The following is a 56665-nucleotide window of genomic DNA, read 5'->3' on the forward strand; positions in this document are numbered from 1 at the left end:
GCTGTACGTGAAGAGCATGAGTTTGTCTGCGATATACACGATCTATATGCTGCAGCAGGCTCAGCATTTCTTCATCTGCTTTCGTTCGAACGTATGAATGCATTTCTTGTAAATCGTACGCATCGTTCCGCAGCATTAAGCTTAACTTTTTTAGAAATCTTCTTTCTTTTATTCCTCTCCATAAAAGAAACAGAATCAGCAGACACAGAGTTAAAAGATTCAAATACCAAAACGAAGTGGACGATACCTTAATATCGTACTCCAGCAGCAGCAGAGCATCGATTATACTCAGCCATATAAGAACAAACAAAATCCAGCTTAGCCTTTCTCTAAAAAAACTTTTCCACATCTTAATTCACCAAATACCCTTGACCTTTTTTAGTCACAATTTGATCATTCAGCCCGATATCTTCCAGCTTGATACGAATGCGTGTGATATTGACAGAAAGCGTATTGTCACTTACAAATTTCTCATCTTCCCATAGCCTTCGCATAAGCTCTTCTCGCGATACAATCTTGCCTCGTTCTTCCAAAAGAAGCCGCAAAATAAAAAATTCGTTTTTAGTTAAATGAATTTCTTGATCGTTATAATGCAAACTTCCTTTTTTTAAGTCTAGCACCGCTCCGTTCCACTCGATAACGTCTGAAATCGTATCTCCATACGAATACGTTCTGCGCAGAAGCGCCTGCACTTTGGCAACAAGAACATCTAAGTTAAACGGCTTTTGAATGTAGTCATCTGCCCCAACATTCATTGCCATAACAATATCCATTGGATGTTCACGAGAGGAAAGAAAGACGATAGGAGTTTTTGAAACTGTACGTATTTGCTGACACCAGTAAAACCCGTCATATACAGGCAAATTCACGTCTAAAATAACAAGCTCTGGGCTTTCTGCAATAAATACTTCCATTACCTTTTGAAAGTCTTCTACTCCAGCCACTTCAAATGACCACTGCTCAAATTTCTCTTTCACTAATTCATATATTTTACCATCGTCTTCTACAATTAAAATTTTCATACATTCACCTCTGTATTGTCCTATATATTATGTATAACCCACTGTTGAATACTCTCTTAAAAGCTCACCTAATCCATTAGCATGACAGCAATTTTCTTAAAAATAAACCATTTATTTCTGTAAAACGAAGAATGAACGAGTATTATCGTAGTGTAAACTTGTATATGTTACAAGTTTCTCTGTTCAAATACTACAAAATAATGACAATATCGTTAATAAGTAATCTTTAAACTCCATTAAATGCTCATTTTTTGTTACTATAGTATATAAGATGAAAACTTAAACTAATTTGACATGTGGATATGTAAAAAGGAGCTAGTTATCAATGAGTGTACCCAACAAATTACGCGACAACGCAATGGTGATGTTAAAAGAGACAAGCCGAACATTTTTTATTCCAATTAGCCACTTGCCGGCAGAATTGCAGGATGCAGTAGGATCTGCTTACTTATGTATGAGGGCAATTGATGAAATTGAAGATCACCCTGAGCTAGAAGCCGGTGTAAAAAGCCGCTTGCTTTACGCCATTAGTGACCTGTTAAAAAAGTCTTTTAACGAAGACGAGTACATGGCATTAGTAGGTCCTTATCAAGCTGATTTACCTGACGTAACGCTTCAGCTCGGCAACTGGATTGCGCTTTGTCCGACTGGAGTTGCAGATCAAGTATTAGATGCAACTTCTATTATGGCCAAAGGAATGGCCGATTGGGTAGAAAAAGACTGGCATATTCAAAATGAAGCGGATTTAGATGACTATACGTTCTACGTAGCTGGTCTAGTAGGTGTGATGCTTAATGACATTTGGAAATGGTATGACGGCACGGAAACAGACAAAGAATTAGCTATTGCGTTTGGACGCGGCTTGCAGTCTGTTAATATCCTGCGTAATACCTCGGAAGATTCAGAGCGCGGAGTCAGCTTCTTTCCTAACAATTGGAGCAGAGAAGATATGTTTGCCTACGCTCGCCGCAATCTTTCACTAGGAAAGAAATATTTAGAAGATGTCAAATCGCTTCCGATCCTTCATTTCTGTAAAATTCCGTTAGCGCTTGCTGATGGAACATTAAACGCCCTGATGAAAGGAAAAGAAAAAATGACGCGTGACGATGTAAATAAAACGGTAAATGAAGTTGTGGATATGTAAAAACAAAAGCACGGAGCCCCTGGGTTCCGTGCTTTTTATATTTCTACCTGCAGACTTTCATATAAAGCGACTATTTCTCCTTGAATAATAGGGTAGTGTTTCAGGGTCGGAACACTTGAAAGCTTTGGCGCTCGTTTTTGCTCTGCTGCTGCAGCTAGCTGAGCAAATGTTTCCTGAAGCTCTCGTTTCTCCGTTTCTGACAGCTTATATCCTTCAAACGACGCAAGAAGCATATAACCTAACTGCTGCGTAGCGACAACCGCAGGCCACAATCCTTCCAGTTTGACGGCCGTTTTAGAATATTCTCCAATCACATTATCGTACAGCGCCCGAAGATTAACGAGTTCTCCTTGAAGCTTATTTCTTTCTCGTTTAATTCTTTCTTCATCTTGTTCGGTGCTTAGCATTTCTAAAAACTGTCCTTCTTTTCGTATCACAGCTCCAAGCAAATATGGCAAACGAAGTGAAGAAGCTCGTTTGAAAATTAATACCGTGCCGACCACTCCAATAACAGAACCAATGACAATATCAATCACTCGAGCAGACGTAAAGTAGCTAATCGCTTTATCCGGATGACCGCTTTCAGCAATTAAAAGAGCATTCGGTGTGATAAAGAGCGTGCCGAGCGCGTAGTTTTTGACAATTAAAATTTCAATCGTCGACTGAAGCACAAAGACAATGAGCGCAATGACGATTCCCGTTGGTTCAAGCATCAGAATGCCCGTTCCAATTGAAATACCTAAAATGGTTCCAACAGAGCGCTGAATACCTCGCTGAACCGTTGCACGAACGGTTGCTCCAAGCATCACTCCCGCGCACGTAAGCGGAATCCAGTAAGACCTTGGAATATTTGTCGTGTAGGCAACGGCTGCAGCGATGATCATAATAATTCCGTAGCGCAAAGCGTTTTTAAGCACATACGAACGTTTGTGAAAAGCAGCTTTTAACCGTGCTCTTATCGTGCCGTGCGAGAACTGAATATACTCCGTTTCTTTTAATTCCTTCATTTGAAGAACGTCGTTTACATCTAATAATAATGTGCGCAGCTCTTCTTTGATAGACAGCTCTTCAATTTCTTCTCTTACATCTCGAATTTTTTTATGCTTTTTTAACGTGGCCATTTCGGATGCGAACGTTTCAATCACCGCTTGTGCTTTTTTAGAAACAGCTGGATTAAAATCGTTCGCAGCGGCCATCACAAAGATAAACAGCCCTTCGGCTTTTTGATTTAATAAAAATAGACGATGCGCAAACGATGATTTTTTTCGATTAATTTTCGCTTGTTTCATCGCTGTTTCCGCTGCCCGAAGCTCTACAACCGTTTTATGCTGCTCGGCGTGAAACGATTCCGTACCAAGAGACCCGACAAATGAAGCTAGCTGCCTGTACGCTTTCGCCACAGCGGCAGTTTCAGGTCCGCGCGGGTTAATAAGCCAGCCGCTCATGCTAATACACCAAGATAGTGCCCCTCCTAAAAAAACGAGTCCTGCGTGCAAAAAAACAGCCTGCAAATTCGGCGCTGGAATGCTCGTGCTCACAGCAAATGAAAGGACAAAAAACATGGCAGAAGGTCCTGGGATTTTTAACGCTCCGAAAACATAAACCGATACAGCTCCAATAACACCAAATAAAATAGTTTTCATCCAAGCTACGTCAGCAAATAACGAGCCGAGTGTAAAGCACAGCGTAATGCCCAGCAAAACTAAAAATAACTTAACGCCACGCTGCGCGTAAGGCTCATCTTTTGTATACAAATATGTAAAGCCGCCAATGCTTGCAATGAGTCCGTACTGCAAATGATCAAACAAAATTCCTATCAAAATCGGCAGGCTTGAAGACAAGCCTGAGCTGATTCCTCTTACCCACGGAGAAGAAGCGTGGTTAAAGCGAAAAGCAGCTTTGATTCCCTGCGCTTTTGGAGAAGCCTCAATTTTATGATGAATTTCCGTATGATTATATGTTGGTGACTTTTTGTCATCACTCACTTTGACCTCCTCCTTTCTCTCCATATATCTTTCCTGTTCTTAAAACGAGATAAACCTAAAAAACCGCTGTTCCTATCCGTATTGTGTTTAGGAACAGCGGTTTTTATCCTTATGAGCAGCGTACATTAAAAACAAAAAGCAGATGAAACGAATGTCTCATCTGCTTTTTACTAACAGCTCTACTGCTTCTTTTACTAAGTTTTCGGTATTCTCGCCTTTTTCAATGCTTTCTCTTACGCATTGTTCAAGGTTGGTGCTGACAATAACACCCATCGTGCGATCAATTGCGCTTCTAGCTGCTGAGAGCTGTGTCACAATATCACGGCAGTCTTTTCCTTGTTCCATCATATTTAAGACACCTTTTAATTGACCTTCAATTCGTTTTAAACGATTTTTAACTTGCTTATCATATTCCATCATACTACTACCTCCGCTCATGCATGATTGCGTTTCTTGCTTTTAAGCTATACGCAAGAAGTAAATGTATACACAACTTTATACCTATTAGGGTATGATGTCAAGTAAAGGAAGTATACTCTTTTTTTCACTGCTGAGATTTCTTTTAGTTACCTACCTCTTCAAACTCCATTTAATCTGAATCGTAAGTAGATACACATTAAAACGTATAACTCCCGGAATATTCTGAGGGATTTTTACGTTTTAAGGATAAGACAAAAAGATCATTTTCACATAAATGTTAGTACTTGTTTACACCGTATTTATTGTCCTGTAATCTAAACTTAGCAATCTGAGAGTATAGTTAAGCTGTAAAAACGACTTACACTGGAGGTTTGAGATGGCTACATACGGGAAAAAATTAATGGCAAGTCTATTCATTATTATGGCATGTATTTTAGGGTTTATGGGACATGCGGCTTTTTTAGCTCCTGAAAAAACGGAAGCTGAAATAAACTATGATGCGACGCTTTATTTTCCGTTAGACCGATATCCTGAAACGGGTGATCATATTCGTGACGCGATTGCCGCTGGGCACTCTTCCGTTTGCACAATTGATCGCGACGGTGCTGAAGCGAACCGGGAAGAATCGCTGAAAGGATATCCAACAAAAACAGGCTATGACCGTGATGAATGGCCAATGGCTATGTGCGAAGAAGGCGGAGCAGGAGCTGACATTCGCTATATTTCACCTTCTGATAACCGGGGAGCCGGCTCGTGGGTTGGAAATCAATTAGAACAGTACCCAGATGGTACGCGCGTACAATTTATCGTCCAATAATAGCTGAACAAGCTTTACTTTGAAGAGGTGAAATCATGAAAACAAAATGGAAAGAACAAGAGCTAACCATGTCTTATCATCAGTTTACGCTATTTCAAAAAGGACAGCCAAAGCCCCATCACGACTGGAGTGATGAAGATATTCAAAAAGGATATGTCGCAGACGATAAAGCTATTTCATTTGAAGCCGTATCGAACACAAAAGCCCTTATTGAAGTGTGGGTAAACAAAACTCCAGACGCATCACGGGCTGAAAAAACCACTCGCCTTCCTTTTCACGTCGAAAGCGATGGGATTGAAATCAAAAGCGTCCTATCTGAAACCTTAAGCTATGACATTCCAAAAGGATATTATTACGTCACATGCCTGACCATTCCTCTTCAAGAAAAAACAAACTCAGGCCTTTATTTGGTGAAGTATTTACTGCATTTTGAAAGTCAATAATAAAAGAAGGCAGCCTACTGGCTGCCTTCTTTTATTGACCTTGATAGTCATAAGTTTCTTTATTTGATATAAACGGGCTGATTTCACCAAGTGAGAACAGGTGCAGTTCATGCATCGCTCTTGTACATGCCGTATAAAATAAATTTCGCTCATATTCATCTTGGTAACATTCACTCGACGCATTGTAAATGATGACGGCATCAAATTCAATTCCTTTTGCTAAGTAAGCTGGCAGAACAAGCATGCCTTTTTCAAACGAACTTGTTTCTTTTGTTAGCAGCCTTGCAGACATCGCTTCAGGCAGTGCTTGGAATGCCTGACGACTTTCCTCAGCTGTTTTGGCAATAACAGCAATCGTTTTATAGTTTTGCTGCTTCAATTCATTAATTTTGTGTATAATTGCCTCATCCAGCTTTTGCACGTCGCCTGTAGCCGTCACGGTCGGTTTCGCTCCGTCTCGATTAAACGGCTCGATTAAATGGCCGTTTGCCACCATATCCCTTGAAAACTCGACAATTTGACGTGTTGATCGGTAGCTTCTCGTAAGAGTCAGCGTTTCTGCTTCTTTCTCTTCGTACAGTTCGCTTGAAAGAATGGTTGGTGCGTTCAGGGCGTGCGCATAGATCGCTTGATTCAAGTCTCCAAGCAGCGTCATTCTGGCATGCGGAAACAGCTCTTTTAAAAATGCTAGCTGAAACGGTGAATAGTCTTGTGCTTCATCAATAAACAAATAGCGAATGACAGGATTGGCTTTGCGCCCTTCAATTTGATCTTTTATATATAAGTAAGGCGTTACGTCTTCATAAGACAGCTTCATGTTCATGACTCTTTGCACCGTGTTTTTAGCAGTGTCTTCCCATCCCTCTACGTGAGAAAAAAGGTGATTTCTTTCAAACAGCTGCATATAGATACGGCGAATGTCGATAAATTTAAGCTGCTTGATGGCCTGCTTAATAAATTTCATTTTTTTAGCTACAACGGCTTTGGCTAAATACGCTTGTTCCCGGTCAAAGTCGTCAAATGAACTTTCCGTGTAGCCTTCCTTTTTCTGCAAATGCTGATAGGCCTCCACGTAATCTTCTTTTTCTAAAAGCTGAATTTCTTCTTGAACCCAATCTTTTTTGCGCTCAAGTTTTTCAAGCTGATTAATGAGTTTAAGCGCCCATTCCGCTACGAGCTGCATCCTGTTAGGTATGGAAATTCCCGTATCAAGTGAATAGAAATAAGACAGCAAACGCCGAGCGGATAATACGATTTCGCCGCGGAACTTAATGTTTTTAAAAATGATGTCTTTAGTAGACAGTTCTTCGATATACGCATCTACCTGCTTTTTAAATTCACGGCTTGCCTTGTAGCGGATTTCCTGCATTTTTTGCTTTTTTGTTGCGGCATTTTTTTCCGTTAGCAAATATTCGATTTGAACGAACAAGTCCTCCACTTCAAACTCGTTTCCTAACCGGCCATCGGCATATTGCTGAAACGTTGTTTGTTTCATATTGTCTTCTCCAAGCTCCGGAAGAACGGTTGAGACGTAGCTGTTAAAAAGCGGATTTGGTGAAAACAGCATCATGTTTTCTGCAGTCAGCTGCTTTCGGTGATGATAGAGAAGATAGGCCACGCGCTGAAGAGCTGCAGACGTTTTACCGCTCCCTGCTACCCCTTGAACGATTAGCACTTTATTTTTTTCATTTCGAATAATTTGGTTTTGTTCTTTTTGAATGGTCGCTACAATACTTTTCATTTGACTGCTTGCATTATGTCCGAGCACTTCTTGAAGCAGCTCGTCTCGAATGGTAATTCCTGTATCAAACATGCTTTTAATTACGCTATTTTCGATAATAAACTGACGCTTTAGCTTCATCTCGCCTTTAATTGCTTCACCTGGCGTTTCGTACTGCGCTTTTCCTGGTGAATAATCATAATAAAGACTCGAAATAGGCGCACGCCAATCATAAATTAAAAACTCTTCATCTTTTTGATCCATTAAGGAGCCTACGCCCACATAAATAGCTTCCGCTTCTTTTTCACCATTTTCTATAAAATCAAAACGTCCAAAATAAGGGGATTGCGTTAGTTTTTTTAATGTTTTTAATTGATCATACGCTTGTCTATGGGTAATTTCACGTTCAGCTAAAAGTTCTGCCTGCTGCTTAATGCTCGTAAATGTCTCAATTACGTCATCTGGCTCATCCATATTAACCGTAACATCGTCCCAAAACGTGCTTCGCAAATCGACAATTTCACCTTTTACGTTTCCTACGCTTTTGCCTATCTTTTCAACTTTTTGGCTGATTTCTTCTACTACCCAATCAACTCGCTGCTGTTCTTCTGTTAAATTTTTGTCTTTCACTTATCCACACCCCTTACACACGTTACCCGATAACAAAACTTGTTACCGGGTAAAAGCGATCGTTGTTTATTTTTTCAGAGTCTACATACTTCCCTACTGAGTTCGTAAATCCCTGCTATGTAACCATATTATGTCTTAATTTCCACCGTTAGTATACTGAAAAATAATGAACTCCACAACAAAAAGGGCTGAGAAAGTCTCAAGCCCCTTATCTGTATAAGTTGTTCCTCTACTTATTAGCTATTACTGTTTCCAAAAAGTTAGCAGATGAATGATGGCTGACACCACTTCTACCCCTTGAAACGCCAGTAAACCTGCTGCTGCCGCTGTAAACAATCCGACTACCGCTTCTTTAAAAATGAATGGCATTGATACCAGCTCCTTTGCTTATTTAAAATAAGTAGATTTGTTATCATTCTACTCCTTTTTTCAGAATTTTCAATACCCTTTTATCAACAAAATAAAATAAAAACGCTTTCACTTTATAAAAATAAAGTGAAAGCGTTTTTTTAAGCTTCCTTTTCTAATGCGTTCAGCGCAAGTGAATATTCTAATCCTTTTCCTTTTTGCACAACATGCTGCACTTTGCCCATGTTGCACGCTTCTTGCGCACTAACGGTCATGCCGTTTGTTAACTTGAGCTGCACAGGTTCTTCCGCAATTCGCACGTTGCATGCTAAAGCTAACTCATACCCTCCGCCAAACGTAAAATTTGTAAGAAGCGCAATCGTTTGTTTGGAGCTGCATGAAATACGCTGAAAAATGGCTCGAGCTGCTACTGCATGAATTGGCTGATAAAGCCTTCCTGTTTCTTCGCGTAAAAAAGAGGTGGCTCTGCTGTCTCCGTTCATTTTATAGTACTCTCCCATAAATACAATAGATCCAACCGACGCATCGTGCTGCAGCTCATTCATCGTTTCTTGCAGCTCATACATGACTTCGCTGTTCAAACGATTGAGCATCGACTGATTCATTCGTACAACCGCCACGTGATTTCTTTTTTCTACTTTGATAAATCTTTTCATCATTCCTCCGCCCTTTCCCCTGTCATCCTTTATAAATAAAGCGCTTTCAAAATATTTCGCTTTTTAATGGAAAATTTATTTTCATAGTTTCATCATACAACAAACTCATAATTATTTCCATTACTTTTTTAATTTTCCGTCAATAATTCCATGAATCATTTCCATGTTTTTATCAAATAAGACGTGCTATAGTATAGGCAGCACAAATGCAGCTGAACTCACGGATAAAAGGAGCAATCACTATGAAATACGACTTAACAAAATGGGAGCCTCACGGCTATTCTTGCCCTGTGGAAGCAGCCGTTGATGTAGTCGGAGGCAAATGGAAAAGCGTCATTTTATATCAATTATCAAAGGAACGCCGGCGCTTTAATGAACTGCGCAGACTCATTCCCGGCGTGACGCAGCGAATGCTCACGCTGCAGCTTCGCGAACTCGAGCGCGACGGAATTATCCACCGCGAAGTCTATAAACAAGTTCCGCCTAAAGTAGAATATTATTTAACGCCTTTTGGAGAAACACTCATCCCTATTATCGAGCTGATGTTTCAATGGGGATATAATCATACCGATCAAATTGCTGAAGCGAGAATTCAAGCAGAAAAAGAGTAAAAAGCACGCAAAGCGTGCTTTTTTTATACATGTTTACGAATTAATAATTCTTTTAACCCATACACAAATGTGCTTTCAATCGGCTTTAACTCAAATGACGGGCTCCAGTCCATATGCGGATAGCGGTCAATCAGCTCAGATAGCATAATTTTTGCTTCTATTCGAGCAAGCGGTGCTCCTAAGCAAAAATGAATGCCTCTTCCAAATGCCATATGCATATTTGGCTTTCGGTCGATTTTAAATACATCCGGGTCTTCAAAGTACTGCGCGTCTCGGTGCGCTGATCCCATCCATGGAATGACGTGTTCTCCTGCTTTTAATTTCTTGCCTGCAAGAATCACATCTTCTTTTACGATTCGGTGAAGAGCTTGAACGGGTGAACGATAGCGAAGAACTTCTTCAATCGCAGAAGGCAAAAGTTCTTTCTCTCGTTTGAGTCGTTCAAAAGAAGCTTTATCTTCCATTAAACAATAAATCGTATTTGAAATTAAATTTGTTGTGGTTTCGTTTCCTGCAATCAACAGCAAAATGGAAAACCCTACGATTTCTTCATCCGTTAGCTGTGTCCCTTCTTCTTTTGCCTGAAGAAGCACGGAGATAATATCATCTCCTGGATGGGTGCGTTTTTCTTCAATGATTCGATAAAAGTAAGTTTCTAGCTCATCATTTGCCTTCATTTTCTCTTGCTGCAATTTTTCTAGCGTTTCACGTTCATTATTCGACGGACCCGCTACGATAATATCCGACCAATCTTTAAACTGACGCTGGTCTTCTATCGGCACGCCTAAAATATCGGCAATCACCATAACCGGAAGCGGGTAGGAAAGATGCTCGACTATATCAATGTCTTCAAGGTGCTCAACTTCTTGTAATAATTCATGTGTAATGCGAGCAATTTTAGGCTCCCATGCTTTCATTGCTTTAGGCGTAAAAGCTTTATTAACAAGTGCTCTCATTTCAGCGTGCTTAGGCGGATCAATATTAATTAGGCTCGTTCCTAAAGCAGTTTGTCTTTGGTTTTGTGGAGGTCTTCGATCAGAAGAAAAAATATTCTTTTGTTCCAGTACTTCTTTGACTCCGTCATAGTGAAAAACATCCCATACCTGCCTTTCTTCATCCCACTGCACAGGTTCACTGTTTCTCATCTCTTCGTACCAAGAGAAAGGATTAAAGCGCTCTTCTTTTGTTTGAATCGTATTCACTTGACGGACGATTCCGTTTTCTCTTTCGGTTTTCATGTTAAAACCTCCCCATATCGTTCAAATAGAATGACTATACAGTCATCTATGACCAAATAGTACCATATATAAGAATTTTCTTAAAAATGATAGCTGTATATTTTAATAAAAATGAATCGATAGAAGGATATATTTTACAAAAAAGGGTAGACGCTATGCGCCTACCTTTTTAAGAATAATGTTCTTCTGGTTTTTGTAATCGGTTGTCTAACGCGTACGCGCCGCTTCCTGCTAGAATCATATGAAGCGAAACGACAAAAAGGGCAACCTCAAGCTCATAGCCGCCTGTAAAACCAGCACCGCTTTTCGCTGTAAAAATAGCGCCAATCATCACAATCGCAAACAAGACACCGATTAAACGCGTTTGAAATCCAAGAATCATAGCGGCTCCCCCTACGAATTCAATAACCGCAACCGCATAAGCGAAAAACGCAGGAATGCCCATGCTATGGAAAAAACCGACCGTATTATCAATACCGCTTTGGAATTTGCCAAGACCATGAATAAAAAACGTTAGCCCTAACATAAGACGAAGTAAAAACGTTCCAAGCTGATAGCTTTTCATTTCTTTTCCTCCTTTTTTACTTTTGTCTGCACATGTAACAATTTTAGTTACAACTGTGAACAAATTCAAGGGGTTAGAACAGAAAAACAAGATATCAGCAAATTTCTTTATCTCATTTTAAACGTTTCTTTTGGAAGTAAGGCAATACTCCCTGCTCAGTCACGCTGAAGATAAGAGAGAAAAGCAAAAATATGATCGTGAATAATGAGTTCTGCCGTAGGAGAATGGTTCTTCAATAGTAGGTGCTCAGAATATCGAAACCGATTGAATTTATTTACGTCAACATGGTGAACGGCCTGCACATGAAAATCTTCTATTATCGCTTTTACTTGAGCAAAAGGCGGTATCACAAGAGACTCAAGTCCAATTTTTTGCAGGCACTCTCTGCTTATGGCATGAGGAACAGCTGTCATCGAGCTCATTAATAAATCTTTTCTTCCTACCGTCTCATTTAACACGTACTTCCACCCCTGCACCACATGCGTGAGCTTTGCTTCATCTTCACATATGTTTAAAGCTAGATCGACACCGCTCGCTACCGCTGAAGCAAACGGGTATAGTTCTTGGGCAGACAGTACAAAATCTCCGTCTATAAAGAGAAGAATATCTCCTGTTGCTGCAAGTGCCCCCGCAGCTCTTCCGCAGTCATGCCCTAACCGCTCATCATAGACGAGGGTTTTGACGCCCTGTTCTTTGGCGTACTTCTCTGACTGGTCCGTAGAGCCGTTAATCACAACAATGATTTCTAATGGCTCAAGTTTTCTTGCTTCTGCAATTACTTGTTTGATTGTTTGTTCTTCGTTGCAAACCGGAATAATAACAGACAGCTGTTTACCTCCATAAAAAGAAGATAATTTCCCCCAGCCGCATTCCGCTACTGGAATAGGCTGCGTCAGCATATTCACTCGCCTTTTACGATTTGACGCAAGCGTATAATATGTCTGAAGAAGCTGCTGGTAGGATTGAATTCGTTCTCTGCTGCGCAGCGGGCGATCGAAAGGACGAAAGCTTCCCTTTCCCTGGGTTTCAATCGTAATATGCGAGCTTACACGATACTGTGTTAAAAACGTCACAAATAAGGAAAGAGGCGGCAGCTCCCAGTAGTTCTTCAATACACTTAACAGCACACCATAAGGCGCTTCTAAATAAGCGTTGGCACGATGAGGCTTTCCAAGCGCATGATGCAAGACCGCACTCCACGTCATTTCGCTGCGGTTAAAAGCATTTATCTTTGTTTTTTCCCACTTGTTTAGCACAACATCGCTATGTCCAAATAACAACGGCTGCACAAAGCGTTCAATCTCAGAAGCAGAAAGAATAATATCTCCGTCTACAAATAAGACGGCATCTCCTTTGGCAGCTTTGGCTCCTTCCATTCTTGCTTCATGAGGAGAAAGGCGTTTTTCCACTACTTTTACCATGCACCCTTCTTCTTTTGCTATTTTTACTGAAGCATCGGTACAGCCATTTGCGATTACAATAATCTCAAGCACATTCACTTTCTTAATTTGTTTGAGCACGTTCTTTAGCGTGTCTTCTTCATTGTAAACAGGCAGCACGACAGAAAGAGTTTTCATTAATATCACTCCTAAAAAAAGAACCACTGAATAACTCAGCGGCTTCATTCATTTAAAATACCTCTTGTATCTACAACTTTTTTTGCATTTTTTACGATTGACCAATCCACCTGACTATGGTCAGTTAATACCAGTACAACATCGCTTTTTTCGACTTCCTCTTTTGTGAGCGGAACAGAAAAGTACGTTTGCTTATTAAAGACGGCAGAGTCAATATACGGGTCATGATACGTTAATTCATACCCTTTTTCTAAAAGACCTTCACACACGGTCAGCGCCGGCGATTCACGTATGTCATTTACGTCTTTTTTATACGCAACGCCTACCACGAACACGCGCTTTTCATTTGCTTCAAGCTGCTTTTCAACTCGCCTAATCACTTTATTTGGCATTTCTTCATTAATATGATGAGCCGCTTCAATAAGTTCGCTCGTTAACCCATTTTGCTTTAGTTTCCATAAGAAATAAAGCGGATCAACAGGTATGCAGTGCCCCCCTATTCCGGGACCTGGATAATAAGGAGTAAACCCAAACGGCTTGGTAGATGCCGCTTGTAAGACCTCATAAAAATCTATTCCTAATTCCTCACACAGTTCGTTTGTTTCATTCACCAACGAAATATTGACCAGGCGCTGAATGTTTTCAAACAGCTTGCACATTTCCGCTACTTTAGGAGAAGAAACAGGTACAACTTGCTGGAAAATACTTTCGTAAAATATCTTTATATGATGAAGGCATTCTTTGCTGTAGCCGCTGATCACTTTTGGAATATGCTCAATGTCATACGACTTGTTTGCCGGATCAACTCGCTCTGGAGAATAAGCTAAATAAAAATCTATTCCTGCTTGCAAGTTAGAATCTTTCAAAATAGGCAAAACAATTTCTTCAAGCGTACCTGGGTAGGTAGAGCTTTCATAAATAATCGTTTGCCCTTTTACCATGTGTTCTTTTAAGAAAGTAGATGCGCTAATAACTGGTCCTAAATCTGGATTGTGCGTTTCTGTAATTGGGGTTGGCACGGTCACCACTACATAATCGCAGGCTTGAAATGCCGAAATACCTTTTTTTAATTCATATGCTTGAAAATTTTTCTCGTTTTGAATCACATCATTACGTACGTCTGGAATATAGCTTTTTCCTTGTTTTAGCGCTTCAATTTTCCGCTCGTCAATATCAAGTCCAATCACAGTGTAGTTTTTCTTAGCAAACAAAAGAGCAAGAGGCAGTCCCACATACCCAAGACCAATAACGGCAACTTTTTTATTCATTCTTCAACACCTCAAACAAAAGATCATGTCTTCGTATGTCCGGAAGAAATTCGCCTCTTTCGCTGGTTTGGCTGATATAGTACGCCATGGCTTCTACATAATCACCTAGGATTCGCTGCGTTGATGCTGCCAAACCTTTGACTTTCATATGCTCCTTTCGAATCCGGTTCGTTCGCGCCACGTCCACAAAATGAACGGGCTGAACCATAAAGCCGTACATGATACTTTTTAATTGAAATAAAGGTGGAATAATAAGAGATTCGTAGCCTACTTTCTCCATTACATCCCGTTTAATTGCATGCGGAATCGCCGTCGTTGTATTAATGGTTAAATCCGGACGTTTGCAAACAATATTAAGAAAATATTTCGCCGCACTTACAGAGTGGATGGGATGCACTTCGTCAAGCAGACACTCTAAATTATTAAGCGCTACATCAACTCCTTGGTCAGCTGCTTCTAAATATGGACGTAAATGTTCCGCGGAAATAACAATGTCTCCATCTACGAACAAGCAAACTTCACCGCTGCTGTACATCGCACCAATTGCTCGAGGTACATTGTGTCCGAGCCGCTGCTTGTAATGAAGAACAGTCGCTCCGGCTTCGATCGCTCGCTTAACGGTTACTTCATCTGCCCCGTTGGCAACCACGATGATCTCTTCCACTCCGGCTTTTTTTACTTCTTTAATCACGTTTTCAATCGTCTCTTTTTCTTCACCTACTGGAATAACAGCGCTGTACTTAATTCCTGTTTTCCGTTTTACATTCGGTGTATAAGCGGAAACAACTTCTCGGTTTCGATCACCATCTGTGAGCCCGCCTCTTATTCCTTTTTCTTCGATAAGATAAGCTAACGCTTTAATGTGATCTCCAATAATATAGTTAGTGGAAATAGGAAAAGGAGAATTAGTAGGGATGGTTTTGTGGGTAGTTCTAATCTTATTTGTATAAATAACGTCTGAAGAACACGGTGCAACGATTGACATTCCTTTTAAAAGAGCAATCGTATGAGCAAGAGGCGGGTGAGCTAAGTTCTCGTATCCAATTTTAGCTGCTGATGTTTTCTTGATAGCATGGGGAATAGCTGTGAACGCTTGAACGGATAAATCTTCACGCTGTAAGCATAAGTTCAGCATATATTTTGCAACTGAAACAGGATGAGGACGCACCTTTCGTTTCATAATCCATGAAAGGTTGTTCAACGCTATATCATGACCGGTTTCTATAGCCTGCGTATATTTCATCAGCTCCTCATAAGGAACCGCTATATCTCCGTCCAAAAAAAGCAAAATATCTCCTTTTGCTTTTTTAGCCCCAATGGCTCTTCCAATATTAATACCAAGAGCTTCTTCATAATAAACAACGCGGCAGCCTGCACCCTCGGCAATTTCCTTTGTTGTATCACTGGATCCATTTACGACGACAATAATCTCAAACGGCTTCATTTTTTGAACTTCTTTAATTACAGGCAATAACGAATCGGCCTCGTTACAGGCTGGAATAATCACTGATACTTTCAAACTCACTCAACTCCGCTGAAAATTCGAACATACGTAATGGATACTAGTGGAATGGTTACATCCGTAGGCTCACCATATGAGCTTGATGTACGTACAACAGCCGCTGCGTCCGTAACAGCAAGCAGTGTCCCATTAATAACGTCAATAGCTGTGATGATTTGCACAAATGAACCTACATTTTCTCGTAATGAATCTTGAAACATATTTTTTCCTCCTTTCGTTTAAGCGCTTTGAATAGTCACAATGCTTGTAAATGGCAGTAATACCGTTGACGTTGGAGACTCTACTAATTCCAAATAATTATCTCCCACAAACGTGACCACACCTTCAAGTGGACCAGCTGTCGTTTCAATCACAACTTCTTGTCCGATATACTGCTCGGCAATTTCCCTAAAAGGTGATTCTTGAGATTCTTTAATAATACTGATCACATATTCTTTAAACGTATCGGAATAAACAACGTCTTCTACTGCTTTTTTTGTGTTTTCCTGAATAAATTCAGCAAATCGATTTGAAAACAACAGGTGTTTTATCTTTTCTACATAGCGACGGTAACAACAAAAAAACATAAATTTTGTTCCTCCTTTTTATACTGCTATCCCTTCAAATTACCTATAACAATTGACGTAACCTAAGAGATTACTTTATCAATATATACAAGCTTTATCAGAAAGGTGACAGAACTTTTATCATATTTTCATACAAATACGCACATGACTAGCCCGTTTTGCATATGATTACTTCCTACTTCCTCCTACCTACTGAAACCCAAACAAAAAAAGACAAAGCTCCTAAGCTTTGTCTTTTTTATCTATTAAATGATGAATCAGTTGGCTGCAATACGCTTTGCTCCTATATAGCGCTCTTTCCAATAGCTTGAATTTTTATCGCTAATTGTAACGCCTTTAGAAGACGATGCGTTAATAAACTTTCCGTCTCCAAGATAAATGCCTGCATGAGAAGGACCTTCTTTGTACGTTTCAAAGAACACAAGATCTCCTACCTGCGGTTCACTTACATTTTCACCTGCTTGATAGATATCTTCAACCGTTCTTGGAATATCAACGCCTACGCTTTCTTTATATACATACTGAAGATATCCGCTGCAGTCAAATCCTGAAGGTGTGGTGCCTCCCCATTTATACGGCGTGCCCATTAAGGATTTTGCTTTGCTGATTACTTTATCCGTATTCACTTCTGATTCGCCTTCTACAACGCCGCCTTTACCTAATGCATTGTATGTATTCTCTCCAACAACTCCATCTGCTTCTAGGTTATGTTTCTCTTGAAAAGCCATAACCGCTTTTTTTGTTTCATAATTAAAATAACGCGATACTTCGCCTTTTAAAAATCCTTTATCTTTTAACACCGTTTTAACTTGTTCAACATCATCATTTGTCATCCCTTGTTTTAAAACCGTGTCGCCAAACGCAGCATGTCCCATTGCCGGACTTGCAAATAAAGCTCCTCCTACAAGAAGCGCCGATAGCATTTTTTTCATTTCGTTTCCTCCCCGAATCATGTTTTAAGCACCGTACAACCATACCATCTGCGGATAACAATTCAATTAATAGAAGATAACAATTTGATAACAATCTTCTTAAACAGCCTCAACTCTTGGATGTAAAACGCCGAAATATAAGAAGAAGAGAAAAACAACTATTCTAGCAAATAAAGGTGATAAACATGAATTGGTTTAAACGAAACAAAGCGCACGCCGAAGCCGCGGCTGTCGAATCCATCACTGTAAAGCTTCATGTATCGGACCCGATGATAAAAAAGCAGATTAACATGATTTCCTTAACAGCAGAGGATCTCGAACGGATTGCCAGATTTCAAGTTCACGCGCTGAACGCCATCGAAGAGATCGTGAATGATTTTTACAAAGCTATTGGCGAACAGGCTCATTTGGTTGCGATTATCAAAAAGCACAGCAGCGTCCATGCATTAAAACAAACGTTAAAACAGCACATCTTAGAAATGTTTGATGGACAAATAGATGATGCTTTTGTGGTAAAACGTCAAAAAATCTCCAAGATGCACGTTAAAATTGGACTTGAGCCAAACTGGTATTTGTGCGCATTTCAAAATTTATTTACGTCGCTTCTTTCAGTATGTGAACGTACGATGGAATCAAAAGAAGAATGTCTGGCTTTTATTGCAAGTATGACAAAGCTTATTAGTCTAGAACAGCAAATTGTGTTAAAAGCCTATGAGCTTGAATATGACGAGCAGCGCGCTGGACTTCAGACTCAAAAAGAGAAAATTCAGCTAGAAATCTCTCGTACATCATCTATCCTTTCTTCGTTATCTGAAGAAACGAAGACATTTATGAACCAAATGCACAATCAGTCTTCTGACGTCCTTTCTTATGCAAACAAAAGCTCCCAATTGGCAGAAGTCATTGAGAAAGAATCCGTTACGAGTCAAGCAAAATTAAAAGAAGAACAAAACATGCTTGGAAGCATACAAAAAAATACGTCGCTCATTCAAAACAAAATGAAAACGCTTGAACATACATCACAGCAAATTCATCAAATCGTTTCGATTGTTACTTCTATTGCTGAGCAAACGAATTTATTAGCATTAAACGCTTCGATTGAGTCTGCTCGAGCAGGCGAGCATGGAAAAGGATTTGCAGTGGTGGCACAGGAAGTACGGAAGCTTGCAGAAGAAACGAAGAAATCCATTTCTAATATTTCCACTTTTATCGGAGACATTCAAAAACAAATTGAAAGCGTCTCGGCGTTAGGTGGAGAAGTCGCTAAATTAACAAAAGATACGGCTGACAATATGAACAACATTACTTCTTTTTTCACGAACGTTCTTAGCATAACAACCGAGAACAAACAGCAAACCGTTCTAACAAAAAAAGAGCTTGTAAAAATAGCCGACGTAATGAAGCAGCTGTCTCTGCGAATTGAGAAGATGGCACATTCCTCAGAAGAACTTGAACGGTTAACTGAAAAAAGTTGATATGCAAAAAAGCCTTCTCAGCTTGCACAAGAAGGCTTTTTTATTTTTTCAAGCTAGCGGGCTCTTGAGAAGAACGTTCGATAAACTGGACAAAATCCTCTCCGTATATGCTTCGAATCAGAGCCGTCAGCTCAACAAAGTCAGGCAGCTCTCCGTAAACATCTCGCAGCGGCATCGCTCCTTGAAACAAAGGATTTTCAAGAGGGTTATAATCCTCGAGCGTTTTTAAAAACATCTTTTTTCCTTCTTCTGTGAGCTGTACGTATGTATTCCGCTTATCTTTCTCATTTTTAGAAAGGGTAAGATAGCCCCGCAAGTGCAATTTTTTTGCAAAGTTAAAAGCTGTGGATAAATGCATGACGCCTAGCTTTGAAATGTCGGTCATCGACGCAATTTCCAGCTGATAAGCAATCCCCAAAATGTGATGCTCATTAATGCTCAAATCGTACGGCTTAACCCACTGCTCCCAATCCTTTTCAGTAGACTTCCAAAGAGCTTTGCTTACTTGCATCACAAGCTGATTAAACAGCATGGCATCTTTAATCGTATCTTGATTTAACGTGCGTTTCACCTCTTCACTTCCTCTCTAGAAATGCAACCGTTCACATCATTTTCCCCTAAGACTTTATAAACAAAAAGAATGAAAATATATACAAAATATTATACATGATTGCTTATATATTTCAACTTATTTTGCATAAAAATAAATTTTAACGTTTCTTTATGTAAAAAAACAGGTGTGAACGTTCAGCGTTCACGCCTGTTTTTTAATGAATATACCGTTGACCAACTAGAAGGTTTGAAATAACGGCTGTCGGAATTTCAAACTCAATATTTCCCATATATCCTGGAGCGACTTCGTATTTATCAAATACGATTCTAAGCTTGTGATCTTTTGTAATGTAGAAGCTTTGATTTTCATCAATCTGTTTAAAAGGATCCATATCTTCTTCAGTCAGCCAGTAGATTTTGCCTTCTTCATGTTTCATTTGATCTTTCATTTGCTGTTTAATATTTTCACTAATGACCTTTATATAGCTTTTATCTTTGAACAAACTTGGAAGCGTAACGAGCACTTCGTGTTTTTTATCAATCGTGTCGTACTGATTGACGCTGGACGTTGAAGCTCTCGATTCTTCCACATATCGATGAACAACAAGCAAATCGTCAGTATCCGTCATAATATCATAGCCGCTGCTTACAGCCACGTTTCCTTTCTCTCCTTTTTGTAATGTTTTCATCTCTTGTTTAAACTGTTCATACAGCTGCTTGTTTTCTTTTACATACTTTTCATTCAAACTTGTTTGAAGACCTTTGTTTTGCAGCCCTGAAATCGATGGTGTTTTCACGTCAATACGAGAATGCTTTTCTTCTTGCTTCAGTTCATCAAATGTAATAACTTCTACTACTTTTCCCAGTACAGGAATTTTTACCATTGCATTTGCTGCATCTGGACTTACATTCACCGTCATGATAAAAATCACCGCTGCTGCCGCGATCGCGCTCGGCCAAATATAGGATTTCTTTTTACGAGGATGTGAAGCAAGTGCCTGTGCGATAATATCATCTAATTCGTCTGGAATAGGAATGTCATGATACTGCTTCTTTAACTTTTCTATTTTTTCGTTCATTGTTTTAAATCCTCCTCCGTCATCGTAACCCGCAACAGGTTCAACCCTCTGTAAAGCCTTGTCTTTACCGTATTTACATTTTCCTCAATGATTTCCGCAATTTCTTCCATTTTTAAATCTTCGAAAAAACGCAGAATAATAATGGTCTTATATTTAACCGGCAGCTGATCCATTGCTTGTTTTAAATCTATATCTTCATACTTATCTTCGCGTCCGCTGCTCAAGTGCTCAAGCGCTTCATCGTCCATAAGCGTTAAGCGTTTATGCTTGCGCAGGAAATCGATTGCTGTTCGTACAACAATTTTATAAAGCCAGCTTTTAATCGATTGAATATCCTTGATACTGTCCATTGAAATGAGTGCTTTTTTAATCGATTCTTGCACAATATCAAGCGCATCTTCTTGACTTTTCACATAGCTAAAAGCAAGCCGGTAAAAATCCGCTTTATGCTCGGTTATGCACGCTACGAGCATCTGATGTGCATCATGTTTTTTCATCGTCTTTCATGCCCCTTCTATTTTCTCTTGCTGAAGTACGTCCATAAGGTAGACGGAATAAGTAGAAAAATAGTTTGGTTTTTTAAAAAAAAAATAAAACTAAATGATGGTCTCATGCGTCTATTAGGTAGATATATACAAAAAGGGGAATATTACTACATGAAAACCATGGGCTACAAACGTATTTTGACACTGCTTGGATGCTGTATTTTGCTTCTTGGTACAGCAGGGTATATCGTTAAAGCAAACAGTACAGAGAAAAAAACGGCAAATATTCAAACAGATCAAACCTATCCAAACGTTGAAATTCAAACGCTAGTTAAGGATCTTACCGAAGGAGGGTATGCGATTAGCTACCCTTCCTTTGGCAAAAAAGAAATTGATCAATCCATTCAAGCTTACGTAACAGATCAAGTGGCACACTATGAAAAAAAGCTGAAGAAGCAGTCAAAAAAGAAAAAATCTGAATTAACTATTACATATAAAATCGTTCATTACAGCAAACAAACGCTAAGCATTGCCTTTGATGAATATGAATCTGTAAATGGAGAGAAAGGAACGTCTTCTCTCAAAACCTTTACATTTGATCTGCCTGCTCAAAAACAAATGTCGTTAAAAGATTTATTTAAAGAAGATGCAAACTATTTAGATCGTCTTTCAGCTATTTCATATGCTGAATTAAAAAAACAAATGAAAACAGCTGATTTTGACCCGGACCTTCAAAAAGGAACGCAGGCAGCTGATAAAAATTTCAGTCATTTTGCGCTCCTTGAAAACAGTATTGTGATCTATTTTAAGCCTTATCAGCTAGGCGATGAACAAACGAAAACCCAAACAATCGCTATCCAAAAAGATTTATTTAAAGACATCATGAGCGATGCTTACAAAGACGAAGCAGCAAATAAAAATAAAGTGAAAGAAACGCCTCCAAAACATATCGTTAACGAAATGCCGGAGCAAGGAGCACCTATTGACCCAACTAAAAAAATCGTTGCAATGACCTTTGATGACGGACCTAACCCTTCATCTACCAATGTGATTTTAGATGGATTAAAAGAAGTGAACGGGCACGCTACCTTTTTTGTGTTAGGAAGCCGCGTTCAATATTATCCTGAAACAATCGAACGTATGGTCAAGGAAGGCAACGAAGTCGGAAATCACTCTTGGGATCATCCTCAGCTCACTCGTTTAAATGAAGCGCAGGTCAAACACCAAATAGGCGATACCCAAGCGCTCATTAAACAAGTCAGCGGCTATGAACCACTGCATGTCCGCCCTCCTTATGGAGCCGTGAACGCAAATGTAAGACGTTATATCGGAAATGTTGGCGTGACTCTATGGGATATCGATCCCGAAGACTGGAAATATCGAAACGTGCCTCACTCCGTCCAAGCAGTTATGAGCCAAGTCGGAGACGGGAAAGTTATTTTAATGCATGATATTTATCAAACAAGCGCCGAAGCAGCCGTTGAAATTATGAAGAAGCTTCATGCACAAGGGTATCAGCTTGTTACGATTTCACAGCTAGAGCAAGTAAAAAAAGAGCGGGAGCAGCTGCACGTACAGTAGCGGATAGCAGACGAATGCGCTGCAGCCATCATGATGGCTGCAGCGCTTTTGTTTTTTTATGCGATGTTTAATAAAGGCTATACAAAGCAGCGTAAACGGAATCACTGCGTGAAAAGGGATAAAAAGTAACACCGGCATAATCGTTAGCCCTTCTTTTAAATGCTCTTGAAAATTACTTGCCATCGTCAAAGAAAAAAATAAAATCACCGTGCCTACAGGATAGGTTAGCGCAGAAAGTCGTTTCACCTTAAACAGTGTGGAAATTCCAACAATCACGGTGTAAAAAAAGACGTTGATTTTAACAAATCCTCCGATTACTAATGCAATCATAAAAAACACGTCTAGCTGTTCTAGCTATTACTTCAAGCCCTTTGTACACCGTATAAATAATTAACAGCATCAGCATCGCATTCATTACAAATAAAGGACTGTCGCTTGTTCCTCTGATGACAAAGCTTCCGTTTCCTTTTTATTGTCTTTGCTTTTTTTGTTTTTAAATACAGAAGGCACGATTAAAAACACCTTTCTTTTTTTTAGCTTTTTCCAAATAAATGCTTTGTATGCAATTTTTAATAGAGCAATCAAAGCGTAAGACAAAAAAAATAACAAAAGCTATCGGTAGAATGTCTTTAAGAAAAAAACAAAAACGGAGAGTGAGATGTATGAAAATCGTGTGGATATCAGCTTTGCTTTTAGGATGCTTAATGGGATTTTCTATCAGTATAGATATGATGCAGGGATTTAGTTTTTCCATGGCCTTGCAAAATGCCTACAGTCCGTTTCGTGTTATGGAGTTCGCAGAATTATTTGTCCTTTTTTTCCTTTTGTTCTGTTTTGTAGCTGAAGTGTTTTACCGTTCATATAAAGTAAAAAAAGCAAAACAGCAGCAAAGGTAAAACTCCGCAAAAAACACACATTTCTCCTTTTTACCACCTATTCTCCTTTTCATTTAAATGTTATAATTTTCATAATTGGAAAAACTTTTACACGCCTTTCTACATGGAAAGCTGTACGCTTAAACTACAAAATAAACATTGACTTTGAACTAAAAGGTGAAGAAATGATGAAAAAAAAATTAGCCGCTATTAGTACAGCTTGCTTACTTATTCTTGCAAGTGACCCCATCTCTTCTTATGCTACTCCGGATTCCTCTTCAGACGTTTTGGACCAACCTACAAACGTGGATACAAATGAAGATGTAAAAGCTATTTTTGACTCTCTCTATCAAGAAGGCTATTCGCTTGGAGAAGAAGATGGATACGCACAGAAGAAATTCGAACAGTTTGATCAAACAACAGGACTGGACAAATCTTCTGAAGAATTCACGTGGTTTATGATGGGGTATACGGTAGGATATAAAAAAGGACAGCAGCAAAAAGAAGAAGAACTCAAGACTGAACAAGAAAATGAAATGGCTGCCGGCGAAGAGGAAGGCTATCAGCAAGGAGTGCTTGATTACAAACATGCTACCGTTCAGTCAGAAATCGAATCCTTTCCTTCTAAGTCATCCGACTGGAATAAAGGGTATGTTCAAGGCTACAAAAAAGCTATTTCTTTAATGGACTTATCTGTTAAAGCAAAAAAAGAAGGCTATAACCAAGGTCTTGAAAATGATTCAATGAGTGTTCCGAGCATGTATGATGATGAGGATATCACACGTCAGGCTTTTACAGAAGGCTTTGAAACCGCTCAATCTGAAGTGCTGAATCAGCAAAAAAAGCAGTTTGAAAAGCAGGGCTACGTGCAAGGCTATCACGACCTTTCACTTGAAGTGCCTGCAGAAGCAGAAGGCGAATTGCAAACAGCTTTTGAACAAGGATACGAAAAAGGACAGAAACAAAAACAAAAAGATGTAAAAGCACAGGGGTACGACTCTGCTTTTACTTATCAGACCTATAGAGCGCCTAAAAGTCTTCAGGACAAGCCCGAGCTAGAAAAATGGTACAAAGCAGGCTTTTATTCGAATAAAGACGTGAAACCTTTGCAGCAAAAAGCTTATAAAGACGGCTGGAAGCTTGGAAAAGAAATGAGCGTTCCAAAAAAATACAAGCAAAATAAAGCTGCCGTGGCGATGTATAAAAAATATTTTGAACAAGGCCAAAAAAAGCAGGATAAAACAGTGAGTCATATCCTGCTCGGCAGCGGTATTGTTCTTACACTGATTGCTCTTATCACACTATGGAGGCTCCGCCGACGTAAAGATGAAGATACAGCACTAGATAGCTAAAGATAAGTACATAAAAAACCCGGAAAATCACGATTTTCCGGGTTTTTTATGCTAGATAATCATTCGCTTATTTTCCGCAAGCTGAACTTCTTGCTCCTGTTTTGACTGATTTCGTTTTCGAATTTTCAAATAATAATAAATATAGCAGCCTATAAAGAAAATACCTCCGCAGTATAACGCCATTCGCTGTTCGGGATCAAACGCAAGACTGATCATGACGATACAGTTCGTAATAAGCGCTACGATAGGAATAACCGGATAAAGAGGTGTTCTAAATTTCAGATCTTCTACTTTTCCGCCTTTAGCCACGTAAGCACGGCGGAACGCAAGCAGTGAAGCTGTAATCGCAATCCAGCCAATTTGAGCGCCAAGTCCAGCTAGAGAAATCAGCCATACAAAAACAGTTTTAGCTGCCACTACGCTTGAAAGCAGAGAAAAACATGAAATTACAAGCGTAATTAATAACGCATTAAACGGAACCCCTCTTTTATTGACTTTTCCAAGCGCAGGACTTGCCATTCCTTCTCGTGAAAGAGAATAAAGCATACGTGTAGCCGCGTAAAATCCAGAGTTTGCGACTGAAAGAAGAGCCGTTAAAATGATAAAGTTCATAATGTCTGCCGCATAAGGTACGCCTACACTGTCTAACACAACAACAAACGGGCTTTCTACGACGCCTGCTTTTTCACGAGGAATCATGCTTGCTAGGACAAACACGGATAAGACGAAAAAGAAAAGCGTACGCCAAACCGTTTGTTTGATGGCTTTTGGAATTGTTTTTTCCGGATTTTCACTTTCTCCTGCTGCAATTCCAATCAATTCTGTTCCTTGAAACGAAAAGTTCACCGTAATCATCGTAATCAGTAAAGCTGTTACCCCATTTGGAAACAGCCCTTCGGCAAAGAAGTTTGATAAAAACGGTGCGTCCTGTCCGCTTTTCATATCAATGAGTCCAAACATTGCCGCTCCGCCTACAACGATAAACATAATAATAGCGAAAATTTTCACGCTTGAAAACCAAAATTCTGTTTCACCGAATGCTTTGGCTGAAAGTGCATTTAACGAAAAAATTAATGCTCCAAAAATTGCGCACCATAACCAAACGGGCGAGTCCGGGAACCATCTTTGCATTAACTGCCCGGCAGCTAAAAACTCAAGTGCAACCGTTACTGCCCACCCTAGCCAGTACAGCCAACCAATCGCAAAACCAGTTGCGGGGCCGATAAATTTAGTGGAGTACGTTTGAAACGATCCTGCAACTGGCATAGCAACGGAGAGTTCTCCAAGACACAGCATCGTTAGATACATAATGAGCCCTCCTACCAAGTAGGAAATCATTGCTCCCATCGGACCGGCTTCATTGATGGTATAACCTGACCCAAGGAAAAAACCGGTACCAATACATCCTCCTAGTGATATCATAAAAAGATGCCTTGTTTTCATCGTTCTTTTTAATTCTCCTGGCTGTCCCTGTGGAATATTCATCCCATTTCCTCCCTTTGCTGCACAAAAAAATGAAATCGCTTTCATTTTTTTAGGTTTATTTTGTTTTTATAGCCGCTTATTAGGTAGCCTTTCATGACTCAAGTCAATTGATGTCCGATGATTTACAAATGGCGCCAGCCCCGTAGCGAGGATGGCAGCCGTTTAGTGCTGCATGACCGTTTCTTGGATCATAACAGACTTTCTTCACGCGACACCTATAAGTATCTCTTTCTTATAAAAGCTTATCTCCAAACAATGAGCTCATTAACGCAACCGCTACTTCCGCAGTTTTGTTATGCTGATCTAAAATAGGATTCACTTCTACAAATTCAGCGGATGTCACCATGTCTGCTTCCGCCAGCATTTCCATCGCTAAATGACTTTCTCGGTAGCTGATGCCGCCTTTTACAGGTGTACCTACGCCTGGTGCATCATCTGGATCTAAGCCATCCAAGTCTAGCGAAAGGTGAACGCCGTCTGTACCGCTTAAATAATCAATCGTTTCTTTCATCACTTGCGTCATGCCTAACCGATCAATTTCATGCATGGTATACACTTTAATTCCTTTTTTTTTAATTAACTCTTTTTCACCATCGTCCAATGAGCGTGCACCGATAATAACTAGATTTTCAGGTTTAATTTTGGGCGTATATCCTCCAATATTTAAAAGCACGGGATGTCCAATACCCAAGCTCACAGCTAACGGCATGCCGTGAATGTTGCCTGATGGAGATGTTTCAGCGGTGTTTAAATCACCATGAGCATCATACCATATAACGCCTAAATTTTCTGAACCTTTTGCGACTCCTGCAAGCGTTCCAATTGCAATGCTGTGGTCTCCGCCTAGTATTAACGGAAAGCGGTCTTGCTCTTTTACTTCTTCAACCTTTGCAGCAAGCTGTTCGTTGCCACTGGCTACAGCCGCTAAATTTTTTAAATTCGTATTTTTATCTACGTCTGCTCGCTCTTTAATTTCTACTTTAATATCACCTTCATCGTGTACGGTATAGCCAAGAGCTTCTAAGCGTGTATTCATGCCTGCATAGCGGATTGCGCTCGGCCCCATGTCTACACCCCTTCTTGTTTGTCCGTAATCCATTGGTACACCGATAATTGAAATTTCTTTTTTCATCTTCCATACCCCCGTTGCATTTTATTCTGTGTGAAGTAAACATAGGCGTTTATTTAACTATGTATTTTTTCATTCATACAGCTTCTCATCTATTTCGTATGCAAAAATGATGCCAACTTTGTTTGTAGCATTCTATCAGTCTTTTTATCACACGTTTTTTTACATATGCCAAAAAAACTGTCGATTTCTACAACTTTTTGGAAAACCATGCAAACTTTTTTGTCTTTTGTCTTAAAATCGCCAATTTTATTTGCTTTAATAAAAAAAGAGATGGCGACATAACAAAAACCATTCAATCTAAAGACGAACAAACGGGATAAAGGAGCTAGTATGAATCGCTCGTTACACCGCTGTTGATTTCCGTGCAACAGCTAGAAGCAGCTACATAGACGAAAACTATGGTCACCATAGAAATAAAAAAATCCGAACGAGTAGGATTCTCCATCAAGAATCTCAATTCTTCGTTCGGATCTTCATTCAACTAAACTACTTTTTTCCTAGCCTATTTTTTAATTTGTAATAACGTCTCCGTCTTCATCATCACCGGTATCATCTTCACCAGGATCTTTTTCTAATGACACTACTTTCTTTTCTTCATCCCATTTCACTTTGTAGCCAAGTGATTTTGCTACTTTGATAACCGATAAATAGGAGTGATGATTTGGCTTATACAGCTTTAAATCACTCGAATCAATAACGCCTAATCCTAGCAGCAAACGGTCGGACTGTACGTAAGGCTTTCCATCAATCAGCTTCACTTGCTTATCAGTAAACGGATACACTGCGTTGTTGACTTCAACTGTAAACTCTCCTTTTTTCTCTTCTTTAATTGGCTTTGGCTGCTTGGATACATATTTAATCGCGTCTACTCCTAACACCGTGCCTTGGCGTGTATTATCCGCACCTCCGTACATTTTCCCTGTTTCATAGTCATAGATAACCGCTTGGACGTTTCCAATATGCTCAGGCGTTTCTTCAAACGCATGTCCTTTAGCCATCATTTCAAGGATCGTATCTTGGCTAAATCCTGGTTCCCATCTTACGGTTGGATAGCCGCCTGAGTAAATGCGTGGAGTTAAAATCGCTTTTTGAATTGGCATCTTATGGTCAATGACATTCATAATCGTTTCTGCTACAGATGCAATAATGGTTGGACCTCCCGGTGAACCAATTGCCATGAACGGCTTTCCGTCTTTTAACAGCATCGTTGGAGACATGCTGCTTCGAGGACGTTTTTTAGGCTCAACTTGGTTCACGCCTCCCGGAGCGGCATCAAAATCTGTCATTTCATTGTTTAGCATAAACCCGTAGTCAGGAACCATAATTCCTGAGCCAAAAACTTGTTCAATGGTAGTAGTATAAGAAACCATGTTTCCCCATTTATCTACAACAGAGAAATGAGTCGTTTGGCCAATTGGATTTTCTTCCGTTACCGTTGCTTTATTTGGATTTTCTTTTCCTTCATACTTCCAAGGGTCTCCTTCCTTGACATTAGGCGTTGCTTTATTTGGATTAATTAATTTGCGGCGTTCTTTAATATAATCTTCATCTAACAGTCCTTTTTTCGGCACTTCGTAAAAATCTTCATCCGCCATATATGCCGCGCGGTCAGCGAAAGCTAAGTGCATAGCTTCTGTTAAATGCTGCAAATACTGAGGGGTATTGGAACCCATTTTTTCTACATCATACCCTTCCATTAGCTTTAAAATTTGCTGCACTGTTAATCCGCCGGAGCTAGGAGGAGCCGCACTAACCACATCATAGCCCCGGTAAGTTGTTTTGACTGGCTCGCGTTCTTTTACAGCGTAATTTTTTAAATCATCCATGGTCATGCTTCCATCGCGCTTTTGAACTTCTTTAACAAGTGCTTCTCCAATTTCTCCTTTATAAAGAGCATCTGAACCTTCTTTTTGAATAAGTTTTAATGTTTTAGCAAGATCCGGCTGAACAAGCTTATCTCCTTCTTTTAACGGTTTACCATTGGGGACAAATACATCACCGGCCGTTTGGTATCTTTCAAGCTTGTCCACATTTTCATCGATATACTGAGCCATCGACCAATTTACTTTGATTCCTTGTTCCGCTTGAGTAATAGCTGGTTTAATAACATCTGATAAGTCCATTGTTCCATAATCTTTAAGGGCTGTTTCTACTCCTTTTAACGTGCCGGGAACTCCAACTGCTTTTCCTGTTATGTGACGCTTACTGAAAGGAATGACTTTTCCTTTTGAATCTAAAAATAACTTAGGCGTGACGTCAGCCGGTGCCATTTCACGGCTGTCTAGCATCGTAATTTTATCTTTCTTTTTTTCATAAATTATCATAAAGCCACCGCCGCCGATACCTGACATCATCGGTTCCACAACATTTAGAGATAGTTGAATGGCAGCTGCCGCATCTACAGCGTTTCCGCCTTCAGCTAAAACTTTCCTTCCTGCTTCAGCAGCCAGCGGGTGAGATGCCGCTACAATTCCTTGTGTAGCACCTCGTTTCATTGAATGGTCGACACCCGGAACTTCAGCAGCAGCTGGTGTGACAACTAAACATACGCTGAATAATGCAATAACCAACATTTTCATAACCTTCATCTGGGTCTCCTCCTTCAAATACATTATTTCACATCGCCTGAGACGATGGATTTCCCCAAGAATAAATTAGTTTATTATGATATTTTTTTACATATGTGTATAAATAAAAAGCAAAGTAAATCACACCTTTGCTTTTTTAGTTAGTCGCATGTTTAACTTTTATCTCTATTTATTTACAATTATCTATATTTTCTAACAATTTATCCATAGGCTGATAGTTTCTTACTATTTTTGGAACTATGTAGACTGAACGCTCTAATAATGTAAAAAATCTTGCAGTGAAGAAGTCATTCGACTCACATTCACTTCTTGAAATATTTATAAATATTCTTATTGTTATATAAAAAGCAATCCTTTGTGAAAATGAGCACACGTTTCTTGAAAACCAAAAATAAAACAGGACTTTTGATTCAATGTCCTGTTTGCAGCATGTTTTCGACTTTTTTTATACCCGTATGAGCAGGATCGATTTCCTTGGCATAGGCGATCTGTTCTTTCGCTTTTTCGATTTCTTTTAATTGAATATATGTTTTAGCAAGTTCGAGCGGCAGCATAACCCCTTCAAAACCAAGCTCTTGCGCCCGCTGTAAATAAAACAGCGATTTTTCGTAATTCCCTCCAAACATAAGCGGAGTCTCCCGGTATTTTACTCCTCGAACGAAGTGCGCCAAGCTTGAAGATGGATTTAATGTTAATGCCTGATGAAGAGCTCGGTCCATTTCTAAATTTAACACCATTTTTTCAAAAACAATGGATTCTTCGATTTGCTTTGCTAAACAAACCGCTAGGTAACAGTATAAATCAGATGCTTCAGGTTTTTTCTTCATTTCTTGTTGAATTTCGCGTTTGATTTCTTTCCACTTACCCTCTTCTAGCTGATTCATGACGTATTCTACATGTATTCCCACCACTTTGCCCTCCTTTTCCTCTTTATCATAAAGGATTTCTGCACAAATGAAAAAAGTAAGTGTTCTTCATTCTTCTCAAAAGATCGTTACCGTTAAAAAATAGGCAAATTTCTCAATCACTTAACCCAATTAGTACATAGGATATAGAGAATTTTATTAAAGGAGGTTACACATATGGGTGCAAAAGGCGGTTTTGGTTTTTCATTTATCGTTGTTTTATTTATTCTATTAGTAATCGTAGGGTGTTCTTGCTACTACTAATTTCTAAAGGGGATGAACATCATTCATCCCCTTGTTTCAAAAAAAACCATGCTTTCGCATGGCTACATACCGATTAGATGAATGAGTAGAGGAACTCATTGTTCGGCAATATTGAAGAAATTTTTGGTTTTTACTTCCGCCTAGTATACCCTTGTTGACGGGGGCTATGCGTAAATAAAGTTAACATTTAAAAGCGAAAGCCAGACGCACCTACAATAACAAGTAAAACAAATAACACAACGATTAACGCAAAATTTTGTTTTCCCACGTATCATCCCTCACTTCCTGTTATCTGCTTTTAGTGTATGCAACAGCTTGCCAAAATGTTTAGGACAGGAGTGCGGATTTTTTAAACGGGAAAAATCTTCAAATTTCGCTAAAAAAGTGAATCATATTTATGTTTCTTTCGTTATATATAGTAAGAGATTTTTTTACTATAAAAAAAGGGGGGCCTTTGATGCGCCGACATTCCAAATTGCCCAGTATTCTTGTCTTTGCCTTCTTTTTATTCATTGCAACTGTTTTGTGCGTAACCTCTTATATGTCTTGAATGTATAAATAATATAAAAAAATCGCCTCATCGAAGGCGATTTTTTCTACCCTAGCATAATATCTTCGTTTGGATATCGTACAGCTTCTCGCTTCTGTTTTGATAATGAAAACGCAAGCGTTAATGGCCCCACTTTTCCTAAAAACATGATAAAAATAATAATCACGCGTCCAAAGTATGAAAGTTCAGGAGTCGCTCCCATTGATAAACCTACTGTTCCAAACGCTGAGACCACTTCAAACATAATTTTTACAAACGGTAGGTTTTCCGAAATATTCAACAAGAAAATGGCTCCAAACACAAACATAATCGAAATCATCGTGATGGCTAATGCCTTAAACACGTGAAGAGGAAGAAGCCTTCTCTTCAGTAAAACAATATCTTCCCGGCTTCGTAAAAATGCCCATACGGAAAAGACAATCACCACAAACGTTGTTAGTTTGATACCGCCTCCTGTTGACGCACTTCCTGCACCAATAAACATCAATAAAACCATTAAAAAGACCGTGGCGTCATGCAGGTGAGCTAAATCAATTGTATTAAATCCAGCAGTTCTTGTCGTTACCGCTTGAAAATAAGACGCCCATATTTTGTCTCCGAATGACAAATTTCCGAGCGTATGTGAATTGCCGTACTCTAAGAAAAAAATAAAAAGCATGGCAGCTACATTAATCGCAAACGTGCTGATAATCATAATTTTTGAATGCAGCGTTAGCTTTTTATACGATTTTTTCACCCACATATCAGCAAGGACGGTAAAGCCTAACCCGCCAATAATAAATAGAAAAGAAATCGTTATGTTAATAATGGGATCTCCTACATACTGAACTAAGTTATCAGACAACAGCCCGAACCCTGCGTTATTAAAAGCCGAGATCGAATGAAACAAGCTAAAGAACAGCCCCTTAGACCATCCGAACTCCGGAACCCAGCGTATCGCTAAAAAGATAAGTGCAACAAACTCAATTAAAAATGAAAAGATAAACAGCCTTTTAACTAGCAGCACCACTCCGCCGACGCTCGTCTGATTTAAGGCCTGCTGAACGAGCATACGCTCTTTAAATCCAATTTTTTTACCGAGCATCATAAAAATCAACACGGCAAATGACATAATACCAAGACCGCCTATTTGAATTAACAGCATAATAATCGTTTGACCAATGACGGTAAAACGCGTGCCCGTATCTACGACCGCTAAGCCGGTTACCGTCATCGCAGAAGTAGACGTAAAAAGAGCGTCTACCCACCGGATTGGCTCAGTAGTAGAAAAAGGCATCATCAATAGAAGCGCACCAATAATAATTCCTCCACCAAAAATAGAAACAAGCAGCTGCGGAGGGGTGAGTTTAATGATTTGTTTTTTCATGAGTTAAACTCCTTCTTCTTCAAAACGGTTCAAATCGCGATTATGTCCGATGACAATCAGCATATCTCCTTGTTCAATTGTTTCATGTGCCGTAGGCGAAATCACCATTTCTCCGTCTTTTCGCTGAAATCCGATAATGTTGCAGCCGTACTTTGCACGAATATTTAAATCAAAAAGCGTTTTATTATGAAGTTTTTTGGAAGCGACAATTTCAACAATGCTATAGTCCTTTGAGAGTTCAATGTAATCAATGATCTTTTCTGATACCACGTGATGAGCAATGCGCTTAGCAATATCGCGCTCCGGATGAATAACTTTGTCCGCTCCTATTTTCTCCAGCACTTTTTGATGATACATATTCACTGCTTTTACCCATACTTGCTTAACACCCATATCTTTTAAAAGCATGGTTGCGAGCACGCTTGCTTCAATATCATCCCCAAATGAAATAAGAGCATGATCAACATTGCGAATACCTAGCCCCTTTAAGCTAGCTTCATCAATTGCGTTCGCTTGCACAACATATGTAGCTGAGTTGCTATATTTATTTACTACCTCTTGATTGCGGTCAATAGCCAGCACATCCACATCCAAATTAGCAAACTCTTCAACCAAACTGCCTCCAAAACGGCCTAATCCCAATACAGCAAACTGTTTTTTCATAATGTATTTATTCCTTTCTTCAACTGCTGTGTGTTCTCTTAGCTTATACTTTTTCTAAAAAATTACATCTTTTTCTTTAAAAAAGCACAAAAAAACACAGGAAGGCTCCTGTGCTTTTTCACACTCTTCCCCCTCAAAACGCTTGCGAAGTTAGCTGTCGGGTTCGGGTTTTAAGAGTAACCCTACCTTTTTAAGGATTCACCCCAGAGCACAATATGTGCATAAATAATGGGTCCTCCGCTCCATAATGGATTAAGCGATTTTTATTGACATGTCTATGATCTATTTTTTAGAATAATCGATTCGATTCATGATACGTTTCACTTCACGAAAGCTATCTTACTCCTGTGAATTTTGTCTGTCAAGGTATTTTTAGCGAAGACATCACTTGGGCTGCAAACTGCAAAAATCATATAAATCTAAACTGACAATCAGTTTGTGAAATTGATCAAACAAATTAATAACAGCCAACAGTTCTAATAGCTGCGTATCACTGTAATGTTTCTTTATTTGATTCATATCAGCATCCGTCAAATCCCTTGGACGCACCCGATATACATCAATAAATCGAAACAGTAGTCGATCTCTTTCTTCAATTTCTTCTTCGCTTAATACTTTTTGATTAAGCGTCTTATCCCCTACATATGACATGCTCATACACGTCTCACAGCCGTTCACACCCGCTAGATAAAGCCTGATTTTTTCCTTTGTCTCTCTTTCTACTATATCGCTGTTCCAAAGGGTGTCGTAAAGCTCATCATACAATCTTTTTACATGTGGAATTAAATTCAATGCTTCTTCAAAATTTGTTCCCTCTTCATTTGTTAACAAAACTCTTGCCATTTTTCACTCACTCCTTTTTAATTATTATAGTAAGAAAAATAGAAATTTCAGATAACATATAAAACGTCTTATCTTCTATTACTAATCAAATGAAACGTTAATAAGAAAGAAGGTTTTCAATTGAAAATTGATGAAATTGATTTATCGATTCTGCAGGCGCTGCAGCAAAACAGCCGTCTTTCCTTAAGAGAGCTGGGAAAACAAATTAACTTGTCTCCTCCTTCAGTGGCAGAGAGAGTACGACAGCTAGAAAGCTTTGGTGTTATAAAAAGGTATACGATTGATATTGATTATGAGAAGCTGCATTTACCCGTATCATGTTTTATTGAAGTAACTATGAAAAACGGAGAGCATGAGCGTTTTAAGCGATTTATTTCTCAGTATCCCTATGCTTTATTCTGTGAACGCATCGCCGGGCAAGCCTGCTTTATTACAAAGCTTCAGCTTCCTCACCTGCACGTACTCGAACAATTTATTAACGAAATTACACCTTATGCAAAAACGATTTCACACATCGCCCTTTCTCACGTGGAGATGTCTTCTGCATTACTGAGTCATTTAAAAGATGAAAAGTGATTGAAACGTAACGAAAGCAGTTCAATTTACAGACGAACAAATGGAATAAAGGAGCTCGTATGAACCATTTTTTACACCGCTGTTGATTTCCGTGCAAGGCTTCGCTTTCCGCGGGCGGCCGGTGAGCCTCCTCGTCGCTTCCGCTCCTGCGGGGTCTCGCCTGTTCCGCTTTTCCCGTAGGAGTCTTCGCCTTGCCCTCCACTCAACCGCTAGAAGCAACTACACATATTAAGTCTACGTTCACCCTACTAATGAAAAAGATTCGGACGCGTTTGATTCTCCATCAAGAATCAAACGCGTTCGAATCTCCCTTTAACGAAAATACTTTTATCCCAGCTTCTTTGGTTCGTCCAACAGCATAAAAAATAACCCTCCGAAGCTGGAGGGTATAAGTTTTCCGAATAATGAAAGTTTTACAACTTTATTTTATCAGGTGCCGACATTTCTGTCTACTTAAAAATGTAAAAGAGCTTTCTATTAATAGAAAGCTCTTTTACCTGCTTGTTTTTTGAAAACAATCAATCTATATAAAAGGGAACTACCTAAGGTTGAAAGTCACCTGAAACCTTGGCAGTTCATCCTGGATATACCGGTTGATATGATTCAAAACAAGTTCTTTCATCATTTCTTCTTTAACTTCGGATTCCGTTTTTTTATCTTTTTGTTTTAAAATAAGAATATAATAGACTTTACCCATTTTAATGGGCTCACTACTCTCTCCGATGTGCTGTTTTTTTAAAACATCTATAAAAGAGGGAGATAGACTTGAAAGCTTTAGATTATCAGCATTCTCTATTTTGCTGATTGTCTGGACATCAGCATATTTTTTTTGAACTTCTTGAAGCGATGTTCCCTTTTGCAGTTCATCCGCAACGGCATCGGCATCATGTAAAGTGGGGAACGCCAGCTGCGTAAAAGATACGCGCGTTAGATCGTTTTCAATACGTTTATAGTAAGCAGTTAGTTCATCAGACGTAATTTGTTTACGGAAATATTCTTCTAATTTAAACTGATTCGTTAGCTGGTTGGTTACATCACTAGAACGAATGTTTAAGACTTCATAACCTTGCTTTCTTGTACCCTTGTCATATGAGTGTTTAATTTGCTTCCACATATCCTCCACTTGTTTTTGCACTTTATCGCTTGTCTTTAGATGCGTAATTAAGATTTTTTGCATGACAAGCCGCCGCAACAACTCTTTGCGGTAGCTTGTATCATTTAGCGGAGCATCAGGATTTAAGAACCCTTCAACGGCTAAAAAACGGTTGAATTCGGCTCCTGTCACCTTGCCTCCCTCATACGCTGCCACTTCTTTGGCAGAAGATAGCTGACTAATTTCTACAGAAGGAAACAACGTGTTTGAATGCTTCCCTCCGCAGCCTGTCAAAAGTCCAAACGCTGTTAATACTGCTAGCAGCAGCTTTAACGGTGTTGAACTCATCCATTGTTATCCTGCTGCTCTGAAAGCTTCAGAGAAATGGTTTGTTTTTTTCCATTGCGGTACACGTCTAATTTTACCGTGTCTCCTACTTTGCGTTTTGTGTATAGATATTGACGTAAATCACTGGATGTTTTGACTTCATTTCCATCGATGGCAACAATCACGTCTTTTGATTGTAAACCTGCATCAGAAGCAGAAGAGAACGGTTCAACCGTCGTTACGACAACTCCTTCAGACGTATCGCTTGTTAGACCTAGCTGGTTTTGTTTTGTTGCAGCTGAAAGCTGACCTACATCTTGAAGACCTACCCCCATATATGGACGCGTTATTTTTCCGTTTTTCATCAGCTGTTCAATCGTCGGCTGCACTTCATCACTTGGAAGAGCAAAGCCTATGCCTTCTACATTGTCTTCTGAAATTTTCATACTGTTGATACCGACTACTTCACCGGAAGAATTAATCAAGGCACCGCCGCTGTTTCCTGGATTAATCGCCGCATCCGTTTGAATTGCATCTACGTTCCAATTGTCTGAAATAGGGACAGAGCGTTTTGCTGCGCTCACGATACCTTGTGTGACCGTACGAGAAAATTGTTCACCAAGAGGATTTCCGATTGCAAGCACCGTTTCACCCGCTACTAAATCCGATGATTTCCCGAACTTCGCCACTTGTTCAACATTTTTGTCAGACATCTCCAGAACCGCTAAATCCGTTAGCGCATCAGCTCCGACAATTTTAGCTTTTTCTTTTTGTCCGTTTGAAAGTGACACTTCTACTTCGCTTGCGCCGTCAATAACGTGGTTATTGGTCACAACGTATGCTTTTCCATTTTCTTTTTTGAAAATAACACCGGAACCCGTTCCTGCTTCTTGCGTTTGGGTATCTCCAGAAAATGGATTTGTTTGCTGTTGAATATTGTTCACGCCTACAACAGCAGCTGATACTTTATTTACAACTGAAACAAGATCTGACTGATTCACGGTTGTGCTTACTGTTCGAGGCGTTGTGCTCGTTGTCGTTGCGGTTTGAGTCTGCGTTGTTTGATTCGCTGTTTGCGTATCAGCTGAATCCATTAACCCCAGCTGCGGAGCGCCGTATAGCACAATTCCTCCCCCTAGAACTGCTCCGGCGATAGAAGATGCAATCACTGGAAATAAGCGTCTTCTTGGAGGCTGTGATGATGACGCAGGCTGATACTGATCGTAGCGCTGCTGGCGGTTTTCATATTCTTCTTTTCGTTCTTGCTCTCTTTCATAATCACGTGGATCCATGAAAAACACTCCTTTTAACGTAGCAAATTTTATGTTATCTATACTATAAAATAAAAGTTTGGGATAAGTATCAAAACAATGTGTGAAATTGTGAAAAATTTCTTTATAACAGCAAACACGTAGTATAATAGCGGGTACATAGACCTTTAAAGAAACGCGCATAGATGGCGCAATATGCTTTATTTACCTTAATTTTCATATATTCAGAGGAAGGTGTCAAATTTGAGCTTTACACTATATTTAGTAGAGGATGAACAAAATTTAAACGAAGTTTTAACCCTTTACCTTCAAAAAGAAGGCTGGGAAGTTCGCTCATTTTTTAACGGCACGGACGCCAAAGAAATGATTGCAACTCCTCCGCACCTGTGGATTTTAGATATTATGCTGCCTGACATTGACGGGTATCAGCTCATTCGCGAAATCAAGCAGCAAACGCCACATGTGCCTGTTATTTTCATCTCAGCCCGCGATGCCGATATTGACCGGGTTCTTGGGCTTGAAATGGGCAGCGACGACTATTTATCAAAGCCTTTTTTGCCTCGTGAACTAGTTATTCGAGCAAACAAACTGCTAAACCGCGTATATGGTTCCAATCAAAAGAAAACCGATACCATTACGCTGACTCCTTATGAAATCGATTTACATACCCGTACAGTCAGTGAAAATGGAAAGCCGATTGATTTAACGTCTAAAGAATTTGATTTTCTTGTCACTATCTCAAAAGACCTTGGACAGGCTTTTTCACGAGAGCAGCTGCTGAATCTCATTTGGGGAGAAGATTATTTCGGCACAGACCGAGTGGTGGATGATTTAGTAAGGCGCGTGCGTAAAAAAATGCCGCAAGCACGAATTGAAACGATTTACGGATACGGATACCGGATGATGAAAGCATGAAAAACAAGTCGCTTGCATTTCAAATTTGGCTCGTCATCTCCGGTATTTTACTGCTTATTTCAATTTTGCTCGCTATTTTATTCCCAACGACGCTCAGGCAGTTCTTCACGAATGAAATTTATACCACTATTGAAAATGAACAGCATATTTTAAAAGAATACGGCCTGCCAAGCCGCTCAGGTGAATACTACTTTAGCAATGAAGACAGTGAACCAACACTTGGTAATCGAACCGTGGATCATATTTTATTGCCTGAACATGCGGATATCTCTTATTTTTCATCACGGGTGTTGCCTCAAGACTTTTTGAGAAAAGCACAGGAAGATGCAATCAGTCAGCGAAAAATCGTCGCTCGCTATGAAAAAGATCTCGGCAACCGGACGCTTTTTTATGTGATTCGAAAAGTAAGCGTAAACGGACAGCCTGCTTTTTTGCTTTCATTTTCGTGGGATACGTATCGCAACGCGCTTACTTCTACTCTTTTTAAACAGCTGCTTCTTGTAATTTCAATTGTATTTCTATTCAGCTGGCTTCCATCTATTTGGCTATCAAGATATTTAAGCAAGCCGCTTGTATCGCTTGAAAAAGATGTAAAAAAAATTGCCGAACAAAATTGGCATGAGCCCGTTACAGTCAACCGTTCCGATGAAATTGGCAAGCTAGGTGCCTCCATCGAGCAAATGCGCAAAAGGCTCGTATCTAAAGATGAAGCACAGCAAACGCTGCTTCAAAATATTTCACACGATTTAAAAACACCGGTTATGGTTATTCAAAGCTACGCTCAGTCGATTCAAGACGGCATTTATCCAAAAGGTGATTTATCTCAAACGGTAAAAGTTATTGAAGATGAATCCAAAAATCTTGAGAAAAAAATCCGCGATTTGCTTTACTTAACCAAACTTGACTATATGTCCACTCATCAGCTTGCACAAGATGACTTTGATTTTACTGCACTTCTTCATGAAGTAGTGGATCGCTTGCGGTGGAGGCGCCCTGAAATACAGTGGGAATTTGACGACGTAAACGCAACGATTAAAGGAGACAAAGAGCTGTGGACAAAAGTTCTTGAAAATGTACTCGACAATCAGCTGCGCTATGCCGAGACGAAGGTTTCACTTTCACTTGCTAAACACCAAACGAACGTTCAATGTACAATCAGCAACGATGGTCCCCCGATTGATCAAAGCGTGCTTCAACACTTGTTTGAACCGTTTAAAAAAGGAGCAAATGGTGAATTCGGTATTGGCTTAAGCATCGTAAAGCGTATTGTTACGATGCACGGTGGAGCAATTACGGCTGAAAACACAGACGCCGGAGTGACGTTTTCAATTACTATTCCTATATAAACTAAAAAAGCAAGGGAGTCGAATCCCTTGCTTTTTTATGAAAAAATTGATGTATAGGCATAAAGAGCCGGTGAACCTCCTGAGTGGATAAACACCACATTTTCATCTTTTTTAAAATAACCTTTTCGAATTAAATCAATTAGACCAGCCATGGCTTTTCCCGTATACACAGGATCCAATAAAATCCCTTCCGTACTGGCCACAAGTTTGACTACTTCCACCATCTCTTCTGTCGGAACAGCATACCCTGGACCTACACATTCATCCATACACACAATCTCTTCTTTTTTAAAAGGCGTTTTACTATGTAAATGATCATAAAGTTCACTCGTCAGCTTGGCAACTTTCATTTCTTGTTCTTCTTTAGCACGACTGACATTCATTCCAATAACAGACACGTCACTTTGAAGACCTTGAAAGCCTGCCACTAATCCTGCATGCATACCCCCGCTGCCGCTTGTGCAAACCACGTGGCTAAGCTTTATTTGCTGCTCATAACTTTGCATAAGCAACTCTTGTGCACAGGCAGCGTATCCGGTTGCACCGATAACATTCGAACCTCCTACTGGAATTAAATATGGCTTATGACCTTTTTCAATTAGCTCTCGCTCTACTTTTTTCATTTCCGCTGTCAAATCCAAACCTTCAGCGACAAACCGCATGTCATGAGCGCCTAATAAATGATAAAGAAAATAGTTTCCTGTCGGCTGATCGCTTGCTTTATTTTCACCTTCTTCCAATATGAGCACGCATTTCATTTGTTCTTTTACAGCCGCAGCGAGCGTCAAACGACAGTGATTGGATTGTATCGCACCGCACGTTACAAGCACGTCTGCTCCTTGCGCCTTTGCATCAGCTACTAAATATTCAAGCTTACGCGTCTTATTTCCGCCCCCTGTCAGTCCAAGCATATCATCGCGCTTCATATAAATTGAAGGTCCATTTAACTGCTGAGATAAAACCGATAGCTTTTCTAAAGGTGTAGGATAATCCGTATATTTTCTTCTAGAAAATTGAGTTAAGTTCATGTTCTCATCCTCTCTTTCGTATTTGTTCTATTTTACCATATGGAAGCTTTTGAAGAGCTTTTTACGAAAGGGCTTTCTATAACTTGTATACATAAGAACAAGTAGTCAACATACATTAAACCATATAAACAGTTTGAAGGAGTGTTTTCAATGAGTGAAAAAGCAGTACTTTGCAGCGTCTCACGAGTAGTCAAATCACAGCACATTTTTCCAAATGACCTAAACAATCACCACACCCTTTTTGGTGGAAAAATTGTCGCTGACATGGACATGACGGCTTCTCTTTCGGCGGCTAAACATTCCCGAAAGTCGTGTGTTACAGCTTCCATTGATCATGTTGACTTTATCGAACCCGTCACCGAAGAAGATTTTATTTCATATGAAGCATTCGTTGTTGTCACAGGAAAAAGCTCTATGATTATTTTTGTTAAAGTGATTGCCGAAAATTTGCTAACGGGCATTAAGCGTATTGCAGCTACTTCTTTTCTCACCTTTGTTGCATTAGAAAACGGGAAACCTGCCCCCGTTCCTCAAGTTATTGCTCAAACTGAAGAAGAAAAAAGTCTTCAAAAAGTAGCTCTTGAACGAAAAGAGTCCAAAAAAACGCAGGTTGAGCACAGCAAAGCGATTGCGAGCATTTTATCTAAATCTTTGCGCAGCAGTAATTAAGCACTTCATCTAAAAAGCAGCTGTCTGCTTTTTAGACGAAGTTTTTTTAGTTTTCATATTGTTATTTAATGTAATATGCGATATATTGGTTTTATGAAAAATAACATTCAACCTCTCAAACGACTTTCTTTAAGGGAAGAAGTCTATCAAACACTTAAACACAATATTGTTATGCTTGAATTTCAGCCGGAACAAAAGCTTCAGGATAAAGAACTGGCTGAGCAATTTGGAGTTAGCCGCACTCCTGTTCGAGAAGCATTAAAAAGGCTTGAAGATGAAGGCCTTGTCCAAACGACACCTGGCTCTTCTACAAAAGTGGCTCCATTAAACCTTGAGGAGGCAAAACAATCTTTTATTGTCGTCGCAGCTCTTCATGCACTTGCTGCTAAGCTGGCTTGTACTTCGTTACAAGAAGAAGATATGGGCGAACTAATCAAAAACAATCAATCTCTAGAACATGCAATCAAAACAAGACATGTCCTTAAAGCGATTGAAGCGGATGAAGCATTTCATTCCGTCTTTTTAAAACGGGCGAACAATATAGAGCTAGAACGTGTTGTAAAACAAACAAGCGCCAAAATTCAGCGTCTGGAAATCGCTCGTTTTTCTTCTCTTGCTAGCCTTGCTTCGGTTGATCAGCACAAAGAAATCATAAACGCTTGCCGTCAAAAAGAGGCCGCACTGACATCGCAGCTTGTCGAAACGAACTGGCTGACACTAGGTGAAGCGCTGACAAGTGAGGAGGAATCCAAGTGAAGCCTCTTTTATTAGGCATTGCTGCATCATTCTTTTTTGCTTTTACATTCGTTTTAAATCGAGCGATGGATTTATCCGGAGGCAGCTGGGCGTGGAGCGCATCGCTGCGCTATTTTTTTATGGTACCTCTTTTGCTTGTGCTTGTTTATTTTTGGGGTGGTATTAAACCTGTGGTGGCAGAAATAAAAGCCCATCCGCAAAAATGGCTGCTTTGGAGCACGGTTGGATTTGGCTTTTTTTACGCTCCTCTTTGTTTTGCTTCAGCCTACGGTCCCGGCTGGCTTATTGCAGGCACTTGGCAAATCACAATTTTATCGGGGTCTCTCCTAGCTCCTTTGTTTTACAAGGAAGGAAAACGGCGAGGAGGCATTCCTTTCAAGCAGCTAGGTTTTTCGTTTATTATTTTAATAGGAGTTGTGCTCATGCAGCTTGAGCATGCGACTGAACTGTCGGCCGCTACTGCCTTGCTTTGTACCATTCCCATTTTGATTGCCTCTTTTGCGTACCCGCTTGGCAATCGTAAAATGATGGAGGTGTCGTCACTTAATACGTTTCAGCGCGTGCTTGGAATGACGCTTTCAAGCCTGCCGTTTTGGATTATTCTTTCTGTCTATGCCTACGTGACCGATGGACTACCAAAAACAACTCAGATTTATCAAAGCAGTTTAGTTGCTTTACTTTCAGGCGTATGTGCAACGGTTTTATTTTTTGCGGCAACCGACCTTGTTAAAAAAGATTCTCAAAAGTTAGGTGCAGTTGAAGCTACACAATCGATGGAAGTTTTATTTGCCCTGCTAGGAGAGGTCTTCCTTCTATCAAGTCCTTTGCCATCGATTCTTTCTTGGGTCGGAATGGGAGTTATCGTAGCAGGCATGGTGCTTCACAGCTACCAAACGAGTCATAACAAAGCTATACCGCAAAAAGAATTGACCTACTAATCAATAACAAAAAAGAGCGTCTCAGTCGGCGCTCTTTTTGTTTATACAACAGATCTTCTTTCTAAATTGAAGACATTAACCTGCTCAGCATCAAAGCGGCTTAGCAACGAATCTACTCCGTACTCAAGTGCAAAAGCACGTTCATTTTCTGAAATCGGAACGGCCTGCAGGAACGTTACTTTTTTATCAGATAGTTCAATCGTTGAAAAATTATCCCATAAGAACGGCGGAATCAGCAAAATGTGCTGCATATGAAAGCTGTCATCAAGGACTGCAATAACGTCTTTATAAATAGCTCCTGGGAAGATGGACACATGAGATTTCATCATATGGAAAATACAGTTTGCTAAAATAGCAGAATAAATACCGAATTCCTCATGACAAGCCCCAACGATTTCAATTCGAAGCGGGATCCCTCCAACTGTATAGCCTGTCGGACATTGATGTCCACCGAGCGTTGCATACGCGGTTACGTCTTGACGCGGATGATTTTCACACGCCACAACGTGAATACCATGCTTTTTTCGTTCATCTGAATAATCTTCAATTCGATCCTTTTGACCAAATACATCTATTGCTTTATGTATAATTAATTCTTCATCTTTTGTAAAATTACTCATAAAAAACCTCCTTGCTTGCGACCTTAAAAAGCTCCCTACTGTACAGCATATACTACTGCACTCGCTTACGATATAGTTTTTAGAAAATGTGATAGAAATGTTATCGTTTCGTAACATACTATGGAATTGTATCAAGAAGCAAACAAGAAACCTTAACCAATTTTTTCTTTTCTCATAAAAAATAGAGCCTGCACCATGGCAGCCTCTATTTTTTATGACATTATTATGAAATAATTTGTAATTCTTTTGGGTACTTCGTTAACGTTTCGTATCCATTTTTTGTAATGATTACATCATCTTCAATTCGCACGCCTCCGAGTTCTGGAATATAGATACCCGGTTCAATTGTATATACCATGCCTTCTTGAAGCACATCATCATTGTTGCGGCTCATTGAAGGAAACTCATGCACGCTGATACCAAGACCATGACCAAGACGATGCAAGAAATACTCTCCATACCCTGCTTCTGTAATAATATTGCGTGCTACCATGTCCAAGTCGCCAATGCGAGTGCCGGGCTTGGAAGCTTCAAGAGCTGCCTGCTCGGCGCGCTGTACCGTTTCATAGATTTCTTTTTGCTTATCATTAATCGACTTGTAAGCTACTGTACGCGTAATATCTGAACAGTATCCATCTAGTACTACACCTAAATCGAACAGAACCATATCCCCTGGCTTTAACGTGCGAAGACCCGGGTTCCCGTGCGCTTCTCCCGTTTTTTCACCAAATAAAACCATCGTTGAAAACGACATCTCACGAATTCCTTTGCGCTTTAGCTCGTATTCAATTTTAGCCAGAACATCCATTTCCGTAACGCCTTCTTTTAAAGCAGCTACGCCTACTTCTACACCAAAATCAGCTAATGCAGCTGCCTTTTGCAGAATCTCAACTTCACGCTCATCTTTAATTAAACGCAGCTGATTTAGTTTCTCTTCTGCTCCGACTAGCTCAGCATTTGGATATAGGCTAAGCAGTTCTTCGGCTCTCGCATACAGCAGCTGCTCCTTCTCTACAGCAACCTTTTTCACATCTATTACGTTTCGTTTATGTAAAGCTTCTTTAATAAGTTCCCAAGGATTTTGATGGTCTTCATATCCAATCACATCAAACTTCCAGCCGGCTTCTTTTGCTTGTCCCACTTCCATTGATGGACAAACAAGCATCGGCTCCGCTTCATTAAACACAAATAAGCCAAGCAAACGCTCATGCGGATCCGTGTGAAATCCAGTTAAATAAAATACGTTTTCGGTTGACGAAATAAAGGCCGTTTCTACATTCTTTTCTTTTAGCCACGATACGACTTTTTGTAAACGTGCTTCCATTAAAAAAACCCCTTTCATTGTGCAATATTACTATTATAACATAGTTATTTAGCAATATTGTACAATGAATAGAGGTTAAGACAAAGCCGCGTGAAGAGTAGTAAGCTGCTCTTTAATCGCTTTTCGCTGAATACTTACTTTCATCAGCCAGCCATTTTCTCCGTATCTATAAACAAATTCGTACGTACCTTTAGGAAAATATTCTTTTACCAGCATGTCTCGGTTTTCAACAAATCCCGGATCGCCAATAAAATAGGTACCTTCTTCAAGCGGAAGCTCATGAACTTTTTTTTCTAGCTGCTTCTCTTCGTCTTCGTCATCATCTATAACAATGTGCAGACCGCCTTCATCACGCACAACATCAAATTCACCGTTTTGTTCAAGCTCAAGCACCGGCACCACTTGTCCATTTACCGTTAGCAGCTGCTTCGTTCCTTCAAGGACCTGGGACCAGTGATCATCATATAAAGTAGAAGAATAAAAAACATAGCCCTGAGATCTATATAATAAAAGCAGCTGTTCAAAATGATTTTTCACTTGTTCTTTATCAAACAGAATAACAAAATGCTTTCGATAGAAAAAACTTGTAAAAGGCAGAATAGACGATTGATTAAGCTCTTTAATTATTTCAGCACTATCTTTACCTGAAATAATAGCTCCGGTCAATTCCCCCGCGCCATAAGGTTTCCAATGACTTAACGCCGCTTCTGGAATCAGCACAAGGTTCGAAGATGACACATATATACTCATTCGCTTCACTCCTTTTTCCTACATTTAGACCTATATTTGATTCTCCGCACACAGAGACTTTCCTCTTATTCCATTCTTAAAAGACAGAACTTTTTCCCTAACTATGATAGATTATAACAAATATCCTTGAAAAAAATAACCTTTATTTCCTCTTTCTTCTATTTGTACCCTTCTCTTATTTTAGCTGTCTTCGCAGATTTACTAGTGAACGTACTTGCTAATCTAATTCCTTAGTGTTAATTTTATTATGTCGTTTTATAATTTTTTGCATAATTGGTTTCAAACAAAAAAGTATTAATATTTTTGAATGCGATGGTGAGACATTTGGAAGAACGTACAGAACGTAAACAACATAAAAGAAAAAAGCAAAGAAAAAAGAAACGCTTTAGTAAGCTACTTCTTTTCTTTCTCATTCTTGTAATCGCCGCTGGTGCGTATGTGTATTATCAATACCAACAAGGGTTAGCAGAAGCAGACGGAGCTTTTGGGAAAGATGGACAGTTTGATTTTAATGGTGCAAGTGCCAATTTAGATAGCATGAATGTGCTGCTTCTTGGAATTGACTCTCGAGGTGAAGAACATTCGCGTGCCGATACAATCATGATTGCTCATTATGACAAAGACAGCAATCAGCCTAAAATTGTTTCTTTGATGCGTGATTCATATGTGGATATTCCCGGACATGGCAAAAACAAATTAAATTCAGCCTATGCATTTGGCGGGCCCGAATTAATGCGTAAGACAATTAAAGAAAATTTCGGCGTAGATGTAAACTATTATGCCGTTGTTGATTTTAAAGGTTTTTCTAAAGTTGCCGATACCATTGCCCCTGAGGGAATTACGGTTACCGTGCCACACGAAATGTCATCAGGAATTGGAATGACGCTAAAACCTGGAAAACAAACTCTTCACGGAGATAAATTACTAGGATATGTGCGATTCCGACACGATAGCCAAAGTGATTTCGGGCGCGTGAAGCGTCAACAAGAAGTTATTGGTAAATTAATGGATGAAGCTCTTCAAGTAAAGACGCTGGCGAAAGCTCCTAAGCTATGGGGCGTCATTGATCCATATGTGGATACAAACATTCCGCCAAAAACATTTATCGTGATAGGAAAAGATTTCTTAGTTGGAAATCAGCCAGATTTAAAATCTCTTCGTTTACCGGTCGAAGGTTCCTATTCAAATGAACGAGTATCCGGTATTGGTGCTGTTTTAAGCATCGACCTTGAAGAAAACAAACAAGCGTTACAGTCATTTTTAAATTAGGAAAAGGTGTCCATTAGCGGACACCTTTTTTTATACTATTCAAAAAAACTTCTGTTTTTCCTTCCTATCCTTCAAAAAAATTTGAGCTTCGACAAAAAATGAAGCCATTTTCCAGGAAACAGCTATTTCTTTCGAGTTCTATTTTTTCTATTACATGCGTATATGAAAGGAGAAGGACTTCTTTTTTATATTTTTTATTCAAGGAGATGAACGTATGAAATTATATGGTTTTCAATCTGAAGAAGAGCGTTCCTTTCTTCATTCTACCTATAAAGTAAACCCATTGCTTTCTCATACTGGAGATGTCAAAATTAGCTTTTTATCTTTTCAAGAAAATGATTATACACCCCGTCAAGAAGCTACGATTCCACAGCTTCTATTAGTCGTTCACGGGGAAGGCTGGGTAGCTGGCGATAACGGACTGAAAATTTATATTAAACAAGGTGAATCCGCATTTTGGAGAGCCGGTGAATCATTTGAAGTCGGGAGTCTAACTGCTATGACAGGATTACTAATTGAAGGATTAGATATCGCTCCTCAAAAGCTGCTTACTTCTTTTTCACGAACAAATGTAAATTAAAAAGCCGCGTTAACGCGGCTTTTTTTTATTGTCTTAATAATTGAGCGTAGCTTTCAGCACTATCTTGAATGTCTTTGTCGCTCAGCTCACCGCCTGCTCCTTGAAATAAAAATGGCGTTTGGAACTTCATGCCTGTTAAATTTGCCGTAGCTTGAAACGGAAGAAGCAGATGATTCATTGGATACCGGTTGTAGCCGCCTTCTTGATAAGCTTCTGCAGGGCCTCCTGTTGAAGTAGCTACGATAAACTCTTTTCCGTGAAGTTTAGTACCTTTGCTTCCATAAGCCCATCCGTATGTTAAGACAACATCTTGCCACTCTTTTAAGAGTGCTGGTGAGCTGTACCAGTAAAATGGAAATTGAAAAACAATACGATCGAATTGAACAGCTAACTCCTGCTCTTTTTCTACATCAATTTTGAAATCGGGATAGTTTGCGTATAAATCATGAACGTACACATTCTCTTCTTTTTTTACTCGCCCTGCCCACGCTTTATTAATACGAGAAGATGCTAAGTTTGGATGCGCTAAAATAACCAGTGTTTTCATTTTGATACTCTCCTTCTGATGTCTGTGCTTACTTTATTCTTTTCTATTTTTCACGCTTGCCTCTCACGGCTTGTTCAGTCATTCTTTCCTTTCCCTTCAGGAAATCCGAGTTAGTTTACACTTATAAACTACCAGTATTATCATTCTGCTTCAATAAAATTGACTTTGCTTTTATCACCTTTAATTTTTTTATGTACCCAAAACGGTAGATAAAGGACAAGAAAGCTAAGAATCATGATTCCTTCAATCCATACTAAATACCAAGGATGAGGTCCAAGAACATCCAGCAAGGAAGCGTGCTCTGGCTTTTTCATCATGTATAAATAATTCGCACCGAGTAAACGATTCATGACATAGACAACCCCCCCGTACAGATCAACAAATACTACGCTTACCCATAAAGAACGAAACGTCGGCTCATATCTGCAGGCAGCAATTAGCGTACAGCAAGCAAGTACCACACCGCCATGCGATACATAGAACTGCACATAGCGAAACTGGGCATACGCATAGCCCCCGAGGTCTGGGGTAATCATCGCTTGAACAGAGCTGCTGATTCCTGCGAAGTACACAAAATAAAAAAGAAACCTGCTTTTGGTTATCAGCATAACAGCAGCCAGCAGCACGACTATATCACTGAGCTGAAGAGGCAAGGAAATTTCAGCGGACCACTGATGGCATCCGATTTCCCAAGCCTGGTAGGCTGTTTCTGAAGCAATTAGAACGAGTGAAAGCAAAACGAACACAAACCTCTTTTTTCGCAGCTGCTTTCGACACAAAAAAATAAATGCTCCTATGATCACGATAATGGCTAAAGTTACAAGATGTTCAACTGAAAAAAGCTGAAAGGAATGTTGTACAGGATGACACGTAAAAAATGAATTCATAACGGCGCCTCCCTTCCATCAGAAAACAAATTCGGTACTTTTAGCTTGTTCATAAGACCTCATTTTCATTAACGCTTCTCTCACATTAAAAAGAGATTGAGACATAACAAAATCACGCCAATCTAAAGACGAACAAATGGTGTAAATGATCGAGTATGGATCACTTCTTGCACCGCAGTTGATTTCCATGCAAGGCTTCGCCTTGCCCTCCACCCAACTGCTAGAAACAACTAAAATGAAAAGATCCGAACGATTCATCATTCGGATCTTCTTTGAACTAACATACTGTTGTCCTAGCCTTTTTTCTTCGTTTTTACTCTTTAATTAAGCCTTTTTCCACTAAGAATTGATGAGCAACTTCTTCAGCCGTTTTCCCTTTCGCATTTACTTGATAGTTCATTTCACGCATTTCGTCATCACTGATTTTACCGCCCAGTTGATTTAAGATTTTTTTCAGTTCAGGGTGCTCTTTTAGCGTATCTTCACGAAGCACAGGCGCTCCTTGATACGGAGGGAAGAACTGCTGATCGTCTTTTAAGACTTTCAAACCAAACTGTTTGATTTCAGGATCCGTTGCGTAAGCATCAAGCATGTTAATATCGCCTTTTTCTACAGCGCGATAGCGAAGCTTCGGCTCCATCGTTTTAATATTCGGGAAGGTAAGGCCATATTCTTTTTGAATGCCTACGTAGCCGTCTTCACGATCTTTAAACTCAAGCGTAAATCCTGCTTTTACTTTATCTGTTGCATTTGCCAAATCTGAAATAGTCGTTAGATTATTTTCTTTGGCAAACTCTTTTGTCACGGTCAATGTGTACGTATTATTAAACTTCATTGGATCTAAATAGACAAGGCCGAATTTCTTTTGAAATCCTTCTTTTGCCTGCTTGTACACCTGTGTTTCATCTTTGCTGTCCGGCTGTTCCTTTAGATGCGTCACAATGGCTGTACCCGTATATTCAGGGTACAAATCAATTTCCTTGTTACGCAGAGCCTCAAATACAAATACCGTTTTCCCAAGCGACGAACGCATATTTACTTTCATATCGGTTTGATCTTCAATTAATTCTTTGTACATATTAATTAAAATATCTTGTTCTGCACCAATTTTCCCTCCGATAACAAGGTCTGGTTTTGTTGCGCTCATCGCTGCAAACGGAGAAACAAGAATGAGTATTAATACGATGATCATACTGAACGAGCGTTTTTTGGACCCTTTTTTAGCTGAGTGTTCAATCGTTCGCAGAATTCCATCAAAAATAAGCGCTAATAATGCTGCTGGAATGGCTCCTAATAAAATCAAACTATTATCGCTTCGGTCAATACCAAGCAAAATTAAGCTTCCCAGTCCGCCCGCTCCGATAAGAGCCACGATTGTCGCTGTACCAATGATGAGTACCATCGCTGTGCGAATTCCGGCCATAATGACAGGAAGTGCTAGAGGAAGTTCTACTTTGATTAATCGTCTCCACGAGTTCATCCCCATGGCTTTGGATGCTTCAATTAAAGATGGGTCCACTTCTTTAATTCCGGTATATGTATTTCGTACAATAGGAAGAAGCGAATATAAAAACAGTGCAATAACCGCGGGAAAGGTTCCAATTCCGACAAGAGGAATCAGTAATCCTAATAAAGCGAGTGAAGGAATGGTTTGCAGTACGGCTGTTACGCCAATGATCGGTTCAGCAATGCGGTCATGCCTCGTTAAGTACAGTCCGAGCGGCACTGAAATTAATACCGCGATAACAAGAGCCAGTACTGAAATTTGAATGTGTTCAAGAAGAGCTTGAAACAGTGCATCTCCTCGTTGATCTAATAATGTGCTTAGTGCATTCATTACAGCGTTCCTCCTTCTTTCGTTTTATCAGAAAGAAACGCTAATAGAGTTTTGCGCGTTACAACGCCAATGCGTTTGCTCCCTTTTTTCACGGCTATCGCTTCGTGGTCGTAAAGGGCGTCCATTGCCTGCTGAACAGTGGCGGTTGAAGCTAGCTCTTCAGTAGGTTCTATGTCTGGCTGTTCACTTTCTTTGACAAACATATCCAATGTCTCAAATAAAGCATTGCCTTGATTTCCAATAAATGTTTTTACAAATTCATTTTTAGGCTTTTGAATGAATTCCTCCGGGGTTCCAACTTGAACAATTTCCCCATCTTTCATCAGGCAGATACGATCTCCAAGCGTCATCGCTTCGCTCATATCATGCGTAACAAACACAAATGTTTTTTTGATTTTTTCTTTTAAGCTAATAACATCTTGCTGAAGCTGTTCGCGGCTTAACGGATCGAGGGCACTAAAGGGTTCGTCCATTAAAATAACGGGGGGATCGGCTGCGAGGGCACGTGCTACACCTACACGTTGCTGCTGGCCACCTGAGAGCTCAGACGGCTTTCGGTTTCGATACTGCTTTGGGTCTAGTCCTACCAAGGTAAGCAGTTCATCAATGCGCGTTTTGATTTTATTTTTCTTCCAATGCTTCATCTCGGGTACAATGGCTATATTTTCAGCAATGGTCATATGAGGAAAAAGAGCAATCTGCTGCAGGACATAACCAATGTTCCAGCGTAACTTATGTATGTTGTGGTCCGATACGAGCTTATCTTTTATGTATAGTTCTCCTTCGGTAATATCATGAAGACGGTTAATCATTTTTAAGGTGGTTGTTTTCCCACACCCACTCGGACCAATTAAAACGAAAAACTCCCCTTCTTTAATTTCTAGATTAATATTTTTCACAGCGGTCGTACCGTCTGGATATTGCTTTGACACATTCTTAAACGTAATCAAATTATCGTTCACACTCCCTGTTGAAATTTAACCCCCAGTTTCGTGTACCCAATACTTAGAGGCAATAAACATTCTTTTAAGAATATTTCTAAATATGGTTCATAAGACATAGTGGAAAAGATACACATGTTTTCTCACAGCCTCCTAATAAGGCTATCAAACTGTTAAAGTTTTCACAAGGCGGGGAAGAATAATTCGGAGAATAATTTTAAAGCCAACACAAATAAAAAAACCTTCTTTCAACAAGAAAGAAGGTTTTTTAGTATGCTAGCGACAGGGATCGAACCTGCGACCTCTTGCTTACCATGCAAGTGCTCTACCTACTGAGCTACACCAGCGTCTTGGAAAATTATATCACGTTTAAATTTATTTAGGAAGCGCTTTTTTAAATTTTTTTATTGGTATATTCTCTAATTTGCGTCTTTTGAAATTCGCACTTTCTACAAAGTTCCATATTTTATGTTAGAACTCCTTACATAAATTGTGTGAATTTTCTTTTTTTATATTACCCTTAGTAAAAGAGCTTACAAAAGAAGGGAAGAAAATAGATGGAACAACAACCAACCATGACCAAATCGAAAACGGCAACTCCCTACCCAAGAGACTGCACGTTCAGCCTGGAAGATTGGACGACGCTCTCTAAGTATTGGTACCCCGTCGCACGCTGCAGTGATGTAACAGAGAAACCAACGTCCGTAAAACTGCTAGATGTAAATCTAGTTCTATACCGTACCACACACAAAGTTGTAGCGGCTCGTGATTTATGCGTTCACCGAGGCACCCCGCTTAGCATGGGCTGGGTGGAAGATGATGAAATTGTCTGTCCTTACCACGGCTTCCGCTACGCAACGGACGGCGCATGCACGTCGATTCCAGCTCACCCTGACGCCAACATTTCTCCCCGCCTGTGCATGGCCGTCTATCCAGTTATTGAACGATTTGGATTAGTGTGGACTTCCCTGACAGGAGAACAAGATAACCTGCCTTACTTCGATGCGTGGGAGGACCCTGATTTTCAGCAAATTGTTTGTCCGAGCTTTGATATCATGGGTTCAGCCGGTCGTCAAATGGAAGGCTTTTTAGACGTAGCTCATTTTGCTTGGGTTCACACGGACACATTTGGCGATCGAAACAACGCCTTCGTGCCTAAATATAAAGTAAGCGATACAGATTATGGGCTTCATGTAGAATATACGAGCACCGTGAGCAATTATTCCAAAGAACAGCAGCATTTAAATCCACCTGATTTTAAATGGCTTCGCGTCTTTGATGTTTATCCGCCGTTTACAGCTACGCTAAAAGTATACTTCCCAGAAGGCGCAGAACTGTGGATTATGAATGCAGTCTCTCCTATTTCAGCCCGCGAAACACGTTTATTCGCACCAATCGCTCGAAACTTTGACAAAGATTCTCCCGTTGAAGGTGTATATGACTTTAACCTTCGCGTCTTTGACGAAGATCGTGAAATGGTTGAAAACCAAAAACCTGAAGACTTGCCTTTAGACCTGCAGATGGAAGCGCATATTATGGCTGATCAAACGTCCATCGGCTACCGGAAATTATTAAAGAAAATGGGCTTAAGCTTTAGATATACAAGCTAAATAAATCCCCGCTGTCTCAGCGGGGATTTATTTTTTATTTAGCAAACTGCTCGCGTCCTGCCTTTTCCTTTATCACTTCATCTTCACTTGCCGGCGTTGCGCGTTTCATAAACAATGAAAGAATTAAGGCAACCACCACTAGTACTACTGAAACGGCAAACGCATCGTTAATCCCTTGTACCATTGCCTGCATCCCAATCTGTTCTTTCATTTGAGCTGCCCCGGCTGCGGTTGCATTAGCTGCTCCTGCTCCGCTCATTGCATCTTGAGCGAGCTCTTTTGCATGCGTAGCTGTACGGTTTGACATCACCGTTACTAAAAGAGCCGAACCAATAGCTCCCGATACTTGTTGAAGCGTATTGTTCATGGCAGTACCATGCGGATTAAAGCGCTGCGGCAGCTGATTTAATCCGTTTGTCATAACCGGCATCATCACCATAGACATCCCGAACATACGAAGCGTGTAAAGCGTAATGAGCGTTGCATACGTCGTATCAAGCTCTAAGTTACTGAAGAAATACGTCGTAACGGCTGTAATAGTTAGACCCGTTACAGCCAGTGCACGCGCTCCGAATTTATCAAATAATTTTCCGGTAATCGGTGACATCACACCCATTAGTAACGCACCTGGAAGCATTAGTAATCCTGAATGAAGCGGAGAAATGCCTCGTACCGTTTGAACATAAATTGGCATTAGCAGCATGGCTGAGAATAATGCCATTGTGATTACCATCGAAATCGTTGATGATAAAGCAAACATTGGATATTTAAAAATGCGAAATTCAAGCATAGGTGTTTTAAGCTTGAACTGACGCGTAATAAATAAAATCAGAGCCACAGCTCCTACGATAATGGTGCCGTATACTTCCACAGAATCCCAGCCTTTATCCCCTGCTGAGCTAAATCCGTATAGAAGTCCGCCAAATCCAATTGTAGATAACACAAGTGATAGGAAATCCAAATTGATTTCCACTTTTTCTTTTTTGTCTTTTAATAGGAAGAAAGCGCCTATTAATACAATTGCCGCGATTGGCGTAACAAGGTGGAACAGCATTCTCCACTCATAGTGTTCAATTAGCCACCCTGATAATGTAGGACCAATTGCCGGAGCAAAAATCATAACTAAACCGAAAATCCCCATCGCAGCTCCGCGTTTTTCTAATGGAAAACTTGTGAGCAATACGTTCATTAACAGCGGCATCATAATGGCTGCGCCTGATGCTTGAATAATACGAGCGGTTAACAAGACCGAAAATACGGGTGAAGCACCGGCAAGTATTGTTCCTGCTGTAAATAAGGTCATCGCCGTTAAAAATAAGCCTCTGATAGAATAGCGCTGAATTAAAAAAGCGGTAGTTGGAATCATAATACCATTCACTAACATATAACCAGTAGAAAGCCACTGGACCGTTGACGTTGTCACATCTAAGTCTTTCATAATAGACGGCAGCGCCACATTTAATAACGTTTCATTCAACAATGAGATAAAAGCGCCAATTAACAAAATAGCAATTATGCCATAAGGCGGCTTTTCCATTTGATTTATCGATTGACTCATTATTGTACCTCCTTATACTTTAAGTTCATTTTTTTAGACACATGTTCTACATAGAGTATATTATACTGTGAGTTCAATTTATGCAAGCGAAAAATCTTGCGTTCATGTCCTTTATTTTCTCGACTTTTTTAGTCCTATAATCCTTTTATATCAATATATCGTCGGGATATCGTTCATTTTTTTGAAAAGAACATTTGTGTAAACGCTTTAAATCATGTATCATAAAGTTGGACCATGAGTCTAATTTTATATTTAGGTGATAATAATGAATAACCGAAAACAGCAAGTTGTAAAAAATGCACACCATCTCTTCGTTGAAAAAGGATTTCAAGCTACATCTATTCAAGACATCATTGATTATAGCGGCATTTCAAAAGGAACATTCTACAACTATTTTTCTTCAAAAAATGAATTATTAATCGCTGTTTTTACCTGGCTTCATACAACAATTGAACAAGAGCGCAATCAGCTGCTGGTTGGTAAAAGCCTGACCGATGTAGATGTATTTGTTAAACAGATTGATGCACAGATGAAAAACCACCATAAACATAAATTTTTTACATTACTTGAAGAAGTATTTGTTTCCAATGATCCTGATTTAAAAGCATACATAAAAAAAACCCAGTTTATTGAAGTAAACTGGGTTTACAAGCGGTTCATTGATTTATTTGGACAGGAAAAGAAACCGTACCTGCTAGATTGTGCAATTATGTTTCTTGGCATGCTTCATCGCAACTTTCACTATAATTTTATGGTTAACGGCACAAATACTGACCCGCATGAGATCATAAGCTACAGCGTTAAGCGCCTGCTTCCTCTTGTAGACGAAGTAGCAAATTCAGGAGACATTTTGCTCGATCCGCAAACGATTAAAGAATGGCTTCCATCTTGCCCGAATACTAAAAATCAAATAGAACAGGACATTTCTACAGCACTTATCGATTTAAAAAAACAAGTTCACAAACAATTTACTGATGAATTCGAACGCCAAAAATGCACAGAGCTTATTAGTTTTATTGAAGAAGAGCTGTTTAAACAGTCGACTCCCCGCAAGTTTGTTGTTGATAGTGCTCTTCATTCATTAAAGCAGCTGTCTGTCAACAAAAGTAAGACAACGCTAGAGGATTTAGAGGCGATGATTGA

59 protein-coding genes, 1 tRNA gene and 1 riboswitch (2 of these 61 only partly in view) are annotated in these 56665 nt (G+C 39.7%); of the genes, 19 read left to right on the forward strand and 41 right to left on the reverse strand.

All coding sequences use genetic code 11. The annotated features are described in order from the left end of the window. Positions 1-349, reverse strand: the beginning of a protein-coding gene (locus LIS78_RS19765) for a sensor histidine kinase (RefSeq protein WP_252284244.1). 686 nt of this gene lie to the left of the window's left edge; the window shows 349 of its 1035 coding nt (coding positions 1-349); it begins with the start codon at positions 347-349; its stop codon lies off the left edge, out of view. A gap of 1 nt (position 350) precedes the next feature. Further along, positions 351-1022, reverse strand: a complete 672-nt coding sequence (locus LIS78_RS19770) for a response regulator transcription factor (protein WP_195782177.1) — start codon at positions 1020-1022, stop codon at positions 351-353. A 325-nt stretch (positions 1023-1347) separates the two neighbouring features. On the opposite strand from LIS78_RS19770, the gene LIS78_RS19775 reads away from it, so the two are divergent. Beyond that, complete coding sequence (locus LIS78_RS19775) at positions 1348-2166, forward strand: squalene/phytoene synthase family protein (RefSeq protein ID WP_013058559.1); 819 nt, start codon at positions 1348-1350, stop codon at positions 2164-2166. Between the two features lie 35 nt (positions 2167-2201). Here LIS78_RS19775 and LIS78_RS19780 read toward each other — a convergent pair whose 3' ends face one another. Both LIS78_RS19780 and LIS78_RS19785 read right to left on the reverse strand, forming a co-directional pair. Continuing rightward, positions 2202-4151: an FUSC family protein gene (locus LIS78_RS19780; RefSeq protein ID WP_252284245.1), complete on the reverse strand. Its 1950-nt coding sequence runs from the start codon at positions 4149-4151 to the stop codon at positions 2202-2204. A gap of 156 nt (positions 4152-4307) precedes the next feature. Beyond that, positions 4308-4568, reverse strand: coding sequence for a metal-sensitive transcriptional regulator (locus LIS78_RS19785; RefSeq protein ID WP_013058561.1), 261 nt, complete (start codon positions 4566-4568; stop codon positions 4308-4310). A 445-nt stretch (positions 4569-5013) separates the two neighbouring features. On the opposite strand from LIS78_RS19785, the gene LIS78_RS19790 reads away from it, so the two are divergent. Beyond that, positions 5014-5388: a NucA/NucB deoxyribonuclease domain-containing protein gene (locus tag LIS78_RS19790; RefSeq protein WP_229754616.1), complete on the forward strand. Its 375-nt coding sequence runs from the start codon at positions 5014-5016 to the stop codon at positions 5386-5388. Positions 5389-5423: 35 nt separating this feature from the next. Then, on the forward strand, positions 5424-5831 hold the full coding sequence (gene comJ / locus LIS78_RS19795) for a competence protein ComJ (protein ID WP_209150528.1): 408 nt from the start codon (positions 5424-5426) through the stop codon (positions 5829-5831). 31 nt (positions 5832-5862) lie between these two features. On the opposite strand, the gene helD is transcribed toward comJ, so the two are convergent. The 3 genes from helD to LIS78_RS19805 form a co-directional block, all read right to left on the reverse strand. Continuing rightward, positions 5863-8181, reverse strand: coding sequence for an RNA polymerase recycling motor HelD (gene helD / locus LIS78_RS19800; protein WP_252284246.1), 2319 nt, complete (start codon positions 8179-8181; stop codon positions 5863-5865). A gap of 243 nt (positions 8182-8424) precedes the next feature. Beyond that, positions 8425-8550 (reverse strand): hypothetical protein, encoded by a 126-nt coding sequence (locus tag LIS78_RS31475; protein WP_016765178.1) that lies wholly within the window; start codon positions 8548-8550, stop codon positions 8425-8427. A gap of 140 nt (positions 8551-8690) precedes the next feature. Beyond that, positions 8691-9209 (reverse strand): enoyl-CoA hydratase/isomerase family protein, encoded by a 519-nt coding sequence (locus LIS78_RS19805; RefSeq protein ID WP_252284247.1) that lies wholly within the window; start codon positions 9207-9209, stop codon positions 8691-8693. Between the two features lie 239 nt (positions 9210-9448). On the opposite strand from LIS78_RS19805, the gene LIS78_RS19810 reads away from it, so the two are divergent. Next, positions 9449-9817: a winged helix-turn-helix transcriptional regulator gene (locus LIS78_RS19810; RefSeq protein ID WP_195782172.1), complete on the forward strand. Its 369-nt coding sequence runs from the start codon at positions 9449-9451 to the stop codon at positions 9815-9817. Positions 9818-9840: 23 nt separating this feature from the next. On the opposite strand, the gene LIS78_RS19815 is transcribed toward LIS78_RS19810, so the two are convergent. The 8 genes from LIS78_RS19815 to LIS78_RS19850 all read right to left on the reverse strand — a co-directional run bounded on the left by LIS78_RS19815 (position 9841) and on the right by LIS78_RS19850 (position 17485). Further along, positions 9841-11055, reverse strand: a complete 1215-nt coding sequence (locus tag LIS78_RS19815; RefSeq protein ID WP_192100089.1) for a cytochrome P450 — start codon at positions 11053-11055, stop codon at positions 9841-9843. Positions 11056-11224: 169 nt separating this feature from the next. After that, on the reverse strand, positions 11225-11620 hold the full coding sequence (locus LIS78_RS19820; protein WP_013058570.1) for a DoxX family protein: 396 nt from the start codon (positions 11618-11620) through the stop codon (positions 11225-11227). Between the two features lie 155 nt (positions 11621-11775). Next, complete coding sequence (locus LIS78_RS19825; RefSeq protein WP_057274143.1) at positions 11776-13197, reverse strand: glycosyltransferase family 2 protein; 1422 nt, start codon at positions 13195-13197, stop codon at positions 11776-11778. 44 nt (positions 13198-13241) lie between these two features. After that, complete coding sequence (locus LIS78_RS19830) at positions 13242-14465, reverse strand: nucleotide sugar dehydrogenase (protein ID WP_252284248.1); 1224 nt, start codon at positions 14463-14465, stop codon at positions 13242-13244. Then, complete coding sequence (locus LIS78_RS19835) at positions 14458-15984, reverse strand: glycosyltransferase family 2 protein (protein WP_195782169.1); 1527 nt, start codon at positions 15982-15984, stop codon at positions 14458-14460. The genes LIS78_RS19830 and LIS78_RS19835 overlap by 8 nt, the downstream gene beginning before the upstream one ends. Before the next feature lie 2 nt (positions 15985-15986). Next, a complete protein-coding gene (locus LIS78_RS19840) occupies positions 15987-16187 on the reverse strand; it encodes a hypothetical protein (RefSeq protein WP_195782168.1) in 201 nt (66 codons plus the stop codon). An 18-nt stretch (positions 16188-16205) separates the two neighbouring features. Continuing rightward, positions 16206-16553, reverse strand: coding sequence for a DUF2642 domain-containing protein (locus LIS78_RS19845; protein WP_195782167.1), 348 nt, complete (start codon positions 16551-16553; stop codon positions 16206-16208). A 257-nt stretch (positions 16554-16810) separates the two neighbouring features. Continuing rightward, a complete protein-coding gene (locus tag LIS78_RS19850) occupies positions 16811-17485 on the reverse strand; it encodes a C40 family peptidase (RefSeq protein ID WP_195782166.1) in 675 nt (224 codons plus the stop codon). A gap of 185 nt (positions 17486-17670) precedes the next feature. Between LIS78_RS19850 and LIS78_RS31480 the strand changes: the two genes are divergently transcribed. Next, positions 17671-18960, forward strand: a complete 1290-nt coding sequence (locus tag LIS78_RS31480) for a globin-coupled sensor protein (protein WP_286676932.1) — start codon at positions 17671-17673, stop codon at positions 18958-18960. Positions 18961-19000: 40 nt separating this feature from the next. Here the strand turns inward: LIS78_RS31480 and LIS78_RS19865 are convergent, their stop codons facing one another. From LIS78_RS19865 to sigV, 3 genes are all read right to left on the reverse strand, one after another. Beyond that, complete coding sequence (locus tag LIS78_RS19865; protein ID WP_013058578.1) at positions 19001-19531, reverse strand: HTH-type transcriptional regulator Hpr; 531 nt, start codon at positions 19529-19531, stop codon at positions 19001-19003. Positions 19532-19727: 196 nt separating this feature from the next. Next, positions 19728-20591, reverse strand: coding sequence for an anti-sigma-V factor RsiV (rsiV, locus tag LIS78_RS19870; RefSeq protein ID WP_252284249.1), 864 nt, complete (start codon positions 20589-20591; stop codon positions 19728-19730). Further along, positions 20588-21088 (reverse strand): RNA polymerase sigma factor SigV, encoded by a 501-nt coding sequence (sigV, locus tag LIS78_RS19875; protein ID WP_252284250.1) that lies wholly within the window; start codon positions 21086-21088, stop codon positions 20588-20590. Before sigV ends, rsiV begins: the two co-directional genes overlap by 4 nt. A gap of 159 nt (positions 21089-21247) precedes the next feature. On the opposite strand from sigV, the gene LIS78_RS19880 reads away from it, so the two are divergent. Continuing rightward, on the forward strand, positions 21248-22657 hold the full coding sequence (locus tag LIS78_RS19880) for a polysaccharide deacetylase family protein (RefSeq protein WP_252284251.1): 1410 nt from the start codon (positions 21248-21250) through the stop codon (positions 22655-22657). Here LIS78_RS19880 and LIS78_RS19885 read toward each other — a convergent pair. Next, on the reverse strand, positions 22613-22987 hold the full coding sequence (locus LIS78_RS19885; protein ID WP_252284252.1) for a GerAB/ArcD/ProY family transporter: 375 nt from the start codon (positions 22985-22987) through the stop codon (positions 22613-22615). The genes LIS78_RS19880 and LIS78_RS19885 overlap by 45 nt on opposite strands. Before the next feature lie 332 nt (positions 22988-23319). Here LIS78_RS19885 and LIS78_RS19890 point away from each other — a divergent pair, with 332 nt between their 5' ends. Beyond that, positions 23320-23553 carry a YczF family membrane protein gene (locus LIS78_RS19890; protein ID WP_252284253.1) on the forward strand — a complete coding sequence of 78 codons (234 nt, stop codon included), beginning with the start codon at positions 23320-23322 and terminating at the stop codon, positions 23551-23553. A 167-nt stretch (positions 23554-23720) separates the two neighbouring features. Then, positions 23721-24884 carry a hypothetical protein gene (locus LIS78_RS19895; protein WP_229754539.1) on the forward strand — a complete coding sequence of 388 codons (1164 nt, stop codon included), beginning with the start codon at positions 23721-23723 and terminating at the stop codon, positions 24882-24884. 51 nt (positions 24885-24935) lie between these two features. On the opposite strand, the gene LIS78_RS19900 is transcribed toward LIS78_RS19895, so the two are convergent. The 4 genes from LIS78_RS19900 to LIS78_RS19915 all read right to left on the reverse strand — a co-directional run bounded on the left by LIS78_RS19900 (position 24936) and on the right by LIS78_RS19915 (position 30997). Continuing rightward, on the reverse strand, positions 24936-26369 hold the full coding sequence (locus LIS78_RS19900) for an amino acid permease (protein ID WP_209150545.1): 1434 nt from the start codon (positions 26367-26369) through the stop codon (positions 24936-24938). Positions 26370-26601: 232 nt separating this feature from the next. Further along, complete coding sequence (gene rocF / locus LIS78_RS19905) at positions 26602-27501, reverse strand: arginase (protein WP_252284254.1); 900 nt, start codon at positions 27499-27501, stop codon at positions 26602-26604. A gap of 509 nt (positions 27502-28010) precedes the next feature. Beyond that, positions 28011-30089 carry a gamma-glutamyltransferase gene (gene ggt / locus LIS78_RS19910; RefSeq protein ID WP_209150547.1) on the reverse strand — a complete coding sequence of 693 codons (2079 nt, stop codon included), beginning with the start codon at positions 30087-30089 and terminating at the stop codon, positions 28011-28013. Between the two features lie 410 nt (positions 30090-30499). Beyond that, positions 30500-30997: a tetratricopeptide repeat protein gene (locus LIS78_RS19915; RefSeq protein ID WP_229754538.1), complete on the reverse strand. Its 498-nt coding sequence runs from the start codon at positions 30995-30997 to the stop codon at positions 30500-30502. A 174-nt stretch (positions 30998-31171) separates the two neighbouring features. Here LIS78_RS19915 and LIS78_RS19920 point away from each other — a divergent pair, with 174 nt between their 5' ends. Beyond that, entirely contained in the window at positions 31172-31258 is an 87-nt protein-coding gene (locus LIS78_RS19920) for a YjcZ family sporulation protein (RefSeq protein WP_016765201.1), read from the forward strand. Between the two features lie 187 nt (positions 31259-31445). Here the strand turns inward: LIS78_RS19920 and LIS78_RS19925 are convergent, their stop codons facing one another. From LIS78_RS19925 to LIS78_RS19940, 4 genes are all read right to left on the reverse strand, one after another. Beyond that, complete coding sequence (locus LIS78_RS19925) at positions 31446-31526, reverse strand: YjcZ family sporulation protein (protein WP_016765202.1); 81 nt, start codon at positions 31524-31526, stop codon at positions 31446-31448. A 328-nt stretch (positions 31527-31854) separates the two neighbouring features. Further along, positions 31855-33174: a TrkH family potassium uptake protein gene (locus tag LIS78_RS19930; RefSeq protein ID WP_209150549.1), complete on the reverse strand. Its 1320-nt coding sequence runs from the start codon at positions 33172-33174 to the stop codon at positions 31855-31857. A gap of 3 nt (positions 33175-33177) precedes the next feature. Then, positions 33178-33837, reverse strand: coding sequence for a potassium channel family protein (locus LIS78_RS19935; protein WP_195782154.1), 660 nt, complete (start codon positions 33835-33837; stop codon positions 33178-33180). 124 nt (positions 33838-33961) lie between these two features. Continuing rightward, a riboswitch (cyclic di-AMP (ydaO/yuaA leader) is annotated at positions 33962-34106 on the reverse strand. 115 nt (positions 34107-34221) lie between these two features. Next, positions 34222-34680 (reverse strand): carboxymuconolactone decarboxylase family protein, encoded by a 459-nt coding sequence (locus LIS78_RS19940; RefSeq protein ID WP_209150551.1) that lies wholly within the window; start codon positions 34678-34680, stop codon positions 34222-34224. Between the two features lie 120 nt (positions 34681-34800). Here LIS78_RS19940 and LIS78_RS19945 point away from each other — a divergent pair, with 120 nt between their 5' ends. Continuing rightward, positions 34801-35256 (forward strand): Lrp/AsnC family transcriptional regulator, encoded by a 456-nt coding sequence (locus tag LIS78_RS19945; RefSeq protein ID WP_195782152.1) that lies wholly within the window; start codon positions 34801-34803, stop codon positions 35254-35256. A 71-nt stretch (positions 35257-35327) separates the two neighbouring features. On the opposite strand, the gene LIS78_RS31485 is transcribed toward LIS78_RS19945, so the two are convergent. The 3 genes from LIS78_RS31485 to LIS78_RS19955 all read right to left on the reverse strand — a co-directional run bounded on the left by LIS78_RS31485 (position 35328) and on the right by LIS78_RS19955 (position 37968). Beyond that, on the reverse strand, positions 35328-35462 hold the full coding sequence (locus tag LIS78_RS31485) for a hypothetical protein (RefSeq protein WP_280640292.1): 135 nt from the start codon (positions 35460-35462) through the stop codon (positions 35328-35330). Between the two features lie 332 nt (positions 35463-35794). Further along, the gene (locus LIS78_RS19950; RefSeq protein ID WP_209150553.1) at positions 35795-36697 is read right to left on the reverse strand and encodes a peptidyl-prolyl cis-trans isomerase; all 903 of its coding nucleotides are present in this window, start codon (positions 36695-36697) and stop codon (positions 35795-35797) included. Then, on the reverse strand, positions 36694-37968 hold the full coding sequence (locus tag LIS78_RS19955) for a S1C family serine protease (protein ID WP_209150555.1): 1275 nt from the start codon (positions 37966-37968) through the stop codon (positions 36694-36696). Before LIS78_RS19955 ends, LIS78_RS19950 begins: the two co-directional genes overlap by 4 nt. Positions 37969-38190: 222 nt before the next feature. Between LIS78_RS19955 and LIS78_RS19960 the strand changes: the two genes are divergently transcribed. Both LIS78_RS19960 and LIS78_RS19965 read left to right on the forward strand, forming a co-directional pair. Then, on the forward strand, positions 38191-38862 hold the full coding sequence (locus LIS78_RS19960; RefSeq protein ID WP_129704149.1) for a response regulator transcription factor: 672 nt from the start codon (positions 38191-38193) through the stop codon (positions 38860-38862). Next, positions 38859-40208 carry a sensor histidine kinase gene (locus tag LIS78_RS19965; RefSeq protein ID WP_209150556.1) on the forward strand — a complete coding sequence of 450 codons (1350 nt, stop codon included), beginning with the start codon at positions 38859-38861 and terminating at the stop codon, positions 40206-40208. The genes LIS78_RS19960 and LIS78_RS19965 overlap by 4 nt, the downstream gene beginning before the upstream one ends. Positions 40209-40243: 35 nt before the next feature. Here the strand turns inward: LIS78_RS19965 and cuyA are convergent, their stop codons facing one another. Beyond that, positions 40244-41236 (reverse strand): D-cysteate sulfo-lyase, encoded by a 993-nt coding sequence (gene cuyA / locus LIS78_RS19970; protein ID WP_209150558.1) that lies wholly within the window; start codon positions 41234-41236, stop codon positions 40244-40246. 150 nt (positions 41237-41386) lie between these two features. Here cuyA and LIS78_RS19975 point away from each other — a divergent pair, with 150 nt between their 5' ends. From LIS78_RS19975 to LIS78_RS19985, 3 genes are all read left to right on the forward strand, one after another. After that, positions 41387-41905, forward strand: coding sequence for an acyl-CoA thioesterase (locus LIS78_RS19975; RefSeq protein WP_013058600.1), 519 nt, complete (start codon positions 41387-41389; stop codon positions 41903-41905). 75 nt (positions 41906-41980) lie between these two features. Continuing rightward, on the forward strand, positions 41981-42661 hold the full coding sequence (locus LIS78_RS19980; RefSeq protein WP_195782147.1) for a GntR family transcriptional regulator: 681 nt from the start codon (positions 41981-41983) through the stop codon (positions 42659-42661). Beyond that, positions 42658-43599: a DMT family transporter gene (locus LIS78_RS19985; RefSeq protein WP_195782146.1), complete on the forward strand. Its 942-nt coding sequence runs from the start codon at positions 42658-42660 to the stop codon at positions 43597-43599. Before LIS78_RS19980 ends, LIS78_RS19985 begins: the two co-directional genes overlap by 4 nt. A 41-nt stretch (positions 43600-43640) precedes the next feature. Here LIS78_RS19985 and LIS78_RS19990 read toward each other — a convergent pair whose 3' ends face one another. The 3 genes from LIS78_RS19990 to LIS78_RS20000 all read right to left on the reverse strand — a co-directional run bounded on the left by LIS78_RS19990 (position 43641) and on the right by LIS78_RS20000 (position 46293). After that, positions 43641-44219 carry a suppressor of fused domain protein gene (locus LIS78_RS19990; RefSeq protein ID WP_013084584.1) on the reverse strand — a complete coding sequence of 193 codons (579 nt, stop codon included), beginning with the start codon at positions 44217-44219 and terminating at the stop codon, positions 43641-43643. 223 nt (positions 44220-44442) lie between these two features. Next, positions 44443-45543 carry a M24 family metallopeptidase gene (locus LIS78_RS19995; RefSeq protein ID WP_209150560.1) on the reverse strand — a complete coding sequence of 367 codons (1101 nt, stop codon included), beginning with the start codon at positions 45541-45543 and terminating at the stop codon, positions 44443-44445. A 75-nt stretch (positions 45544-45618) separates the two neighbouring features. Next, positions 45619-46293 carry a hypothetical protein gene (locus tag LIS78_RS20000; protein WP_195782144.1) on the reverse strand — a complete coding sequence of 225 codons (675 nt, stop codon included), beginning with the start codon at positions 46291-46293 and terminating at the stop codon, positions 45619-45621. A 312-nt stretch (positions 46294-46605) separates the two neighbouring features. Between LIS78_RS20000 and LIS78_RS20005 the strand changes: the two genes are divergently transcribed. Continuing rightward, complete coding sequence (locus tag LIS78_RS20005; RefSeq protein ID WP_491723626.1) at positions 46606-47562, forward strand: LCP family protein; 957 nt, start codon at positions 46606-46608, stop codon at positions 47560-47562. A gap of 214 nt (positions 47563-47776) precedes the next feature. Then, complete coding sequence (locus LIS78_RS20010; RefSeq protein WP_014458652.1) at positions 47777-48142, forward strand: hypothetical protein; 366 nt, start codon at positions 47777-47779, stop codon at positions 48140-48142. Between the two features lie 25 nt (positions 48143-48167). Here the strand turns inward: LIS78_RS20010 and LIS78_RS20015 are convergent, their stop codons facing one another. The 6 genes from LIS78_RS20015 to LIS78_RS20040 all read right to left on the reverse strand — a co-directional run bounded on the left by LIS78_RS20015 (position 48168) and on the right by LIS78_RS20040 (position 52701). Next, the gene (locus LIS78_RS20015; protein WP_209150564.1) at positions 48168-48689 is read right to left on the reverse strand and encodes an NAD(P)H-dependent oxidoreductase; all 522 of its coding nucleotides are present in this window, start codon (positions 48687-48689) and stop codon (positions 48168-48170) included. Positions 48690-48829: 140 nt separating this feature from the next. After that, complete coding sequence (locus tag LIS78_RS20020) at positions 48830-49576, reverse strand: YwaF family protein (RefSeq protein WP_195782142.1); 747 nt, start codon at positions 49574-49576, stop codon at positions 48830-48832. An 18-nt stretch (positions 49577-49594) separates the two neighbouring features. Beyond that, the gene (locus LIS78_RS20025) at positions 49595-49834 is read right to left on the reverse strand and encodes a hypothetical protein (RefSeq protein ID WP_252284255.1); all 240 of its coding nucleotides are present in this window, start codon (positions 49832-49834) and stop codon (positions 49595-49597) included. Between the two features lie 55 nt (positions 49835-49889). Beyond that, the gene (locus tag LIS78_RS20030; protein WP_252284256.1) at positions 49890-51413 is read right to left on the reverse strand and encodes an ABC transporter permease/substrate-binding protein; all 1524 of its coding nucleotides are present in this window, start codon (positions 51411-51413) and stop codon (positions 49890-49892) included. Then, entirely contained in the window at positions 51413-52363 is a 951-nt protein-coding gene (locus LIS78_RS20035) for an ABC transporter ATP-binding protein (protein ID WP_209150567.1), read from the reverse strand. Before LIS78_RS20035 ends, LIS78_RS20030 begins: the two co-directional genes overlap by 1 nt. A gap of 265 nt (positions 52364-52628) precedes the next feature. After that, positions 52629-52701: transfer RNA gene (locus LIS78_RS20040), tRNA-Thr, on the reverse strand. Positions 52702-52911: 210 nt separating this feature from the next. Here LIS78_RS20040 and LIS78_RS20045 point away from each other — a divergent pair. After that, on the forward strand, positions 52912-53964 hold the full coding sequence (locus LIS78_RS20045; protein WP_209150569.1) for a Rieske 2Fe-2S domain-containing protein: 1053 nt from the start codon (positions 52912-52914) through the stop codon (positions 53962-53964). A gap of 34 nt (positions 53965-53998) precedes the next feature. Here the strand turns inward: LIS78_RS20045 and LIS78_RS20050 are convergent, their stop codons facing one another. Beyond that, positions 53999-55522, reverse strand: a complete 1524-nt coding sequence (locus LIS78_RS20050; RefSeq protein ID WP_195782138.1) for a DHA2 family efflux MFS transporter permease subunit — start codon at positions 55520-55522, stop codon at positions 53999-54001. Between the two features lie 265 nt (positions 55523-55787). Between LIS78_RS20050 and LIS78_RS20055 the strand changes: the two genes are divergently transcribed. Beyond that, positions 55788-56665, forward strand: the 5' portion of a protein-coding gene (locus tag LIS78_RS20055; protein ID WP_209150571.1) for a TetR/AcrR family transcriptional regulator. It continues 25 nt past the right edge of the window; the window shows 878 of its 903 coding nt (coding positions 1-878); the start codon lies at positions 55788-55790; its stop codon lies beyond the right edge, outside the window.

This window comes from Priestia megaterium, assembly GCF_023824195.1.
Taxonomy (GTDB): domain Bacteria; phylum Bacillota; class Bacilli; order Bacillales; family Bacillaceae_H; genus Priestia; species Priestia megaterium_D.

Excerpts from the sequence above, each read along its gene's own strand:
- LIS78_RS19790 (WP_229754616.1), top strand. The coding sequence starts at position 5,014 with ATGGGACATGCGGCTTTTTTAGCTCCTGAAAAAACGGAAGCTGAAATA.
- LIS78_RS19920 (WP_016765201.1), top strand. The coding sequence starts at position 31,172 with ATGGGTGCAAAAGGCGGTTTTGGTTTTTCATTTATCGTTGTTTTATTT.
- LIS78_RS20045 (WP_209150569.1), top strand. The coding sequence starts at position 52,912 with ATGGAACAACAACCAACCATGACCAAATCGAAAACGGCAACTCCCTAC.
- LIS78_RS19820 (WP_013058570.1), bottom strand. The coding sequence starts at position 11,620 with ATGAAAAGCTATCAGCTTGGAACGTTTTTACTTCGTCTTATGTTAGGG.
- LIS78_RS19805 (WP_252284247.1), bottom strand. The coding sequence starts at position 9,209 with ATGATGAAAAGATTTATCAAAGTAGAAAAAAGAAATCACGTGGCGGTT.
- LIS78_RS20015 (WP_209150564.1), bottom strand. The coding sequence starts at position 48,689 with ATGAAAACACTGGTTATTTTAGCGCATCCAAACTTAGCATCTTCTCGT.
- LIS78_RS19840 (WP_195782168.1), bottom strand. The coding sequence starts at position 16,187 with ATGTTTCAAGATTCATTACGAGAAAATGTAGGTTCATTTGTGCAAATC.
- LIS78_RS19895 (WP_229754539.1), top strand. The coding sequence starts at position 23,721 with ATGAAAAAAAAATTAGCCGCTATTAGTACAGCTTGCTTACTTATTCTT.
- LIS78_RS19830 (WP_252284248.1), bottom strand. The coding sequence starts at position 14,465 with ATGAATAAAAAAGTTGCCGTTATTGGTCTTGGGTATGTGGGACTGCCT.
- LIS78_RS19995 (WP_209150560.1), bottom strand. The coding sequence starts at position 45,543 with ATGGAAGCACGTTTACAAAAAGTCGTATCGTGGCTAAAAGAAAAGAAT.
- LIS78_RS19825 (WP_057274143.1), bottom strand. The coding sequence starts at position 13,197 with ATGAAAACTCTTTCTGTCGTGCTGCCTGTTTACAATGAAGAAGACACG.
- LIS78_RS19900 (WP_209150545.1), bottom strand. The coding sequence starts at position 26,369 with ATGAATATTCCACAGGGACAGCCAGGAGAATTAAAAAGAACGATGAAA.
- LIS78_RS19785 (WP_013058561.1), bottom strand. The coding sequence starts at position 4,568 with ATGGAATATGATAAGCAAGTTAAAAATCGTTTAAAACGAATTGAAGGT.
- LIS78_RS19770 (WP_195782177.1), bottom strand. The coding sequence starts at position 1,022 with ATGAAAATTTTAATTGTAGAAGACGATGGTAAAATATATGAATTAGTG.
- comJ (WP_209150528.1), top strand. The coding sequence starts at position 5,424 with ATGAAAACAAAATGGAAAGAACAAGAGCTAACCATGTCTTATCATCAG.
- LIS78_RS19850 (WP_195782166.1), bottom strand. The coding sequence starts at position 17,485 with ATGAAAAAAATGCTATCGGCGCTTCTTGTAGGAGGAGCTTTATTTGCA.
- rocF (WP_252284254.1), bottom strand. The coding sequence starts at position 27,501 with ATGAAAAAAGAAATTTCAATTATCGGTGTACCAATGGATTACGGACAA.
- LIS78_RS19815 (WP_192100089.1), bottom strand. The coding sequence starts at position 11,055 with ATGAAAACCGAAAGAGAAAACGGAATCGTCCGTCAAGTGAATACGATT.
- LIS78_RS19980 (WP_195782147.1), top strand. The coding sequence starts at position 41,981 with ATGCGATATATTGGTTTTATGAAAAATAACATTCAACCTCTCAAACGA.
- LIS78_RS20000 (WP_195782144.1), bottom strand. The coding sequence starts at position 46,293 with ATGAGTATATATGTGTCATCTTCGAACCTTGTGCTGATTCCAGAAGCG.
- LIS78_RS20005 (WP_491723626.1), top strand. The coding sequence starts at position 46,606 with ATGGTGAGACATTTGGAAGAACGTACAGAACGTAAACAACATAAAAGA.
- LIS78_RS20050 (WP_195782138.1), bottom strand. The coding sequence starts at position 55,522 with ATGAGTCAATCGATAAATCAAATGGAAAAGCCGCCTTATGGCATAATT.
- rsiV (WP_252284249.1), bottom strand. The coding sequence starts at position 20,591 with ATGAACGAAAAAATAGAAAAGTTAAAGAAGCAGTATCATGACATTCCT.
- LIS78_RS19975 (WP_013058600.1), top strand. The coding sequence starts at position 41,387 with ATGAGTGAAAAAGCAGTACTTTGCAGCGTCTCACGAGTAGTCAAATCA.
- LIS78_RS19775 (WP_013058559.1), top strand. The coding sequence starts at position 1,348 with ATGAGTGTACCCAACAAATTACGCGACAACGCAATGGTGATGTTAAAA.
- sigV (WP_252284250.1), bottom strand. The coding sequence starts at position 21,088 with ATGAAAAAACATGATGCACATCAGATGCTCGTAGCGTGCATAACCGAG.
- LIS78_RS19885 (WP_252284252.1), bottom strand. The coding sequence starts at position 22,987 with ATGATTGCATTAGTAATCGGAGGATTTGTTAAAATCAACGTCTTTTTT.
- LIS78_RS19940 (WP_209150551.1), bottom strand. The coding sequence starts at position 34,680 with ATGGCAAGAGTTTTGTTAACAAATGAAGAGGGAACAAATTTTGAAGAA.
- LIS78_RS19890 (WP_252284253.1), top strand. The coding sequence starts at position 23,320 with ATGAAAATCGTGTGGATATCAGCTTTGCTTTTAGGATGCTTAATGGGA.
- LIS78_RS19930 (WP_209150549.1), bottom strand. The coding sequence starts at position 33,174 with ATGAAAAAACAAATCATTAAACTCACCCCTCCGCAGCTGCTTGTTTCT.
- LIS78_RS19845 (WP_195782167.1), bottom strand. The coding sequence starts at position 16,553 with ATGTTTTTTTGTTGTTACCGTCGCTATGTAGAAAAGATAAAACACCTG.
- LIS78_RS31480 (WP_286676932.1), top strand. The coding sequence starts at position 17,671 with ATGAATTGGTTTAAACGAAACAAAGCGCACGCCGAAGCCGCGGCTGTC.
- cuyA (WP_209150558.1), bottom strand. The coding sequence starts at position 41,236 with ATGAACTTAACTCAATTTTCTAGAAGAAAATATACGGATTATCCTACA.
- LIS78_RS20020 (WP_195782142.1), bottom strand. The coding sequence starts at position 49,576 with ATGAATTCATTTTTTACGTGTCATCCTGTACAACATTCCTTTCAGCTT.
- LIS78_RS31475 (WP_016765178.1), bottom strand. The coding sequence starts at position 8,550 with ATGCCATTCATTTTTAAAGAAGCGGTAGTCGGATTGTTTACAGCGGCA.
- LIS78_RS19810 (WP_195782172.1), top strand. The coding sequence starts at position 9,449 with ATGAAATACGACTTAACAAAATGGGAGCCTCACGGCTATTCTTGCCCT.
- LIS78_RS20010 (WP_014458652.1), top strand. The coding sequence starts at position 47,777 with ATGAAATTATATGGTTTTCAATCTGAAGAAGAGCGTTCCTTTCTTCAT.
- LIS78_RS19935 (WP_195782154.1), bottom strand. The coding sequence starts at position 33,837 with ATGAAAAAACAGTTTGCTGTATTGGGATTAGGCCGTTTTGGAGGCAGT.
- LIS78_RS20030 (WP_252284256.1), bottom strand. The coding sequence starts at position 51,413 with ATGAATGCACTAAGCACATTATTAGATCAACGAGGAGATGCACTGTTT.
- LIS78_RS19965 (WP_209150556.1), top strand. The coding sequence starts at position 38,859 with ATGAAAAACAAGTCGCTTGCATTTCAAATTTGGCTCGTCATCTCCGGT.
- LIS78_RS20025 (WP_252284255.1), bottom strand. The coding sequence starts at position 49,834 with ATGAATCGTTCGGATCTTTTCATTTTAGTTGTTTCTAGCAGTTGGGTG.
- LIS78_RS19955 (WP_209150555.1), bottom strand. The coding sequence starts at position 37,968 with ATGGATCCACGTGATTATGAAAGAGAGCAAGAACGAAAAGAAGAATAT.
- LIS78_RS19950 (WP_209150553.1), bottom strand. The coding sequence starts at position 36,697 with ATGAGTTCAACACCGTTAAAGCTGCTGCTAGCAGTATTAACAGCGTTT.
- ggt (WP_209150547.1), bottom strand. The coding sequence starts at position 30,089 with ATGAAGGTTATGAAAATGTTGGTTATTGCATTATTCAGCGTATGTTTA.
- LIS78_RS19880 (WP_252284251.1), top strand. The coding sequence starts at position 21,248 with ATGAAAACCATGGGCTACAAACGTATTTTGACACTGCTTGGATGCTGT.
- LIS78_RS19990 (WP_013084584.1), bottom strand. The coding sequence starts at position 44,219 with ATGAGTAATTTTACAAAAGATGAAGAATTAATTATACATAAAGCAATA.